A 52898-nucleotide genomic window follows, 5' to 3' on the forward strand; every position below is an offset into this window, starting at 1 on the left:
GTTTAATTTATAATAGTGTTGCGGAATTAAGGGTCTTTAATGGCCTCTTCAAGAAGTTCAGGAGACATGTTCCAAGTATCGCTTTCAGAATCCACAAACACCGGTTTAGCCCCTAAATATGTAATGGGATGCGAGGAAGCACAGAATGTAAACGTCTGCACAATGATCTCATCCCCTGCCTTTACACCGCAGGCTATCAATGCCAAATGCACAGCTGCCGTGCCGGATGAAAGCGCCACAATGCGCTTCTGCTGCCCCATAAAACTCTCTAAATCTTTCTCAAAACCATTTACGTTTGGACCAAGTGGTACTACCCAATTGGTGTCGAAAGCTTCCTGAATGAACTTCATTTCTTGACCACTCATATGAGCCAAACATAAAAAAATGCGTTTTTGTGTCATATATTTAACAATGTTTATCATCAAAAAAGAAACTACACACCATATCTTCTCCCATCAGAAATCCTGCAATTCTATTTTTATCTTATCCTCTTCTGCCAAGCCATGACAATACAACCTGTCAGCAATTGCCACCTATGTGTGTGTTTGAGGGGAAATATTCCCCCTTTACTGCATCGCCATAATACATTACTCTCCTTATCATGCACGAGTTTACAAAGTTAAGTTTTTTTAATGTAAAAGACAAATTTACGCATAAGTTTCTGATATATAGAGTCTGTTTTTGTCATAATTATAAAGGAATCTCCCCTACAAAGAACAGAAAAGCTTCTATGAAAGATAAATAGAACGTGCTTTATTGTACGCTTGTAAGCAAAACAAAACCGCCGGAAACGACCCTCATTTTGTAAACATTATCACCCTGTTTTTAACTTTTCTACACATCGACAAATAGAAAAAAGAAAAGCAAAAAATGAACATAATATCGCAATCTCAAACTGCCTGACTTGAAACTCCATGCACAATGTACTGCAATTTGACTCAAACCACACTGCTTTTTGAGTCAAATCACACGCTAATCTGATGCAAATCGCAGTGTCATTTGATGCAGATTGCAATGTTTTTCAACGTAATTTCACCTCACATTTCGGCCTAAGTTCAGCAATCATCTGATTACCAAAGTATTACAACACCAAGAAAAACAGCACGTATTTGGAACGAAGGCGACTTCCATTTCAAATACGCGAGTTATGAGAAAGCAATTGTAAATATCCTTGAAATACATTAACACATTATCCGCTTACGAGGATAACACAAATTACGACAGTCCTTATCAGATAGCATTTCTGCGTCAGAGAGTTTCGTTTTCCAATCATCAAGAGATGCGAAAAGGCGCAGTCTACTACCTCACTGCGACTTTCTTTCCTCCTCTTATATAGATACCTTTCGGCAGCTTCTTTAGAAAAGAACCCACATAACGCCCCTCCAAAGTGTAAATACGCTCTGTTCTTTGGCCCGAAAGAGATACGGAAGGCAAGCTCAAAGGAATGTTGCTCAAACGCAAAGCACCGGCCTTGAGAGGTGCTTTGCAAGAAAGATACCACCTGAAAGCATCCAATCTTATCTTCTCTTTGCCTTTCGGCTGAAAGAGTTTCTTGTCACCAAAGAGATAATCTCCTTTGAAAAAAGATCTTTTATCAGAATGATATACCCCATGAAAAGTTACTCCGGACACCGTACGCTCTAAAGAAACATCTTTCTTAAAATAAATCTTGCAGAGTCCAAAATCATGGATATCATCTTCAACATCATCTAATTTACCACAAAGAAGATAGGGTGTATGGGCTTTAAGCGAAGCTTCAACCTTGGTAAAATGGAGCTTTCCATCAGCGAATTCCGAAGGAATGTAGGCTACAGCACCCTGCCCAAACACCTTTTTATAATCGGGCACATCGAATGGAAGCATCAATGTGTTGAAGCAATCCGACTTAAAATGGCGTTTCAAACGCACATAGGCTGTTGCATCAATGCAATACAACTGAAGCGTATCAGACAATAATAATCGGCTGTTCTCTATGTGGTAAAATTCTACCCGAGCATATTTGGCTGCATTTTTATCTAAAACATAATGCATGTTTTTCCTGTCATAACCCAATACTTTCCCTCCAATGGAGACATTCAAGACACCATTCTCTTTTGCAAAAGTCACACGATTACCCTTATTGATAAGGTAATTGGCTTTCAAAAGCTGAGGAAAATCCGAATCATAACAAAGAAAGCGATGAGATTCATCGGCATGTTCTGCCGTGAGATTTCTTATACACCATTCGCCCTCTTGTTTCTCGAAACGCAACAGATCACAATAAGGTAAGACCTCACGAAACGAAGCATGCCCCTGATTTTTTCCTTCTAAGAAAGAGGAATAAAAGAAAAATGCACCCATTCGTTGATAATGAGAGCCATAGAACTGATGCCCCACACGCCCTGCCATGACATATAATCCGCCATCGACAAGTTCACTTTCATCGGTCAGTAATGTCCCTATAGGCTCTGAAGAAACTTGCCCCCAAGAGTAAAATGGGAAGAAGAACATCAAAAGAAATAATAAAAGATTGTGTTTCATGTTATGGTATTTTAGACAAAAACTAAAGGCCTTCGCAACACCAACGCGTCACTTTAATCATAATGGCCATGCCCGGCACCTCCTTCAACAGATAGTATTTCTTATTAGAACGTACCAATCGCCCGGTAAGTCCTTTCAACGGCCCATGCTTCACGAGTACCTTGTCGCCTTTTTTCAAATGGGCCTGTTCCTCACTGAGATACTTTCGCATCGTGAGTTCAGGATTACACATGGCCCGAAACTCAAACATCTGTACGGCAGGAATCTCATAATAGCTTTTGTTTTCACGGCTCTTTGTGACCACACTCATCTTGAATGTCGATGCCAAGACATATTTGCGGATTTCCTGTTCGTCCCTATCTTTCTTCAGAAAGATAAGATTACGCACGACAGGACGCAACACCCGCTTGACCTTATGGTTCTCATCTTCGATATCAACATACTCTTCAGGGATGAAAGTTTCAAGTCCTTTTTCATTGAAATAAGCCGCTACCGCTTTCTGCCGAACAGTGAAAAGCTTGATTGCATACCATGGAGTATGATCGCTCATAGTCGTTTCGGGCTTCATTTCTTTATTGGAAAGTTCTGTCGTTGTCACTTTTTCGTCCATCGTATGCAATCAGATTTAAGAGGATTAGAATTCACTTGTGAAGTGGAAACGAATGTTCTTGAAGTCTTGCTGGGCCATAGAAAGTACATAACCACTGTCAGCAAGGAACACATCGCGCCCCTCTGTATCCTTGGCCATGTACTGATATTTACGCTTCTTGAAGTTGTCTAATTCGGTTTCATCATCGGCTTCCACCCAACAGGCCTTATGCAAATGCACAGGTTCCCAGCGACATTTGGCATTATATTCATGCTCCAAACGATACTGGATGACTTCAAACTGCAACTGACCGACAGTGCCTACAATCTTACGACCATTGAACTGATTGACAAACAACTGGGCTACGCCCTCATCCATCAACTGTTCAAGCCCCTTCTGGAACTGCTTGCTCTTCATCGGATCATCATTTTCAATATATTTGAACAATAACGGAGAGAAGCTTGGAAGACCGCGGAAATGCAACTGTTCACCTTCAGTCAACGTGTCACCTATCTTGAAGATTCCATTATCCGGAAGTCCGACAATATCGCCAGGATAGGCTTCATCAACCGTACTCTTACGTTGAGCCATGAACTGAGTGGGCGAAGAGAAACGGACTATCTTGCCCTGACGCACATGCAGATAGGGCTGGTTGCGGACAAACTTGCCCGAGCAGACCTTGCAGAATGCAATACAACTGCGGTGATTGGGGTCGATATTGGCAGTAATCTTGAAAATAAAACCAGTGAATTTCGGTTCTGTAGGCTCAACCATTCGCTCTTCGGCCTTAGTTGGTTTAGGGCTTGGAGCAATATCAACGAAACAATTCAATAGTTCCTGTACACCGAAATTATTGAGTGCCGAACCAAAAAACACGGGAGCAACCTCAGCACTACGATAGGTTTCCTTATCGAATTCAGGATATACACCGTCTACCAATTCAAGGTCATCACGCAGCTGTTGTGCCTCACGTTCACCCACTTTTTCATCCAACTCGGCAGAAGCTATGTCTACAGCTGCCTTTTCTGTCACACGCTGTTTATTCGGTGTGAAGAGATTAAGCTGCTGTTCATAGATGTTATATACACCTTTGAAACGCTGCCCTTGACCTATTGGCCAGGATAACGGACGCACTTTTATCTGTAATTCTTCTTCAAGTTCATCAAGCAAATCAAACGGATCACGCCCTTCACGATCCATTTTATTGATGAAAATAATAACAGGTGTATTGCGCATGCGACACACTTCCATCAATTTTCTGGTTTGCGCCTCTACACCTTTTGCACCATCCACGACAATGATTGCAGAGTCTACAGCTGTCAATGTGCGGTAAGTATCCTCGGCAAAATCCTGGTGTCCTGGAGTATCGAGAATGTTCACTTTGTAAGGTTCGCCTGTTTCTCCATCAGGAAGATAATCAAATTCCATGACAGAAGTAGACACAGAGATACCGCGTTGCTTCTCAATATCCATCCAATCTGACGTAGCAGTCTTTCGGATTTTATTGTTCTTAACAGCCCCCGCCACCTGTATCTGCCCACCGAAGAGCAGGAATTTTTCTGTCAACGTAGTCTTACCGGCGTCCGGATGAGAGATAATGGCGAAGGTTCGCCTTCTTTGTATTTCGTTCATATCAATTATTCTGAATTGTAGAGCAGCAGCCAGAACAGGCTATAATCAATGCAATGCTGCCATGCACTTTTTCAAACTGTCGGTCCAATATGGTATTTTGATACCAAAGGTCTCCTTAATTTTCGTCTTGTCAAGTACCGAATAAGCAGGACGTATGACTGGGCTGGGAAATTCATCACTATGACATGGCAGAATATCACAATTTGTATGACCCGCCAAACGAGCTATTTCTTTCGTAAAATCAAACCAAGAACAAACCCCTTCGTTGCTGAAATGATAGATACCCTCATTGCCATCGAACTTACGGTTTTCTATGATATCTAAAATAACATCAGCCAAGTCGCCGGCATAAGTAGGAGTTCCACACTGGTCGAAAACCACTTTTAATTGAGGTTTTACAGCTGTCAAACTTAACATGGTCTTGACAAAATTCTTTCCAAACTCAGAGTAAAGCCAAGCTGTTCTGATGATGATATGCTTCACACCTGTAGCTTGTATCTTCTGCTCACCATGCAATTTGGTCAGTCCATAGACACCTGTCGGAGTGCCTTTCTGGTCTTCCTTGCACGGCGTATTATAGGGGTCGCCTCCAAAAACATAATCTGTACTGATATGAACTAACAAGCCGTCTACTTCTTTCATAGCCTTGGCAAGGTTCTCTGGAGCTGTTGCATTCAGTGTCTCAACAATCTCACCGGCGGTCTCTGCAGCATCTACGTTAGACCAAGCAGCACAGTTGATGATACACTTCACATCAAACTGCTTGACCATCTCTTGAATAGCATTGAGGTTTGTAATGTCTAACTTTTGATAACCTTCACAGACATCGGTGAAGATATAATGGTCATGACTTGCTTTTGCAACCAATTGTATCTCGTTTCCTAACTGTCCGTTTGCACCCGTTACTAAAATATTCATACGCTTGACAATCTATATCATAAATTCGCAAGGCCTATTCCTCGCCGAAATCCAAGCCCTCGGTTTCGTCCTTTATATAATAATCACTCAAAAGACCGATAAAAGTTGTAATCTCCTTAATGGCATGTTCTGTGTCAGGAGAAATTTCCTTTTGCTGCATTCTCAACATCATAATGCCATAAAGTGCATCAAGACAGGTCTCTATCTCACTTATATTCTTGTCTCCCTTGTTGCGCAATTCAACGACGAAAGGCAACACCTTATAATATTCAGCATTATAAACAGGAAACTTATTGCTTTGTAAAAGGCGATTATGAAGGTTGACCATATCGCGGACAACAATAGCATTGATATTCAAATGCCCCACTTCGCGTTTACCTTCTTCATTCATCATACGAATTAAGTTGCCAAACCAATCGGCCTCTTCCTCCTTTTGTTCATCGGTATAATCCGTAAACCTACTGATATAAGCCTTTCGGATTAATGGAAGAGAACATCCCATCGCACGAATGACATCCTCCATCTGCCACATATAAAGCAGATATTCTGCAATAGATTTCTTTCTTAATTCTTTCGCTATGAACATATTGAAAAAATGCTATTTGTTGTTTTAAGAAGCCTACTTCAACGAAGCAAGTTCCGGGAGATGATACAAATTAAAGATCGTTCCGATAAGAGCTATCAATGAGAAAATAATGACTATACTTCCTATTACCTTGTTAATAATGACTATTCCATTGTCATCAAACTTGGTTCGAATCTTGTCTACCAACCATGTCAGCCCATACCACCAGAGCAATGCACCAAACAAAACACTTACATAACCTATGCACATTTCTACCTTATGGTCGGGAATTACGAAAGCAAACAGGGCAAAAAGCATCATGAAATAAGGCACTATCAGCAGATTACTGAATGTCACGGCAAAAGCAGTCAATGCATTATGCCATAAAGAACCACGGCCATTTCCGCTACTCTTGTGTGCATTCTGCATGGGATTACTCCGATAACTGTAAATTCCAAACAGCAATATAAGCACACCACCGAATATCTGAAGATAGAACTTTGTATTGGGATTTTTGACAAAATCAATAACAAAACTCATTCCTACGCCTGTTAATACAGCATATATCAAATCGCTAAATGCCGCACCAACTCCAGTAACAAAGCCAAACCAACGACCTTTCTTAAGAGTACGGTTAATGCAAAGAATACCTACAGGCCCCATTGGAGCAGACGCAAGTACTCCTATCAAGATACCCTTGAATATGAGTTCCAGGATGTTTATCTGAAAAGGAAGTGCCACATTCATAACAAGGTACAAAGTTAAATAAAAAAAAGCAGATTGCAAAAGGCAATCTGCTTAAATATTAAAAAATTACAATTCCCAACCAACAGCACTGGCACCAAGCACTGCCGCACTCGATCCTTCAAGACCGCTGATGAGGAATTTCGCCTTATTCTTGAACACTGCCAAAACATGCTTATTATAGCTTTCAAGCAATGGTTTCATCAATAAATTACCGGCTTTTGTCAGTCCTCCAAAGAAAATGAAAGCTTCAGGACTTGAGAAAGCGGCAAAGTTTGCACAAGCTTCTCCAAGCATTTCGCCAGTAAACTCATACACTCGATTGGCTAAAGCATCACCTTTTTCAGCAGCGATACTGACATCCAAGGAAGTAATATCATCGGCATTCATATCACGAAGCAATGAAGGCTCATCGCTTTTCGACAGGAATTCACGTGCCGTACGAGCTACACCTGTTGCTGAACAATAGGCTTCCAAGCAACCATTACGGCCACATCCGCAAGAACGTCCATCTGTTGGACGCATGATTACATGCCCTAATTCACCGGCAAAACCATCACAACCGTAGACCATCTGACCATTGATAACAATTCCAGAGCCTACACCTGTACCCAAAGTGATAACGATAAAGTTCTTCATGCCACGTGCTACACCGTAAGTCATCTCACCAATTGCTGCTGCATTCGCATCATTAGTCAGCCCAACAGGAATTCCACCAAGGCGCTTACTGAACATATCTGCCAAAGGGACAATACCATTGCGTCCCCAAGAAAGATTTGGAGCAAATTCTATTGTGCCCGTATAATAATTGCCATTAGGGGCACCAATCCCCATCGCTTTAATGGTATCAATACCGCCAACCTGATCAATAATGATTTTCAATGCCTCAACCGAAGCATCAACATAATCCTCGACATTATCATAACCTTGCGTTTTGATAGCAGTTGTAGCTTTAATTTCACCGCGTGAGTCAACAATTCCGAACACAGAATTGGTACCTCCCAGGTCAAGACCTATTACATACGGTTTGATTGTTTCGTTTGCGTTCATGTTCTTCTTATTATATTGTTTATTATCTATTGTTAGCAGGTAAACTCTAAGCAAAGATATTATATTTCTTCGATTATTGCAAATTTTTCGATAAAAAACATTATTCAGAACTGAAGTCTGCCACAAGATGACGATACATGCTATACATACGAGTGCGCGACACATAGCCTTTCAAATGGCCATTCACATCTACTACCGGCAGATAATTACAATTAGCTTTCTCAAATTTATGCATCACATCAATCATCTTATCTTCCTTAACAAGAGTCGCAGGAACCGGAGTCATGATATCTTTCACCGTAAAGCGATTATACAATTCAGACCTGAACATGATGTGACGAATCTTGGTTATATCAATTTCTCCAAGTAAAATTCCGGCATTATCAAGCACAGGAAGGAAACTCGTATGACTCTTGCTAATGGCATTTATCAACTTTCCAAGTGGCATATCCGGGGCTACAGAAGTAAACTGACGGTCGATAATACTATCTAAACTCATCAATGTGAGGATAGCTTGATCGGTATGATGCGTCAGCAACTTTCCCTCACGAGCCAATCGCATGCCATAAATACTATGCTGTTCGAAGATGTTAATGGTCAGATAAGCACTGATGCAAACTATCATCAGTGGGATAAACAGCTGATAACCTGCAGTAAGTTCCGCTATCAGGAATATCCCCGTAAGGGGTGCTTGCATCACTCCTGCCATCACTCCTGCCATACCCATGAGTGCAAAATTCTTTTCGGGAGCATACACTCCAATCTGATAGATGTTCCATACACGGGCAAAGAAGAAACCTGCAAAACCTCCGATAAAAAGTGAAGGGGCAAAAGTTCCACCACAACCACCAGCCCCATTGGTTGCCGAAGTCGCGAAAACCTTTGTCAAGACCACTAATCCCACATACACAACCAGCAGATTACTGTGCCCATAGAACATTGAACCATTCATCACCTGCTCCCAATCGGCGATAGTTCTTCCGTTTAGAAAGACATTGACCATGCTATATCCCTCACCATAAAGCGAAGGAAAAAAGAATATCAACACACTAAGCATCAAGCCACCCACTATAAGTTTCAAATAAGGATGACGCTTCATGCCTGCAAACATATTTTCACACGCTGTCATTGTACGCATGAAATAAAGGCCGACAAACCCGCAGAAAATCCCTAATACAATATAGGGTGGAACACGCTGAATATCCCAAGCGCTATCCATATGATAGGTAAAGAGAGCTTCACTGCCTACAAAGATATAACTAAAGCATGTTGCCGTGACACTGGCAATCAATATTGGAAGCAATGATGCCATAGTCAAATCGAGCATCAATACTTCAAGTGTGAACACCAAACCCGCTATCGGAGCCTTGAAAATACCCGCAATGGCAGCAGAAGCACCACAACCAACCAACAGCATTGCAGTACGGGCATCCATTTTGAAAAGCTTAGCAAGGTTGCTTCCTATGGCAGAACCCGTGAGCACAATAGGTGCTTCAGCTCCCACCGAGCCACCAAAACCAATGGTAATGCTGGATGCAATGACCGACGACCAACAGTTATGCACTTTCAAGCGCGACCGCTTTGTGGCAATAGCATAAAGCACTCGTGTGATACCATGCGAGATATTGTCCTTGACAACATACTTTACAAACAGGGAGGTAAGATAGATACCCACTATAGGGAAAAGCAAGTAAAGCCAGTTAAAGGTCGTAGTATCGAAACCAGCTGTAAGCAGTTGCTGTATTTCTTTGATAATACTATGCAGCACAAAGCCCGCCACCGAAGCGAAGAAACCTATGACAAATGCAAGAATGAGCGTCATCTGTCGGTCTGACAGATGCTCCATTCTCCATTTTCTTAATTCTGAAATCTTCAAATCTACTGTATCTTTGGGGTGGAAAACTACTTCCTAATCACTGTCACCTCACCATTACGCCCCAGCTTGATGATAGAACTCGGCGTATGAGGTTTATGTTCCTGTCGGCGACTCCAACATACATAATCAACAGCATTCAATATTTCTTCACTGATATCCTCATAGTTCGCAGCCGCCGGCTCACCACTAACGTTGGCACTTGTACTGACAACCGGCTTCTGAAAACGATAGCAAAGCTCCTTGCTGAAAGGTTCCGACGTGATGCGCATTGCCAAACTTCCGTCTTCAGCCACTAAGTTTTCAGCCACATTCACGGCATCATCAAGAATCACAGTCGTAGGCTTTATAGCAGCGTCCAACAATTCCCAAGCCACATTGGGCACATTCCTGAAACAGCGTTGCAGGCGCGCATCCGAGTCAACAAGACAGATCAAAGCTTTCGAATCATCGCGTTTCTTAATGGCGTAAACTTTGGCCACAGCCTCCTTATTGGTAGCATCACAACCAATTCCCCACACAGTATCCGTCGGATAAAGTATCACGCCACCTTTCCGCATACATTCAACTGCATTCCTGATATCTTCTTCTCTTGTCATATCCCAAGTGATTTTCTATCTGCAAAAATAATATTTCTTTTTCTCTTCTCCTTAAAACAGCGACCTACTTTGTCAGCATTCGAAAGCTTTTACCACGCATACCATTCAAGAAATCGCGTGCATTCATGCGCTTCTTTCCTGCCATCTGCAACTCCAACACCTCCAACCAAGCGTCGCCACACATCACATAAAGATGCCCTTTTTCAATCTTTATGCTCCCCGTATCCCCGCTTCCTGTGGCTGAAGTCTTTGCAGTCTTGAAGATTTTAAGCACACTTTGCCGACCATTCTCTTCTAAATGCGTCCAAGTTCCTGGGTAAGGACTCAGTCCCCGCACGAAATCATAGACACGTTTTGCAGGCAATGTCCAATCAATCTGACAAGTTTCCTTGAAGATTTTCGGAGCAGTTTTCAGTTCTTCCTCACTGAATCGTGAGAAATCTCCCTGCGAAATACTGTCGATATTCCCATTGTTCTCAAGCATCTTGTCGATAGTTTCAATAGCAATCTCAGCTCCTAAGTGCATCAACCCGTCATAGACATATTCCACATCTGCCTCATCGGGAATGGCAAAATGCTTCTGCATGATAATCTTTCCTGTATCGATATCCCTGTCAAGAAAGAAAGTTGTAACGCCCGTCTCGGTCTCTCCATTGATAATCGCCCAGTTAATCGGTGCTGCACCACGGTATTGTGGCAACAGCGCGGCATGCACATTGAAAGTTCCAAAGCGTGGCATTGCCCACACAATCTCGGGTAAAATGCGGAAAGCCACCACCACCTGCAGGTCTGCTTCATAGCTGCGCAGCTCCTCAACAAATGCAGGATCTTTCATCTTTACAGGCTGCAACACGGGTATTCCATGTGCCACAGCATACTGCTTCACCTGCGAAGGCTGCAATTGTTCCTGGTGTCTGCCAACCGGTTTGTCGGGTTGTGTAACCACAGCCACAACATTATATCCACCTTCTACAAGTCGCCGAAGAGATGCCACGGCAAACTCGGGGGTACCCATAAAGACTATTCTGAGCTCTTCCTTTTTCATTTCAAAAGATGTTTATACCGCAAAAGTAATAAATTTCTTCTGATTAACCATCTATTGGACGTTGATTTTTGGAGTTCAGGAATAAGCTTTTCAAGATATCCAAATGCAAAACTTCAACTGTAAAGACAGAAAAAGACCTTTGAACTTTATGACTATCAACCCTTTTCAAACGGGTTATATCATAAAACTCAAAGGTCTCAATCTATTCAGCTCATGAAGCGCAAACCGCTAAGTCCAAGCTTCCATGAAGTATATAAGCTTAACCAATCTCAATCTTGCGCTGCACTTTCTGCTCGTTCTTTACGACTTTCGGCAACTCTATTTCAAGCACACCATTCAACACCTTGGCACTGATCTTCTCGCGATCTACATCTTCCGGCAGAATATAACTTTGCTGATAGTTGGAATAAGAGAACTCTCTACGAAGATAATGCTCCTTCTTATTCTCTTCCTTATGCTCCAACTTGTTCTCTATGGCAATCTCAAGATTACCGTCATCATCAATGTTCACGCGGCAGAACTCTTTCTTTATTCCCGGCACTGCAACTTCCATCACATAGGCATTCTCGGTGTCTTTGACGTTAACTGCAGGCGCAGTAGAATTCATTCTTGACAAAGCAGAATCGCTAAACAAATCATTAAATGCATTGTCCAACCAATTGTTACTTGTACGCATTACTGGAAACAACATATTAAATACCTCCTATTATATTTTAATTCTACATTTTTATCTTTGACCTCTCAGCCTTTCAGCTTTGAAATCCACGGTCTGAAATGCAACTAACATGCCACTGCACAAATCGTGACAGAATGGCTTAATTGTGAATTTATTTAATCGTTTTGCTGACAACATGCGCAAGATTGGCAGAATATATTAATATTTTTAAGGATTCCACTGTGTTGTCATCGCCTCACTTCGGCTATAAACCGTTTGAGAAGGTTGACGTCTTTCATGCCCGGCGCTGTTTCAAACCGACTGTTTACCTCTATGCCAATGCACATCGGATGCTGAAACTTGCGCACCCACTCTGTATCTTCCAACCCTATATCCCCACTCAACAAAAACGGCAGTTTGCCCGCATAGGCGTTGAGCAACGGCCAATCAAACTTATTCTCTTCGCAGTCATTGTCCTCGCATTTGGCTGTAAAACGCAGCAAATCAGCATGCCCTTCGTAAGCCTTGCACTGCTCCAAATCAGTTGCAGAAGCCACACTTATCGTCTTGATAATCTTTATACCCGCCCTGATATCAGGGTCGACACTCCGCCGAAGATTATCAATCATCACCGGACTTTCCGCTCCATCCAACTGCACATCGTCGAGATTATAGTTATAAATGCGTGTGATGATATTCTGTGGCATGTCATCCGAGAAGACACCTACACGCTTTATACGGTTCATATCATCTGTTTCCGTGAGCGTTCCGCATTGTTTCTGATAGCGGTCTCTGCTGTAATCAGGAATAATTCCGGCCATACTCGAAATCATCTGCACATAGCGTGGCGAGTCGGTACAGAACACAAAGCCTATCATATCAATGTCTAAAGCCAGCAACTGCCTGATGTTTTCTTCATCACGCACCCCACAAACTTTTATCAGAAATCGTTTTTTATCACTCATATCGCATGAAGTTTGAGTTCATGAACAAATGCTTTCAAAGCCAATCCAGGGTCGTTCTGCCTCATCAGGCATTCACCTATCAGCACGCCTTGATAGCCGACAGCATGCAACCTATTCGCAGTTTCGGCATCACAAATACCACCTCCACTCACCTTGCAAGCCTCACGTGGCAGCTTTTCGGCTAATCTGAAACTGGTTTCGACATCAGTAACCCATGTAGAAAGGTCGCGGTTATTGACACCCAAAACGTCTGGTTCAAGCGCTGCATAGTCTAAACTGCGCTCATTGTGCACCGTCAACATCACTTCCAATCCCAACTGATGAGCCAATGCCAACAGACGTCTGCACTCGTCTTTCGACAGACACTCCGCTATCAGAAGCACCGCAGAAGCTCCGCAAAAGCGTGCTTGAAGGAGCTGATAATCATCAACAATGAAGTTACTATATAATATAGGTAGACTCACCCCGACAGCCCTTGCCTCCTGCACAAACTCATCGTAGCCTGCGAAATAGTCGATATCGGTCAATATGCTCAAGGCCGTAGCCCCATTCTTTTCATAATCCAACGGCACCGTTGAGGCCTTGGCATGCTCATTAATCCAACCTTTACCGGGCGACTTGCGCTTGAACTCTGCAACAACACCTATCTTGGAAGCTTGCAAAGCAGCCCGAAAACTATTGGGGAGCAAGCCATTCTTTTCCTCTTCATCTATCTTCTGGGCCACCAAAGTATAAAGCTGACGCGGCGAAACAAACTGCTTGCGCTGGTCAGTCTCCATATGCTTGTGGGCGATAATTTCCTCTAATATATTCATTTCTCAATTTGTTTTATCTGAATTTCCTTGCAAAAGACACCACCTCCTGACAGCAGAAACATCTTACAGACTGTGGCATCGTGAAAACCCGGCTTTCTTTTTATCATGCCAGAGACGGCATATCACGGGGTAAACAGCGTCTATCAAATACGTTCACAAATATACATTGTTTTTTCATATCTGCCGACAAATTCAAGAAGAAAATAGGCATAAAATCAAAACCCAGCAAATTTCAACCGACTTTTTCCGTCATTATAAAGCAAGATAAGTATGGATATGCCGACCATTTAAGATCTCCTTACAACGTATCAAAAAAGGAAAAACAAGGCATACATGAAGCTTTTACCACCCCATTGATGTCAATATATTTCATGTAAGATTTGGAATCGCCTTCAAAAAACATTATCTTTGTGTCGGGGAGAGCTGCAAACAGTTCTCCCCTTTTCTGTATCTGATCCCTTCATCTCTTGGAAAAGGCAGATAAACTCATATCAAATCACCTTGCAAAACCTATCAAATCACGACCTAATCTGCGTCAGAACACCACGTAACTCGATAGAGAACACCCAATCATTTGATGCAGACAAGAAGCTGAAAGAACTGACATTGGCTTACAATCAAAATCATATTGTAAACTTATCTGAGTTTTTCCTTAAATAAACTTAATGGATTTCCTCATGTAAGAACTGCTCCTTTCATCCTCCGCTAAAGCCCTTTCTTGTAACAATCAGCACTGTCAACCGATCATGGAAGACTCCACACGGCTGCAATTCTGCAAGACAAAACAATTCAATCTATTTTTTCAATCTCTGCACAATATAACCACATGTAAAACGTTTTTAGAGTAAAAGAACCATAATTAGAATGCCTATGAAGTATTTTACCCAAAAAGAAGCCTTGCCATCTGAAAAGACCTTGCAGATTATCCGACAGATAGCCTACACCTATCGGGTGATTAAAGTGAACGGAAAAAACGAGGTATTCTGTCTGAACTAAGCTCTAAAAACACTCACAGATGAAAACATTAGTATCGCCATCACTGTTGGCAGCCGACTTTCTTAACCTGAAAGACGAAATCGAAATGATTAACAACAGCCAGGCAGATTGGCTGCATATGGACATCATGGATGGCGTGTTCGTGCCCAATATCTCTTTCGGTTTTCCTGTTCTCGAGGCTGTAAGCAAGGTGTGTAAAAAGCCTTTGGATGTGCATTTCATGATTGTGCATCCCGAACAATACATTGAACAGACTGCCAAACTCGGTGCCATGATGATGAATGTGCACTACGAAACCTGTACGCATCTGCACCGAACCATACAGCAAATCCATGCTGCCGGCATGAAAGCAGGTGTCACCCTGAACCCTTCAACGCCTGTAAGCATGCTCGAAGATATTATCTATGATGTCGACATGGTATTGCTGATGAGTGTCAATCCGGGCTTTGGCGGACAGAAATTCATTGAGAACACCATTCGCAAAGTGAAGCGTCTGCGCAAGATGATTGACGATGCAGGAACGCATACGCTTATCGAAATTGACGGTGGAGTGCAAGGCGAAACAGCGCCACGATTGGTGAAAGCCGGCGCAGATGTACTTGTCAGTGGAAGCTATGTGTTCAAAAGTGCTGACCCTCATGCGACCATTGAGGCCTTGAAAAAATTGGAATAAGCTTCTATAAGCATCTGTTTCAACAAACAAGAACCCTCATACAGGCCTGCCACCAACAGCTAAACCATCTGCAAAGTGATTTGGTTGTCTCTCACCATCCTGCGGAGATTGAGGATAGCATAGCGCATGCGACCGAGACTTGTGTTGATACTTACATTGGTCATTTCAGCGATTTCCTTGAATGAAAGCTGCTGATAGAACCGCATATATACGACTTCACGCTGTGTTGCCGGCAGGAAATTCATCAGTTTTCTGACATCTTCCAGCACCTGTGTGTTGACATATTCACTTTCTATGTCAAGCGAAACGAAGTCTTTGGAACCGATGTTCGAAAGGTCGTTATCAGAGGATATATCAACAATCTTCTGCACTTTCATCCCCCGATAATGGTCCATGATGACGTTATGAGCAATGCGCATGACCCAAGCTCCAAACTTTCCACTCGGTGAATACTTACCTTGTTGCAGCTTGGTAATGACTTTTACGAACGTCTCTTGAAAGAGGTCATCAGCGATTTCGCGGTTATGAACGACAAATAGGATATAGGAAAACAACTTGGACTGATGGCGTAATAACAGTTCATCAAACGCCCGATTGTCGCCATTGACATAGTCTACGGCCAACTTCTCATCAGTCATTACATTCAGATTCTTCATTCCTTAAAACTTTAATTCTGAGTAAAATTGTTCCTATAGGCGTCGTGTTTATAATGTTTCAAAGTTATTTTATCCTCATGTAGACCACGTAAATACAAACTGAAAAAAGTCTACTTTTCTCATCGTTCAATGTGGCTTACACGCTGCAAAGATAGATGAAATTTCATTTACTGCCAAATATTTCGAACAAAAAAAGAGGTTGGAGCAGGAAGCTTCCAACCTCGAGGGCGATTTAGAAAAGTTCTAAATCATCAAAAAATATGTGACAAATATAACCCTTATGAATGAGAAAAGCAAATTTTTCATAAGGAAAAATCATTTTTTTAACATCTTAAGTGCATCCCAAAAGACAGAACATCTATCACACAATGAGTTTATACCCAACACATCAAGCCATAAAACACGTATTAACCAGCTTATAATCAACATATTATCTCCATAATAAACCTTTCTGTCTCTCACTTTCCCAAACGATAGAAAAATACATTTCAGCCCATGACTCCTTTCAACTGATAATGCCAGACAATGCCCTTCAAAAGAGAGAAAAAAACATAATAAAACATTAAAACAAAGCCATAAAGGAACAAAATGTTTATTCCGACAAAACAAAATGCAATATTTTTTTAGGTATATTATTGCAATCTATAAAATTATTTATTAATTTTGTCAGTGCAAATTATACTAATCTAATAAAACAAAAAAAGTATGCTTATCCAATTGAAACCAATTCGCATTGCGTTTATTGGAGTCCTATTGCTATTTGTAGGAAATCTATCTGCGCAGACAATCAAGGGAAACGTGAGCGACAAGTCCGGCGAACCTGTTATCGGAGCGACGGTGATGGAGACTGGAAGTCAGGGAAATGGCGTTATCACTGACCTTGATGGAAACTTTGTTCTCAATATGAAAGGGAACATGAAGAAGATTACCGTGTCTTATGTGGGCATGAAAACTCAGACACTTGGTGTTGCAGGAAAGACCACTGTCAACGTCGTTCTCGAAGACGAAGCAACAAGTTTGAACGATGTTGTCGTTATCGGCTATGGCTCAGTAAAGCGCAAAGACATCACCGGTTCGGTGTCGACAGTCAGTAATGAGGCCCTTGCAGCCGTACCGGTTGCCTCTGCTTCCGAGGCTTTGACCGGCAAGTTAGCCGGTGTTCAGGTAACAACATCAGAGGGATCTCCTGATGCAACGGTGAAAATTCGCGTGCGTGGAGGTGGCTCTATCACGCAAAGTAATGACCCACTGTTTATTGTTGACGGCTTCCCTGTTGATGACATCAGCAACATTCCGGCTACGGATATCGAAGATATTACCGTGCTGAAAGATGCTTCTTCAACTGCAATTTATGGTAGCCGAGGTGCAAATGGTGTTATTCTTGTCACGACCAAAAACGGTAAATCAGGTAAAGTCAACGTGAGTTATAACACGTATTACAGTTGGAAGAAACTTGCCAAGAAGATGAATGTGCTCTCTCCTGCTGACTATGCAAAGTGGCAATATGAGCTTGCCTTGCTCAAGAATGACAACAATCCAAGCAAGATCAACTCCTATACAGACTATTTTGGCAACTACAGGGATATTGACCTATATAATAATGTGAAAGGAAATGACTGGCAAGACATGACCTATGGTCGCATCGGTCATACCTATAACCACAATCTCAGCGTTACAGGTGGCAATGAAAACATTAAGTATTCATTCAGTTATGCACACATTAACGACAAGGCAATCATGGTAGGTTCGAGCTTTAAGCGCGATAACTTCAGTCTGAAACTTAACACAAAACCTTCTAAAACAACGACTTTTGACCTGCAAGCCCGCTTTAGTGACACTGATATCCGTGGTGGCGGTGCAAACGATTCACAGGGAAAATTCGATACAGACAAGCGCTTGAAAGATGCCGTTATCTATCCTGTTATCCCATTGCGAGGCCTTGATGAGGCCAACACTTCATTCGATGACAGCGATATGAACATCTATGACCCGCTCACTTCTGCAGCTGATAACGATAGGAAAAAACAGAATAAGAACCTGAATATGGCTGGTTCTTTCGGTTGGGAGATTATCAAGCATCTCACATTAAAGACCGAATTCGGCTATGATTATTATACATTGTACGACAAACGCTTCTTTGGTTTGACCTCTTATCAGGCTCGCAACTATGCTGATCAGGCTTTTGCCAATCATCCATTAATCAGTCTTGACAATGATGTTCGCGAAAGGTTCCGCAACACCAACACGATTAACTATGACTTCAAAAGCCTTTTCAAAACGAAAGACCACAGTCTTAACATGTTGCTTGGACATGAATATATCATCACAAAAGAACATGAAAATATCAATCAGGTTGTAGGATTTCCGAAGACTTATGACGCTGCTACAGCATGGCGTTTGTCTTCACAAGGAACAGCATCTGCAACAAGTGACTTCTATTATCCTGACGACAAGCTGCTCTCTTTCTTTACCCGTGCCAACTATAGCTATAAAGATAAGTATCTGGCCAGTGCCACATTCCGCGCTGACGCCTCCTCAAAGTTCTCGAAAGGAAACCGTTGGGGCTACTTCCCTTCAGCTGCTTTAGCATGGCGAATCACAAGTGAGAAGTTCATGAACGGTACGAGAAAGTGGCTCGATGACCTTAAATTGCGTTTCAGTTTGGGTACAGCGGGCAACAATAACATCGCTTCTGGACAGCTCATTCAGGAATATATGCCCTATGAAGCTACCGCTCCACAACGTACTTGGGTGAATGGTTTCACCAACCCATTGAGACCATCCAACTACATGGCTAACCCTGATTTGAAATGGGAGACCACAATCACTCGCAACATCGGATTGGACTGGACACTGTTCAATGGCAAGCTGAATGGAAGCTTTGAATTCTATAAAAACACCACAAAAGACTTGCTTATAGCTTTCCCTGTGTCAGGAACCGGCTACGAATATCAGTATAGAAACCTTGGAAAGACTCAGAATGTAGGCTTTGAAACAACGTTCACCTGGCACGTTATCAATAAGAAGAACTGGGGTATTGACTTAAGTGGAAACATCAATTTCAACAAGAATAAGATTAAACAACTCGGCATTAACGACTTCTATCAAGAGACACGTTGGGCGTCAAGTGAAATTGATCCCGAGTACATTGTAGCCGTTGGAGGTCATGTCGGAGAGATTATTGGCTATCAGAATGCAGGTAGATATGAGGTTTCCGACTTCAAAGGATATGATGCTTCGACTGAAAAATGGATATTGAAAGACGGTGTTGACGATGCAAGTGCTATCGTTGGCAAACTTCGTCCGGGTTCTTTGAAGCTGAAAGACTTAGACGGTGACCATAAAATTACCCCTAATGACAAGACCAAGATCGGTGATGTGACTCCAACTTGCTTTGGCGGTTTCAACATCAATGTACGCGCCTACAACTTCGATTTGGGCGCACAGTTCAACTATTCTATCGGCAATCAAGAATACAATGCCAACAAGATTGAATACACAACGACTGGAAAATACATCTACCGCAACATGATTGACGTCATGGCTGAGGGCAAACGCTGGACCAATCTCGACCCAGAGACAGGTTTGTTGTGCAATGATCCCGTGCGTTTGGCAAAGCTCAATGAGAACACAACCATGTGGTCTCCCTACATGAGTAAGATGGTGTTGACCGACTGGGCCATTGAAGATGCATCGTTCCTACGCCTCAACACGCTCACCTTGGGTTACACCTTGCCAAACCACTTGACTCGCCGTGTCGGTATAAACAGCCTCCGTCTATATTGCACAGGCTACAATCTGTTCACGATTACAGGCTATTCCGGCTTCGATCCAGAGTCTGATACGGTCAAGAAGAACGCCCTCACGCCTAATGTTGACTATTCAGCATACCCCAAGAGTCGTTCATTTGTCATCGGTATGAATCTTAATTTCTAAACGAATTCTTATGAAAAAATATATCAACTATACATTATTGTCGGCCTTCATTGCTGGCATGACACTGACTTCTTGTGATATAGATGCGCCCACGCAATCGTCACTTGACGAGTCAACTACCTTTTCAACATACTCTCTGGCAGAGGCCGAAATCATGTCGGTAAACGTTTCTTTCGGTGAAACCAATTCCTATCGTGGTCGCTTTCTGCCCTATTATGGTTTGAACAGTGATGTGGAAGTAGGCAGTGGAACCTATCCTTCTAAGACCAATGCCACCAACGAGAAGCAGGCTCTATGGAACTATGACACGCCTGCAAACAACCCACAAATGAATACCGACAATAACGCTTATGCCAAGTTCTACGAAGGAATTGAGCGTGCAAACCTTGCTATCGTCGGCATCAGAAAATATGGAAACATAGAGAAAAACCCTGATATGGCGCAACTCTTAGGCGAAGCTTTGACCCTAAGAGCAGTTATCTATACAGACTTAACGAAGGCTTGGGGCGATGTTCCGGCACGCTTTACGCCCAACAACAACGATAACATCTACCTGCCACGCACCAACCGTGACTCTATCTACAAGGTTCTTTTAAATGATTTGAAAGAGGCCGAAAGCTATTGCTACTGGCCAAATCAAAGTTCAATTACCAAGACAACAGAGCGCGTCAGCAAGAGTTTTGTAAAGGCTTTGCGTGCCCGTATAGCGCTTTATGCAGGTGGCTATGGGCTGCGTGGTGACGGTTTCAGACTTTCGAAAGACCCGGAACTTGCTCCTGAAAAGATGTATGAAATTGCACGACAGGAATGTGAAGACATCATCAATGCCAAGAAAAACGAACTTGGTTCATTCAAAGAGAACTTCACAAAACTCTGTCAAGACAACGTAACAGCAGGCGGAGAGAGTCTTTGGGAGATACCTTTCTCCTCGGGACGAGGCCGTGTTCTCTACACTTTGGGCGTCAAACACAATACCAAAGACCAATATACAGGCCAGGCACAAGGTGGCGTAAACGGGCCTACCCCTACCCTTTACTACGACTATGACACTGAAGACGTGCGCCGAGACATCACTTGCGTACCCTACGAATGGAGCAAAGAGCTTGACAGTAAGGGGAACGCAGCCGTGCAGTTGAGGGCTATCAACAAATGGTGTTTCGGCAAGTTGCGCTATGAATGGATGAGCCGTATTGTCACATCTACCAATGACGATGGCGTCAACTGGCAATACATGCGCCTTGCCGACGTCTATCTGATGGCAGCAGAAGCCGAGAACGCACTTGGCAATACTGCGAAGGCATGGACCTATATGGAGCCAATCCTGACGCGTGCTTTGCCTGCTGCCAAGGTTGCTGCCCTCAAAACAAAGTACACCGCAAGTAAAGAAGCCTTCTTTGAAGGCATCGTAGAGCAGCGTGCTTTGGAGTTTGCGGGAGAGTCATTGCGCAAGGCTGACCTCATCAGATGGGGTATCATCGACAGCAAGATGGCTGAAGAAGTAGGAAAACTCAATGCCCTTGCCAACCGCACCGGACGTTATGCAGGCCTGCCCGACAAGGTATATATCAATGCCACTACCGATGCCAAGAACATCAAAATCTATGGACTCAACAAGGGAGAAGACGACAACACCAAGATACAGGAACTGAAAAATGCCGGTTGGACATCGAAGAACTGGTTCACAGACAACAAGACCGGGCTCAACATCCTTACTGAAGACTACATTCAGGGCCTTTATGTTGTCAAGCCAAGCACCCACTGTCTGTGGCCTATCTGGGAGACATTCATCAATAAGAGCAATGGAGTGCTCAACAATAATGGTATCTACGGACAATTGTCTGACTAATAAAACGCAATAAAATGAAAACAAATCATATTATCACCACATGTTTGTTGGGCCTTTCCTTAGGCCTGACATCCTGTGACAGTCCTATGGAGGAAATCAAGGATATCATTTTCGACAGAGTTTTCTCTCCTATCGGACTCGAAGCAAAAAACATCGGAGAAAGTAATGCAACGCTGAATTGGACAGCCTCATCAGGCGTGAAAAGCTATCAGGTTGAAGTCTATGCTGACGACAGTCTCACATTTACAGGCAGCCCCATACTCACGATAAAAGTAAACAATCCGACGCTTGAACTGAAGAACCTTGTGTATGATACGAAATATTCTGCACGCGTAATGGCGCTCGACACCGCTGATGTTTCGCGCAATTCCAAATGGAGCGAGGTTTATTTCCGCACCAATGCGCAGCAGCTTCTCACAGCCTTTTCGCTCGAAGACATTGGCGACAAGGACATCGTTGCACATTGGCCTGCAGGCGAAGATGCTGACAATATCATCGTCTTCAAAAAGACTACGGGAGAGAAAGTCACAGCATACGCGCTGACAGGAAACGATAAAACCAACGGCCGTGCACATGTCACAGGACTGCAACCTGAAACAGAATACACGCTCAAACTGTATCGCAACGGCAAGGAACGCGGTTCAAAGAGCTTTAAAACTATCGTTGATCTCTCGGGCGCAACTATCGTTCGCTCTTCTGACAACTTCAGTGAGATGCTGGAAAATGCCACAGCCCATCAGATTTTTGCACTCTACAACGGCACCTACAAGATTAGTGCAGGAGCAGGAGAAGACGGTGCCGGCGCTGCGGTTATCAACAAAGACATCACTATCAAGGGCATCTATCCAACCTCAAAGCCCAAAATACAGGGGCGTTTCCAAATGGAAGACGGTGCCGGACTGACGCTGACTAACGTGATTGTTGACGGAACAAAGAATGCCACCAACGATCAATTCTTCAACTATAAGACAGCAACAACCTACAAAGCACTCGACATTAACAACTGCGAATTCTATGGCGCTGTGAGCGGAGGAACGGTCATGAAGGGTTTCTATTATGTCAACGTAGCTGCTACTATCGAGGCTGTCAACATTCGAAATTCATATATTCACGACATCACCTGCGATGGAGGAGATATGTTCGACTGTCGAAAAGGCTACATCAAGACCTTGAATATCAACAACAACATCATCTACAACTGTGCCAAGGAGCGCGACTTCGTGCGCTATGATGATGCTGCAAAGAGTTTCAACAATCCCGTTCCAGAGATTAATATCACCAATAACACGATTGATAACTGCATGAATGGCGTGAACGGCAAACGCATTCTCTACGTGAGATTTAACGGTAAGAAAGCAGGCCAGCGCATCAAAATGGCCAACAACCTCATCACGAACACGCAGGCTGTGTACACCAATCAGGCCACGACTTCCACACCCGAGTATAGCAACAACTACTATTTCAACTGCACGAATGCCAATATCTTTGCGCCAAGCGACAGTGGAAACAGTCTCTACTGGAATGGAGATACGAGTGGCAGGAACGGCAGTGACCCGAAGTATAAAGCCCCTTCAAAAGGCGATTTCACTATCGGCAACGAGGAAGTAAGTAAGCTGAAAGTAGGTGCTACACGCTGATTTATTTCATAACGACATACATGTCAATCCGAAAAGGTGGCTCATAGAAGAGTCACCTTTTTTCATATCAACAAACCAAAGATTGCAAAGCAGATTTCAACACACGGCAAACAAGCTTCTAACTTGCGTCAGATGAGCGCATGATTTGACGCAGATTACAGTGTATTTTGACGCAAAACACACGCTCATCTGACGCAAATCAGAAAGCAACTCTTATCCGATTGATTTCCAACTTCTTACAGCGTAGAATTTCAGTATACAGGACTCACCTTATAAAACTGTATAGGTCATACGGCTATCCCAAAGAAACCGTCAGCAAAAACCAAGCTGAATAATGCGGAAGTTATCTGCACCGACAGGCCGATTAACTTTGAAAGACGCCATGAATACATTAGACTGAGTCCCAATAAAGACGTCAGCATATAGATAACAAACATTGGTGTCCGACAATATAAAAAAAGGGATAAGCCTTTCAGCCTATCCCTTTTTCGTATCATGATAATAGAGGAAGCGATTTACTTCTTATCTTCTTTCGCCTCTTCTGCCTTTTTTCCACTCTTCTGAACAGGCTTTTTCGCAACAGAAGTCTTCTTGACAGCAGGTTTCTTCGCTGTTGCCTTAGCCTTGCTCTCCTTCTTATTGGCATTCTCAATCTTTTCGATTTTAGCTAACAGACGAACGATTTCCTTATCCTTCATGGCTAATTCATCGCCTTGATTCTTGATGGTTGTCAGCAGACTTTCAAGCTCATCATTGTCGATTTCCGTAGGATAAAGGTTGTTTACACGGGTGATGAAGTCGCCCAGAATATTCATATAGTTGGTGAAAGCATCGAAAGGACTGCTGTAAATGCCACGGTCAACGCCCACGTGTGAAGGCTTCGTAGTCATGAACCTGAAGTTGTTGCTGGCCTGAAGATAGTCCCAATCCTGATTAATCCGTGCATCGTTGGCTATACGAACACGGTCGGCAACGCTGTAAAGCTTATTGAAAGCCTCACGCTGCATAGGGTTTCCAAGCCACGTACTGACGTCGCGTTCCTCATCTACCCAACTCAAAGTGTCGGGCACATTCAAGCGGTCAACGGGCTTAAACTTATCGCATATCTCGGTCGGAGTAGAGAAAGTGATGTCCTTTTTCTTTGCACAGGCTGGTAAAGCCTTGATAAATTCAAGGATATTACTTGATAGTGGCTGTGCAATTCCCAATGCAGAGAGCTCCATAAAGATATTAATGACCTTCTCTTGCTCGGGGAATGAAGCGATTTCGTCAATATAGTTGTCTGCAAAGAGCGGATAACCAGACCAACTGCTGTTGTTGAAACGCAATGAAATATCATCGCTCAAACGGATGTCGCGCAGTAATAATTTTAGGTTAGGAGCCAATGCACAGCTATAAACATAATGCGGAGACTTCCATCCTAAGACATGCTTTGCCCCTTCTGTGAGCATTCCTTTGAAGCCCATCTGAGCCACTTGAAGGCCGATGTCATCGCTATAGATGAGTGAAGAGTTGCGGAGTACCTTCGGAGATTGCCCGAAATATTCCTTTATCTTGGCACACTGGCGCTTCACTTCGGCTGCAAAACACTCCTCATTGACAAGTGATGAAAGGCCGTGTGAATAGGGTTCAGCCAAGAACTCCACACATCCTGTTTCATTAAGTTCCTGCAATTTCTCAAGCACTTGGGGTGCATGTACCTCCAATTGCTCCATACCGACACCACTAAGTGAAAAGGCAACCTTGAAATAATCGCCGTTATCCTTGATCATTTCAAGCAGAGTGTTGAGTGCCGGCATGTAAGAACGTTCGGCAATATCCGTGATACTGTTCTCGTTCTCATAGTCATCATAATAGTAATGATCAGTTCCGATATCGAAGAAACGATAGCGTCTCAGATGAATAATATGATGTATTTCGAAATATAGGCAAATTGTTTTCATATTCTTTTTCTTTGATGATTATTTAGTCAAATGTTTATTATCAAGGATTATTTCCAGCCAAGTGTACGCTCGTAAAGCTCGCGGATCCATACTCCCACCTTATCCCACGTGATCTGGTCAACCTCTTTTTTACCCTCAACAGAGAGATAATCGAAGAGACTTTCATTACGGCAGATGCTGTAGATAGCGTCGGCAAGTGCATGAATATCCCAATAATCCACCTTTATGCAATTGGTCAATATCTCGGCACAACCACTCTGTTTAGAGATTATCGAAGGCGTGCCGCACTGCATGGCCTCAAGTGGCGAAATGCCGAAAGGCTCACTCACCGAAGGCATCACATAGACATCGGAGTCCTTCAGGCATTCATATACCTCCTTTCCACGCATGAAACCGGGGAAATGGAAACGGTCGGCAATGCCACGTTCAGCCGCAAGATATATCATCTGATCCATCATATCACCCGATCCTGCCATGCAGAAACGAACATTACGCGTGCGGTGTAATACCATGTTGGCAGCCTCGACAAAATACTCCGGGCCTTTCTGCATCGTCAGACGACCAAGGAAGGTTACGACTTTCTCTTTGCCCTTATGGTCTGGGCGAGGGATATCTTGCCATTCTTTCTGTAACGGATAGACGGCATTATGCACCGTAAAGACCTTGCGAGGATCTTGATGATACTGATTGATAACTGTCTGACGAGTGAGTTCACTGACGCACATAATGCAGTCAGCATAATCCATTCCGTTCTTCTCTATACCGTAGACCGTAGGATTTACCTTGCCTCGACTGCGGTCGAAATCAGTGGCATGCACATGAATGCACAATGGTTTTCCACTCACTTGCTTGGCATGTATGCCCGCAGGATAAGTCAACCAATCATGTGCATGGATAATATCGAAATCGAGAGTTCGGGCTATAACGCCTGCAATTACAGAATAGTTGTTAATCTCCTCATGCAGATTTGAAGGATAACCACCGGCAAACTCCATGCAACCGAGGTCGTTCACATGCATGTAATTGAAATCCCCATAGATGTGATCACGCAGTTGATAATAGAGTTCGGGAGACATAATATTTCCCACTCTGCCTTTCACATAGTCATAATTCACATCACGCCAAGCTATTGGCACACAGTTCATGGCAAGGATATTTGCAGCCGTACGGTCTTCATCTCCAAAGGGTTTAGGCAGGCAAAGCGTAATATCCATATCACCCTGTGCATGCAATCCCTCTGTAATTCCATAGTTGGCTGTAGCCAAACCACCATAAACATGAGGAGGATACTCCCATCCAAACATCAAAACTTTCATTTCTTTCCCTCCTCTGAATTAAAGTTATAACGTTCCAAAAGTTCGAGTGTACGTAGTATTTCCGCTACATTCATGGCGAAAGAGATTGCTCCGCGTCCGTTGAACGGTGGATTTCCATCAAAGAGTTCGGGGATTGTTCCAATACAATGCTGGAACATCTGATCTTCATAACCTACCATCTGGCGTTCAACAAAGCTTTGCCGTGTTCGCTTATAAAGCTTCAGACAGGCCTCCATGTAAAAGCCTCCGAGCCATGGCCAAGCCGTTCCTTGGTGGTAAGCATAGTCGCGCTGAGCCTGTGGACCGGTATACATTGGATTGTAACCTCCGCTTTTTGGAGAAAGCGAACGCAAGCCTTTCGGCGTCAGAAGCTCACGTGTACAGACATCAAGTACGCTCTTCTTCTGCGCTTGAGTCAGTGGAGAATAGTCAAGAGCCACGGCAAAAATCATGTTAGGACGCACGCTCCAGTCTTGTGGTCCGCCATTGACATAATCAAACAGATAGCCGTATTCGTTGAAGAACACCTTGCTAAACGACTCTTCACATTTCGCTGCAAGCTGTTCGAGATGAGCTGCATAAGTCTTATTACCGGCTGATAAAGCCATCGAAGAACAGAACTTCAAAGCGTTATACCACAGCGCATTAAACTCTACAATATATCCCGTACGGGCAATAATAGGCTTTCCGTTAGCACAGGAATTCATCCAAGTGACAGCCTTTCCCCGTCCGTCGGTATAGAGAAGTCCATTCTCTTTCACTTCCAAATTAGGGTGCTGACCAGTTTCTATGAACTGAAGAATGGTCTTTGTCAGCTTTCTATAACGCTTCAAGCACGCCTCAAGACCAACATCCTTGGCATATTGCTGCAGACACCAAATAACCCAAAGCAATACATCGGGTTGTTCTATCTCTGCAATTTTCACAGTCAGTGGCTTACCTTCCATGAATTCCATGAGCCCCCGTTCAGCCGTTTTGAGGACGAGTTCAAAGTATTCCCGCTCCTCAATAGACAACGTCAAGCCAGGCAAGGCTATGAACATGTCGCGCGCACGGCATTTGAACCACGGATAACCGGCAAGGATATAACGGTCGTCATTCTTCTCATGAATATGGAATTGATGGGCTGCATTGACCAAGCAATGAAAGAAGTTGTCGCGCGGGGTGCGTTCTTCAGCTTCTTTTTCAAACAGTTTTTTCAATGTTGAAGACTTGATTTCTGACGTTGATGCAGCGAAAACGATACTCTCCCCTTTCTTGATATTCATTTCAAAATAGCCGGGAACATAGAGGTCTTCGTTTGAAGCATAGCCGCGTTCCTGCTCTTTCGGATATTCAATTCCACGATACCAATCTGGCTGGAAGATAAATTCATTACGCTTGCTCAACTGCATATAAAGCTCGGGATAACTCGGATACATGCATGTTTTAATTCCATTGTCTACCGATTGATAGTCACGATTGGCAATAGAATTCTCATGAGTAAACTCTCTCACGCTACGAAAAGCCAAGAAAGGACGCAGCCGTAATGTCGTAGCAGAATGCGCATCAACGAGCGTATAGCGGATAAGAATGCGGTCTTCATAGTGCTGAAACACTACTTCCCGCTTCAGAACAACGCCTCCAACACGGTAGATGGTTGTCGGAACCTTGATACAATCAAACTCACGGATATACTTATGACCGTTGGGACTGTAGTTATTACCTTGGTATTTGTGTAAACCAAGGTTGAATTCTGCACCATGCTGAACAACTGTAACATCCAAAGAAGACAGTAAAACATGGTTTTCATCGTCAAGCTCCGGTACGGGAACCACCAACAAACCATGATACTTCCGGGTGTTACAATCTACAATTGTAGAACAAGAGTAGGCACCGGAACGATTCGTTCGAAGCAACTCGCGTTGCAACGACTCTTCTAAATTCGTCATTAATGCCTTTTCAAATTTTAGATAGCTCATAGTTATGTACTAAGGTTTATAATTATTCTATGTGTTTTGGTAAGTGGTAAGACTCAATGTCTTTACTTGTCTTCAAAGTTAATTAAATTCATCAAGAACACCAATAAAATAATAGTCTTTTTTAAAGGAAAATGTTTCTGATTCCGCAAATAGCATATTTTTGTCAAGAAAAGACAATGAATTCAAAAGAATTTTATTAAATTTGTAGCGCTAATAATCAAGATTGTACTTTACAGAAGGACGATGATGCTAAATCAAGATAACACCAAGAACGAGGTTGTCAAGGCTCTTATATATCTATGGGGACCACTTCCTGTAAACCAACAGAAGACATTTCTGGACAACATGCATATCAGAAAGTTTGCAAAAGGCCAGATAATCTATAGAGATATTGACGAACCCAACCGCATGAAACTGCTTATCTATGGCAAAGTGAAAGTGTTCAAAATGGGCATTGGGGGGCGCAATCAGATTATACGTGTAGTCAAACCGATGCAATTTTTCGGTTTCAGAGCATACTTTGCAGAAGAGCCTTATATGACCTCGGCTATGGCTTTGGAGGATTCCACCATTGCTTATGTAGATATGGAGGTCATTGTCAGACTGATGAAAGACAATTTCAACATCAATCTTTTCTTTCTCAAAAACTTATCAAAAGAATTGGGACATATCGCCGATCGCATCGTCAACCTTACACAGAAGCATATCCGAGCACGATTGGCAGAAGCATTAATACTACTGAAAGATAACTACGGATTAGAAGAAGATGGTTACACGCTGAGCATATATCTTAGCCGAGAAGATTTGGCAAGCCTTTCAAATATGACGACAAGCAATGCAATCCGCACCCTTTCTGCCTTTGCCAACGAGAAACTCATCGCCATTGACGGACGTAAAATCAAACTCCTTAACACCGAAGAACTCAAGAAAATCAATAAAATGGGATAAGAATAAGTCCGTGGAATAACCATCTAAGAGAAGTTAAACGAGCCATAGGAAACAGCATTTTGACTATGCTCTTCAAAAGATTTCAACCTATCAACGCCAACACTTCCTTGATTTTCTCCTCCATGGGCAACAAAGCATCAACCCAATGGATTACAGAACCACGGCGTTCCATACCTCTAAACCAAGTCATCTGGCGCTTGGCAAACTGATGAATAGCTATCTCAAGACCACGAAACATGTCTTCATAACTTGTCTTCCCCATGAGATATTCTGTGACAAATTTATATTCCAAGCCATAGTAGATGAGATTTTCTGCGGGAATACCCCTATCAAGCAATCCTTTGACTTCAGCCACCATACCTTTTTCAAGGCGCTTTTTCAGCCGTTCACTAATCTTGTCACGCCTTGCATCGCGATTAATATCCACCCCTATAATCACAGAATCAATTGAAGGGAACACACGATTTTCCATGGGATGTTCAAGGGTGTAACTTTCTATTTCAATAGCACGGACGGCACGTTGGCAAGAGTCAACATCTGTCTTATTGTGCATCTTGCTCCCACTCTGTGACTTCAATTCTGCCAATATTTCTGTCAGTTCACCAAGTGATTTGCCTGCAAGTTTGTCACGTAAAGCTTGATTTTGAGGCACCGGTGAAAGATGATATCCCTTGAGAACCGACTCTATATAGAGTCCGGTTCCACCACAGAGAATCGGCTGTTTGCCACGCGCTACAATATCAGTATATGCGCTAAAGAAATCCTCCTGATAGCGAAAAAGATTATACTTCGTGCCTGGTTCACAGATATCTATCAGATGATAAGGTATCTCCCGCCCATGAACCACATAATCATCTAAGTCTTTTCCTGTGCCAATAGTCATGCCGCGATACACCTGCCGGCTGTCGGCACTGATGATTTCTGCATCAAGTTGATAGGCCAAATGAGCTGCAAGGTCAGTTTTCCCGGAAGCCGTCGGGCCGAGAATTGTAATCAATGGCCGAACCCGTTCACATGTATTGTCATGACATTCATTGTTCATGAGGACAAAGTTAATAAAAAAAATCCCTGCCAGCAAACTGACAGGGATTATATTTTATCCGTCTGTTACCCTCCTCTATAGAAAGAACAGCAGATGAATTTCAAGCGAGTATTACTTCAATTCAGCGAAGTACTTGATTGTACGAACCATCTGAGAAGTATAAGAGTTCTCGTTGTCATACCAAGAAACAACCTGTACCTGATAGGTATCATCGTCAATCTTGCTTACCATTGTCTGTGTAGCATCGAACAAAGAGCCGAAACGCATACCGATGATATCAGAAGAAACAATCTGATCCTCATTGTAACCGAAGCTCTCTGTAGCTGCAGACTTCATTGCTGCATTGATACCTTCAACCGTAACATCCTTGCCCTTAACAACAGCAACGAGGATTGTTGTAGAACCGGTTGGAGTTGGAACACGCTGTGCAGAACCGATCAACTTACCGTTCAACTCAGGAATTACAAGACCGATAGCTTTAGCTGCACCTGTTGAGTTAGGAACAATATTGCATGCGCCTGCACGAGAACGACGAAGATCACCCTTGCGCTGAGGACCATCAAGAATCATCTGATCACCTGTGTAAGCGTGAATAGTTGACATGATACCACTCTGGATAGGAGCATATGCATTCAAAGCTGCTGCCATAGGAGCCAAGCAGTTGGTGGTGCATGATGCTGCAGAGATAACAGTATCAGCTGCAGTCAGAGTCTTGTGGTTTGTATTGAATACGATTGTAGGCAGATCGTTACCGGCCGGAGCAGAGATAACAACTTTCTTTGCGCCTGCTTTCAAGTGAGCAGAAGCCTTTTCCTTAGATGTATAGAAACCTGTGCACTCGAGAACAACGTCTACTTTATTAGCAGCCCATGGGCAGTTAGCAGCGTCTTTCTCAGCAGAGATTTTGATTTCCTTACCATCAACAATGATAGAATCTTCTGTTGCCTCTACAGTGTGCTTGCCCTCACCGAACTTGCCGGCGAAGCCACCCTGAGCGGTATCATACTTCAACAGATGAGCAAGCATCTTAGGACTTGTCAAGTCGTTGATAGCAACAACCTCATAACCTTCTGCCTCAAACATCTGACGGAATGCGAGACGACCAATACGGCCAAAGCCGTTAATAGCTACATTTACCATTTTAATTTAATTTTTTTATAAAGGTTTATAAAACAATATTTTTTATCTTTTATTTCGTAACATTTCGTCTGTTACGATTGCAAAGATACAATATTTTTTTTATTTTTGCAGGCGCAAGTTATATTAAATATATTAAAAATATGGACTACTTTTAGCATATGGCAACGTGATTGGAGATTACAGCAATTATTGTAAACCCGATATGACAAAAGCATACCATACGTCTTACGAAGTCAGGCATACATTATTAATATTATAAATATGGGTAAATTTATCCAAGAATTCAAAGAGTTTGCCGTCAAAGGCAATGCAGTCGATATGGCTGTCGGTGTTATCATCGGCGGCGCTTTCGGCAAAATCGTTTCCTCTATCGTTGATGATATCATCATGCCACCGATAGGTTGGCTCATCGGCGGTGTGAAATTCAGTGATCTGAAAATAGAACTTCCGGCTGTAAAGCTACCCGGTATTGAAGAAATGCAAAGCGTTTCCATCAACTATGGCAACTTCCTGCAGACCGTTTTAGACTTCCTCATCATTGCTTTCTGCGTGTTCTTGCTTGTGAAAGGCATTAACAAACTTGCAAAGAAGAAAGCCGAAGAGCCTGCAGCTCCGGCCCCGGAACCAGAGCCGACAGCAGAAGAGAAACTGCTTACTGAAATCCGCGACCTGCTGAAAAACAAGTAACCATATATTGATTTCACTAAACATAAGAAAGTCTGGAGCCGTCAGAAGCTTCAGACTTTTATTTCATTGCACACCCTTCTATTACAGAACAGATGGCATCAGAACCGTAATCTTTCTACTCTTCAGCCTTGTTCGCCCGCTTTTGCTCGGCAAAAGAATTGCGTTCCCAAAACACACCATCGGCATACCCCTGAATAGTTTTATCCATATCTGCCTGCAGAAGACGCTTAGCCGCCCACAAACAATATTCCTCATTGATTTCAACACCACAGAATTTTCGGTTAAGTTTTCTTGCCACGACAGCCAATGTGCCACTGCCCAGAAATGGATCAAAAACCCTGTCTCCGCTTTTTGACGAAGCAAGCAACAGCTTGGCATAGAGTTTTTCTGGCTTTTGAGTGGGATGTTCTGTATTCTCCGGCATCGACCAAAACGGCACGCTGATATCATCCCAGAAATTCGACGGACAGGTAAACCGATACTTTCCATCCTCCGACTGCTCCCAATCTTTAGGCTGTCCCTCTATCCGATAAGGCGCTCTTACCCTGCGCTTAACCTTCACAGCATCAATATTGAAATAATAATCTTTGGGATTTTTCACGGCAAACCAAATGTCTTCCATGCCGTTTTTCCAATTCATCCGTGCTCCTCTCCCCTTTTCCCGCTGCCATGTAATACGATTTATAACCGTCAACCGCTCTTCAATGACACGCTGCATCGAAGCACTGCACTTCCAATCGCCACACATATAAAGTGACCCATCAGGTCGCAGTTTATCGCAAACCTGCCCAAACCAACTACGCAGATAGTCCTCATAACCTGCCGACTTCATAGCAGAGAAACGGTTACCATTGAAATCTTTATCCAGATTATATGGCGGATCAATCACGATAAGATTGAAATATTCATCCGGAATAAGCCCCAGACAATCCAGCAAGTCGCCATGAACTATCACATCATCAAAAAGTCCCGACTTCAGATCTTCAATGCTGTTCACCTTTGATTGCAGCAACATGCGTTCACTGCCCGATATCGTCAGCGTCTTATTCCTACCTGCCTTACTCTTTTTTATTACTGTCATTCCAACGTTACTAAAGCCATTTGAAACTTCCACATGCAACATCTTCATCCATGACACACGTGCATTTCATGTAGCAAAAATAAGAATTTATCTCGAATTATGCAAATGAAGAGAGGGACATATTGTAAATTTATAATACTGTTTTTTACCCCTTTCAGAGCAGACCAAATAGAAATGAAAAACGCATTAAAAAGAGAAAAACAGACATTATCTTGCAAAAAGAAGAGCTATTTCAGCCAGACAATTTGCTGAAATAAGTCAAATCAGCCCCTCACTACTGTCATTTCATCGTGCAATCTGCATCATCTTGTTGCTTAATATAAGTCAAAATGCAGTGTAATTCTATATGAGATGACTTGATTTTTCATTATTTCTTGCAGCGCAATCTTTATCATTTCACGTAACCAACTGATAGCCAGCATCTTGCTTAAAGCGCTCAAAACGGGCGTATTTACAGCCAAGAGATTTTGTTTTTCAAATACGCGAGCTATGCAAAGGCAATTGTAAAAGATTTTAAAGGTAAAGATGTTAAAAGGAAAAAGCATAAAAAAGAAAGAAAAAGAAAGCAGGAAGAGAGAAGTAACATGCAGGTACACACATTGCATCACACACCCTCTTCTTGCTTCTTAACCTTTTTATCTTTTTAGTTTTCCTTTATTCCCACTCGATTGTCGAAGGTGGTTTTGAGGATATATCATAGCAGACGCGGTTGACACCCTTTACTTTTCGAATGATTTCATTAGACACTTCGGCCATGAAATCATAAGGAAGATGTGCCCAGTCTGCCGTCATTGCATCCATCGAAGTCACTGCACGGAGGGCAACTGGATGCTCATATGTACGCTCATCTCCCATCACTCCAACCGAGCGAATGGTTGAAAGCAACACTGTTCCTGCCTGCCATACATGGTCATAGAGCAGGCTTCCGTCAAGCATCTTGTAGTTGTGCATCTTCTCAATATAGATGTCATCAGCATCTTGAAGAATACGAACTTTCTCGCGAGTGATGTCGCCAAGAATGCGAACTGCCAAGCCCGGGCCGGGGAACGGATGACGTTTGATGAGACGTTCAGGCATACCTAATTCATAACCCACACGACGAACTTCGTCCTTGAAAAGCCACTGCAGCGGTTCACAAAGCTTTAACTTCATCTCTTTGGGCAGTCCACCTACATTGTGATGACTCTTGATCACCATGCCCGTAATACTCAAACTCTCAATACGGTCAGGGTAGATTGTGCCTTGAGCCAACCATTTTGCATCGGTAATCTTCTTGGCTTCAGCATTGAACACCTCTACAAAATCACGGCCGATAATCTTGCGTTTCTGTTCAGGATCAGTCACTCCGTCAAGGTCTTTGAAGAACTTTTCACTGGCATCAACGCCTACAACGTTGAGTCCTAAACCCTGATAAGCCTCCATGACCTTAGTAAATTCGTTCTTGCGAAGCATGCCATGGTCGACGAAAATACAGGTAAGATTATTTCCTATGGCTTTATTGAGCAGGGTTGCACACACAGAAGAGTCGACACCTCCCGACAAACCGAGGATTACGCGGTCGTTACCCAACTGCTTTTTCAGGTCTGCAACGGTGCTTTCCACGAATGAAGCCGGGCTCCATTCCTGCTTGCTTCCACAGATGTCCACCACGAAATTGCGCAACAACTGCATGCCTTGCAGGGAATGATACACCTCCGGATGGAACTGAACACACCACACACGCTCTGCTTCATTGGCAAAAGCGGCATACTTTACATCGGAGGTTGAGCCTGTAACCTTAAAGCCTTCAGGGATTGCAGTGATAGTATCGCCATGGCTCATCCATACCTGTGAGCCTTTTTCAAAACCTTTGAAGACAGCACAATCGGTATCAATGGTCTCAAGATTTGCACGACCATATTCGCGCGTTCCCGTCTGTTCGACCTTTCCCCCGTTAGCATAAGAAATAAACTGAGCACCATAGCAGATACCCAGAACAGGGTATTTACCAATGAACTGGCCAAGATCTACCTTGAAAGCTTCCTTGTCATGAACCGAATAAGGGCTGCCACTCAAGATGACACCAATGATATTTGGGGCGTCTTTAGGAAACTTGTTATAAGGCAGAATTTCGCAGAAGGTGTCCAATTCACGCACACGACGGCCGATAAGCTGTGTGGTCTGTGAACCGAAGTCAAGAATAATTATCTTCTGTTGCATAGTAAATTGATATAATTAGTATTACTTTTTGTCATTGTTTCAGACGCTCGGCGAAGGCTTCCGCCTGTTCAAGCGTGTCGAGTTTACCTACATCCATTAATTCAAGATCACTCTTCACATAGCCTTTAATGGGCACCTTGTCGCAGTTCTGTAAATAGAAATCCATGATTGGAAAACGGTCAGGATAAGCATCCATCAAAGGAAAAAGCTGCGGAGAAAACGAGTGAATGCCCGAAAAAGCATACATATGGAATTGCTTTTGCAGGTCATCTACCGATGCCTCCTGCACCTCTTGATAAGGGCTTTTCACCTCACCTGTTTCGATATTTACCCATCCCACAAGTCGCATTTCATGATTAAAAAGCAGATAACGCTTGGTCTTTCGCCAACTGACGAGCAACACTGCACCTGCCTCTTCCTGAGGGATGCCACATGAAGCGCACATCAACTTGCGGTCTGAATTGTAGAATTTCCGAAGGTCAACATTACTCAATATGTCGACATTATGAATTAAGATAGGCTCATTAAGCTTAAAAAGAGAACGGGCAAACTTAATGCCTCCACCCGTCTCAAGCAGTCCGGCAGTTTCATCACTGATGCAAATATCGAGCTGAAAGTTATTGTTTTCTTTCAAATAATCAGTTATCTGATTGGCAAAGTGATGCACATTGATGACTATTCTCTTAAAACCTGCATCCTTCAGTCTAAGGATAACGCGCTTCAACAGAGGCTCTCCTCCCACTCTTACCAAAGCTTTTGGCATGCTGTCAGTAAGCGGTTTCAGGCGTGTTCCCATGCCTGCGGCGAAAATCATTGCTTGCATCATTCAGAATTTTAATGCCTACAAATTTAATTATTTTCTATGATTTGGCAAAATTAATCTATGCTGTTAACGTCTCATTTCCGTGCTTCAAGCACCTGTTCTATGCCCTGTTCACGATGCCGGATGCGCACTTCAATGCCAAACTTGTCATGAATATGCTCTGCAAGATGCTGTGCACTGTAAACCGAACGATGCTGACCGCCCGTACAACCAAAAGAAAACATCAGATTGGTAAAGCCACGTTGCATGTAACGGGCAACGTGATGATCGGCCAGTTTATAGACACTTTCAAGGAAAGTAAGTATCTCTCCGTCGTCTTCAAGAAAGCGAATAACGGGTTCATCCAAGCCCGTTAACTTCTTATAAGGTTCATATCGCCCAGGATTATGTGTACTGCGACAGTCGAAAACATAGCCACCACCATTGCCCGATGGGTCTTCAGGAATGCCCTTACGATAGGAAAAGCTATTCACTCTGACTACCAAAGGGCCGCTACCATCATATTTTGAGAACGTAGCAGGGCCGTCTTGAGGATGCGCTTCATAAACTTTACTGTCGCTGGTTTTATAGCCATCAGAACGCGACACGGCCGATTTCTCAATCTGTGCAAACTGAGGAAGCTCAGTCAAGCGGCGCAACATATTCATCATATAGGGGTAAGGAAAGAGTTCAGAATTCATCTTTAAGAGTTCCCGCAGATTATCTATTGCGGGCGGAATTGAGTCGAGGAAATGCCTCTTACGCTCAAAATAACCGCGAAACCCATATGCTCCAAGCACCTGAAGCAAGCGAAACAGCACGAAAAGACTAAGTCGACTCACAAAATGACGCACACTTGGAACCTCGGTATATTGCTTCAAAGCATCGTAGTATTCATAGACCAACTTGCGGCGAAGCTTAAAGGAATACTTGGCAGAAGCCTGCCAAAGGAACGATGCAAGGTCATAGTAGAAAGGTCCTTTACGGCCACCTTGGAAATCAATGAAGTAGGGGTTGCCCTCATTATCAAGCATAATGTTGCGGGCTTGGAAGTCACGATAGAGAAAACTATCCCCCACTTCAGCTGCCAAGTCCTTGGCAAACATGTGGAAATTGGCTTCAAGTTTCAGCTCATGGAAATCGAGTCCGGTGGCTTTCAAGAAGCAATATTTGAAATAATTGAGGTCGAACAGCACACTTTCCTCATTAAACTCGGGTTGCGGATAACAGTTATTCCAATCAAGACCACGGGCACCCCGTATCTGGAAATTAGGCAAAGCACGGATTGTTCTTATGAGCAGCTGCTGTTCATTTTGATTGTAACGTCCTCCTGCTTCACGTCCTCCCTGAATGGCATCAAACAGAGATGTATGTCCCAAATCAGTCTGCAGATAACGTAACTCGTCTTCACTCACGGCCAGAACATGAGGAACCGGCAGCTGACGCAGCATGAAATGGCGGTCAAGATAAATGAAGGCATGATTTTCATCGCGGCTCGTTCCCACCACTCCAATAACACTTTCGCCATCATTTCCAATGAAACGATAATATTGTCTGTTGCTTCCTGCACCCGGCATCTTCTCTATAGTGGCAGGCTTCTCCCCTTTATACTGCACGTAAAGTGCGGTTAGTTTTTCCATGATTATTTGAATCTGTCCTTGTTCTTACGGTTATCTTCCCATTGTGCAAGCAATGCATCGATGAGCAGAAGTATCATCATGATGCCTAACGACATAAAGAATGACTTCGTGATATAAAGCAACAAGATGGCTACAAAGGCCAACAATGCCACGCGTTTCCAATCAATTTTCACTTTCATATTGCAAAGATAGGAATAAAGAAATAAACCTCAAAGCGAATAAACAAAAAATCGGATGTCATCACGACAACCGATTTTCAAAAACAAACTACTTAAAAACTAATCTACTAAAACAAATCAAAAAATATCTTTCTCGGATTTAACATCCAATACTTTTATATCTCTGTTTGATGCAAAGATAGGCAAAATCCGAATAGGTTCAAAGATATAAATCGTTTTTTTTATTTTTATTAACCCTGTAATCTATATTCAGTGACATTTTACCTACGAACGGAATAAAAAACCGGTTTACTCTATGGAAGAGTTAACCGGTTATATTTTGGGGATTGTTCTCTAACAAACAACCATGCGGTTGAATGTTCAGAACAATCAGATATCATTTACATCATACCACCCATACCAGGCTGTGGTGCCGGCATTGCTGCTGACTGAGGCTCCGGTTTTTCTGTAATCAAGCACTCTGTTGTCAGGAACAAGCCTGCAATAGAGGCTGCATTCTCAAGTGCAACACGTGCAACTTTAGCCGGATCAATGATACCTGCTTTGCGCAGATCCTCATACTCATCAGTGCGAGCATTGTATCCGAAGTCACCTTCACCCTCAAGAACCTTGTTAACAACTACAGAACCTTCACCGCCTGCATTGGCAACAATCTGACGAAGTGGCTCTTCAATGGCACGCTCTACAATCTTGATACCAGTCTGCTCATCGGCATTTTCTCCCTTAAGATCTTTCAAGGCTTCGAGTGCACGGACATAAGTTGTACCGCCACCTGCTACAACACCTTCTTCCATGGCTGCACGAGTAGCACACAAAGCATCGTCAACACGATCTTTCTTTTCTTTCATCTCAACTTCAGAGTTGGCACCAACATAGAGCACTGCAACGCCACCGGCCAACTTAGCCAGACGTTCCTGCAGCTTCTCTTTGTCGTAAGAACTCTTCGTATTAGCAATCTCGTTCTTGATCTGAGCCACGCGATCTTTGATGCTTTCCTTGGCACCTGCACCGTCAACAATCGTTGTGTTATCCTTTGAAACCGTAACTTTCTTGGCAGAACCACACATTTCAAGCGTAGCCTGTTCAAGCTTCAAGCCCTTATCTTCACTGATAACAACACCACCTGTCAACACGGCAATGTCTTCCAACATGGCTTTACGACGGTCGCCAAAGCCAGGAGCCTTGACAGCACAAATCTTCAAACCACCACGCAAACGGTTTACAACCAATGTCGTAAGTGCTTCAGAATCCACGTCTTCTGCTATCACCAACAATGGGCGACCGCTTTCAGCTGCGGGCTGAAGTATTGGCAAGAAGTCTTTAAGATTACTGATTTTCTTGTCATAGATAAGGATATATGGATTATCCATCACACACTCCATCTTGTCGGCATCAGTTACGAAATAACCACTCAGATAACCGCGGTCAAACTGCATACCCTCAACAACACCGATGTTGGTATCACGGGTTTTGCTTTCTTCGATAGTGATAACACCGTCCTTTGAAACCTTACGCATAGCATCAGCAAGCAGCTTTCCTATTTCAGGATCATTGTTGGCAGAAACCGTTGCAACCTGTTCTATCTTGTCATAGTTGTCACCAACCAGCTCTGCATGCTCCTTTATATAGTCTACAACAGCCTTAACAGCCTTGTCAATACCGCGTTTCAAATCCATAGGATTAGCTCCTGCAGTCACATTCTTCAATCCTTCCGTAGCGATTGCCTGCGTAAGTATCGTTGCAGTTGTCGTTCCATCACCGGCATCATCGCCTGTCTTGCTGGCTACACTCTTTACAAGTTGTGCGCCAGTGTTCTCGAAATGATCCTCAAGTTCCACTTCCTTGGCTACGGTAACACCGTCTTTGGTAATCTGAGGAGCACCGAATTTCTTTTCAATAACAACGTTACGGCCTTTAGGACCAAGTGTAACTTTCACTGCATTTGCCAACTGATCAACGCCTCTCTTCAAGAGTTCGCGTGCATCTACATCATATTTTATCTCTTTTGCCATAATGAATTATTTCTTAAAAAATTATTTTTTGACTTTTGAACTTCATGATTTGAGGACTTAATCCACTACTGCCAGCACATCACTCTGGCGCATAATCAGATATTTCTCACCCTCATATTCGAGTTCTGTTCCTGCATACTTGCCATAGAGAACAACGTCGTTTTCTTTCAGAACCATAGCCTCATCTTTCGTACCCTGGCCTACGGCAATGACTTTTCCACGTTGAGGTTTCTCCTTTGCTGTGTCAGGAATAATGATACCACCTACTTTTTCTTCTGCTTGTGCAGGTAAAACCAGCACTCTGTCTGCTAATGGTTTAATGTTCATAATGATTATATATTTAATGTTTCACTTTCTTTTTGACACCTGCCTATATGCCAAAAATGTGCCAACATGATATATATGACAATTTTGGCAGTGCTATATGCCATATCTGACAACAAGAGAAAATGAGCTGATGAAAGCTCAATCACCCTGATCGGACTTTAGTTTTGCAGAGATAAACTCTGCCATTTTCACTGCTCCTTCAGCCGTGGGATGAATGCCATCGGCCTGCATCAAGTCATCATATGGGGCAAAGGCTGTGTGCAAGTCAATGACCTTGCAATGCCGTTTGCGTGCAACGCTGCGGATAACAGGCACAATGGCATTCACAATCACAGAGTCGTTGATGTTCCAAGTGGGTTTGAATGCAGGGATTGGCGTTGCCAAATACACCGCAGGATGAGCCGGGAGAGCTTGCAAAGTATCTACCATTGCCAACAAATCAGCCTCGAAGTCCGCACCAAAGCGCCAATTTTCGGGCTTAGAATCATTGGTTCCAAGCTTCAACACGACAATATCGGGATTGAAAGCCTGCGCATCCCGCCATGCCAACTCATTGACATAAGGCCAATCTCCACGGCGAAGCATCGTGCGAGAACTGACACCAAAATTTCTCACAGCATAGCGCTTGCCAAGCAGTTTCTGCAACACTGCCGGATAACCATTAGCATCTGCCATGTAAATGCCATACCCATCAGTGATGCTGTTGCCTATACAAGCCACACGAACAGATTGCGAAGTGGCCGAAGCCTGATGAAGATTGAGCCATGAACTCAAATCACCCAACAATTGCAGACGATAGGGAGAAGCCGATGAACTCCCGAAATCATGCCCACCTTTGGGATAGACAAAGAGTGCACAGGCATTGCCGTTACGATGCATGGCTGCATAGTAGGCCATACCATTCAACAAAGGATTGACCGCTTTGTCGTCATTGGTAAGGAACAGAGCTGCTTCAGGAGTGAGATGAGGCCTCACATATCGGTCGGCAGAGAAATGCCCATTTGTTTCCTTTCCAACCGCCTTTGCCGCATTTCCTCCATGGGATGGCTGAATTGCTGCATTCATGGCATTGGGAGAAATGACAGGATTGAACAGCAAAGTAAAGTCAGGGCGTACGGCAAAAGCCGATTGTGTGGAAACGACAGAAGCGGCATATCCACCCATGCCCCAACCCATTATACCCACATCATAGGGGTTAATGTGCCAGACTGCAGCACTGTCACGCACCATTTTCACGGCCTTTTCTGCATCAGCAACAAGTTGAGAACGTGCAGCGTCAGGCAGACTGTACTTCACGACAAAGAATGAAATGCCACGCTGAACAAAAAAACTTGCCCAATCTTTAGCCTTGATTTCCTGCACATTCTGTGTGTCGGCATCGTCCCACAAAGCCACAACAGCACGTCCCGAAGGCTGTTCAGGGAAGAAAGCCACGAGTGTTGAAGACGAGCTTTCGGGAAGAGTTATCTCCTTCCTACATACATCATGTTGTGCATGCAGCGGTATAACGAACCCCAACAACATTAAAGTCAGCAGGTGTTTTACGATGATTTTCATTGTTCAATGCGATTAGAATATCCCTCACAAAGGTAATTGTTTTTATCCGAATAAAATGAAACTGCAGCATAAAAAGCCAATGATTTATTGGGAAAAGGTATTCCTTTCATAGCCGAAGAGCGCTAAACCACTTTACCGACATACATGGCATGAAGACTCAACAAAAGTCTCCGCAACTGTAAACTTCTTTCAACTCAGATTTGCATTCGCCTCGAAAATTCCATTATCTTTGCATCGGGGAACGCAGAAAGGTGCGTTCCCCCTTTTTCGTGCTTACCGCCAAACGGCATTGCAACATGGCTTGAATTGGAGTTTAACCTGCCTCATATCACGTTGTAACTTGCATCAAATCACCACATAAGATGCCACAGATTACAAGTTGTTTTGACGCAAATCACATCGCTTCCCAGACGATATGAACAAGTAAGGAGATTGCCCATAGCAGACGACTCCGCCTGTCTTGTAAAATGATTTGATTATTTTGTTAAATAATCATAACGCACCTTTCTGTCTTTCTCCATTTGACAAGTAAGAGCAAGTGCCTGCCTCTGTGGAGTCATGAAAAGGCCGAAAGCACGTAAAAAATGTCAGTGTAATTCAATAAATATAAATTAATTTTCCTATCTTTGCATCTACATATATAATAATGTGTCGCTACGAGCAGGCTGAAACCATTCTTGAAGCAAGCCGATGCGATGCAGATAAACTTCATTTTACAACTATTCATCTGATTAAGGTAGACGTATGAAAGACTTTTTCAAGAATGTATTCGCCACCATGTTGGGGCTTTTTCTCTTCGGTATCGTCATGAGTTTCATGGGATTAATGTGTCTTATAGGCATCATTGCATCCTCTTCATCAACCACAAAGATTGAAGACAACTCGGTATTGGTGCTGAAACTCGATGGCAGCATGACCGAACAGGAAGAAGAAAACATGATGAACAGCCTGCAAGGGATATCATCATTGAGCTTCGAAGGCACGATGAAAGCCATTAAGAAAGCGAAAGACGATGACAAAGTGGCAGGTATCTATCTTGAAGCCGGACAGTTTGGGGCTGATCTTGCACAAGCAGAAGAAATAGAGAAAGCATTGCTCGACTTCCGAAAATCGGGCAAATGGATTATTGCCTACGGTGAGAACTACAGCACACTGGGCTATTATTTAGCCTCGACTGCCAACAAAATATACCTGAATAAAGAAGGTATGATTGAATGGTCGGGTATTGGAGGCGAGAAAGTATATTATAAGAATTTGCTCGCAAAAGTAGGTATAAAGTTCGTCACTACAAAGGTGGGGAAATACAAGAGTGCTGTAGAACAGCTGACAGCCGACAACATCAGTGATGCCGACCGCGAGCAGACTCAACGCTATCTTGACGGCTGGTGGAACACCATTCTCGCGACTGTAGCCAAGAACAGAAGCCTCAACAAAGACAGTCTCAACGCTTATGCTGACCGCGTTATCACGCTGGAGGCTCCTGAAAACATGCAGAAATATAAGTTGGTTGATGGACTTATCTACAACGACCAGATAGCAGACATCGTCAGAAAACAATTAGGAATAGACAAGGAAGATGATATCAATAAACTCACAGTTGACGACATCAACGCCGACGATACACCTGTAACGGGAGAACATATTGCCGTCTACTATGCCTACGGAGACATTGTCGACAAGGCGTCTCCACAAAGTATTTTCCAGGACGATCGCCAGATTGTAGGCAACGACATGTGCAAAGATCTGGAGGATTTGGCTAAAGATGACGACGTGAAAGCCGTGGTTATCAGAGTTAACTCGGGGGGTGGTTCAGCCTATGCATCCGAACAAATCTGGCATCAAATCAGCGAATTGAAGAAAGTAAAGCCCGTAGTTGTGTCAATGAGTGGTGCAGCTGCCTCCGGCGGATACTATCTCAGCAGCAATGCCAACTGGATAGTTGCAGACCCAACGACCATTACCGGCAGCATCGGTATCTTTGGATTGTTCCTCGACAGAAGTGAACTCTACACGAAGAAATTAGGCATTAACTATGCAGAAGTCAAGACTAACCGCAATTCTGTGTTTGGAGCTTCGGGCCATCCTTTCACTCCGGAGCAGCTTTCATTGCTTCAGAATAATGTGAACCGAGGCTACATGCTCTTCAAAAAGCGCGTGGCAGAAGGCCGTAAGATGACTATGGAGCAGGTGGAAAATATAGCACAAGGTCGCGTTTGGTTAGGGCAAGACGCTATCAAACTGAAGCTTGTCGACCAACTTGGCGGGTTGGATGATGCCATTGCGAAAGCGGCCAAATTAGCTAAGATGAATGACTATGAAACCGCTTCCTACCCATCTCCGTTGAGCACATGGGAGCAGTTGTTAGGCAGTTATGTAGGCGGTGATGACTTGCTCAACGGTAAGATGCAGGCTTACTTAGGCGAGTTCTATGAGCCATTCAAAATCATCAACGATGCCAAACACATGGACAAAGTGCAGGCACGCATGCCTTATATCATCAAAATAAAATAGGGATGAGGACAGAAGGAGACTTCATACACATCAACGAATGGCTGCTGCCACTGAGCTGGTTTTATGGACTTGGCGTAGGAATTCGCAATCAGTTGTTCAACATCGGATTGCTGAAACAACACGACTATGACATTCCTATCATCTCCGTGGGGAACATCACAGTAGGCGGTTCGGGTAAGACTCCGCATGTGGAATACCTGATTCGCTTGCTGAAAGACAAGGTTAAAGTGGCTGTTCTGTCACGGGGCTACAAGCGAAAAAGCCATGGCTATGTGCTGGCCGACAACGAGTCGACAGTGCAGGACATAGGAGATGAGCCTTATCAGATGAAGAAAAAATTTGCCGATGTGCACATTGCAGTTGACAAGAAGCGTGTAAATGGCATTGAACGCCTCACGGGTGATGCCGAAACAAACGACACCGACGTTATTCTCCTGGATGATGCATTCCAGCACCGCTATGTGAAACCAGGCATCAACATCCTGCTTGTAGACTATCACCGACTGATTATCTATGATAAACTTCTGCCTGCCGGCAGACTCCGTGAACAGCAGTCGGGTAAGAACCGCGCAGATATTGTCATCGTTACAAAATGCCCTAAAGACCTTAAACCGATGGAGTTTCGCGTCCTTACCAAGGCCATGAACCTCTATCCCTATCAGAGTTTATTCTTTACAACAATAGAATACGACAAACTCAAGCCCCTCTTTGCAACAGAAAAACCACTGCTTGACAAGTGCGAACTGGACGACAAACACATTATGTTGCTTACAGGTATCGCCTCGCCCAAGCAGATGATTGTTGACATGAAACCTCATGTGAAAGAGATTACGCCACTGACATTCGCCGATCATCACCGGTTTAAGAATAAAGATATAGTGAACATCAACGATACTTTTCATGCCATTGAGGGTGAAAAAATTATCGTGACAACAGAGAAAGATGCTACCCGACTCGAACAAATCGAGGGACTGAGTGAGGATGTAAGGCAAAATCTCTATGTGCTTCCTATCAAGGTAAAGTTCATGCTCAATCAAGAAGAAGAATTTAACAATAAAATCATAGACTATGTACGAAAGAATTCAAGAAACAGCATCCTGGTTAAAGGAAAGGATGACCACAAGTCCAAAGACAGCCATTATCCTGGGAACGGGCCTCGGACAATTAGCTTCAGAGATAACAGATAGCTACGAATTCCCTTATAGTGAGATACCTAATTTCCCGGTATCGACGGTTGAAGGACATGCCGGAAAACTGATTTTCGGAAAGCTTGGAGGCAAGGATATCATGGCCATGGAAGGCCGTTTCCATTTCTATGAAGGCTATAACATGAAAGAAGTGACTTTCCCAGAGCGCGTAATGTATGAGTTGGGAATTGAGACTTTGTTTGTCAGCAATGCTTCAGGTGGTATGAACCCCGACTTCAAAATCGGTGATCTGATGATTATCACTGACCACATCAACCTCTTCCCGGAACATCCTTTGCGGGGCAAGAACTTTCCTACAGGCCCACGTTTTCCCGACATGCATGAGGCCTACAACCATAAATTGATTGCGCTGGCTGACGAGATTGGCAAAGAGAAAGGTATTCGATTGATGCACGGTGTCTATATGGGTGTGCAGGGACCGACATTCGAAACGCCGGCAGAATATCGCATGTATCACCGCATGGGGGCAGATGCTGTCGGCATGAGCACTGTTCCAGAGGTGATTGTAGCTTGTCACTGCGGTATTAAGGTGTTTGGCATCAGCATTATTACTGACCTCGGTGGCTTCGACGTTCCTGTTGAAGTGAGCCATGAGGAAGTACAGAAAGCTGCCAATGAAGCCCAGCCTAAGATGACAGAAATCATGCGTGAGATGATTCGTCGCTCGTAAAACAAAACATAAGAGAATGACAGAAATCTCAAAACTTGGTGAGTTTGGCCTCATTGACCGACTCACCAAAGATATTCAGATTAAAAATACAAGCACCCAATATGGTGTGGGCGATGACTGTGCTGTGCTCAGCTATCCCAATTCCGAAGTACTTATCACTTCGGACATGCTGATGGAAGGTATTCATTTCGACCTCACCTACACCGACATGCACACGCTGGGGTATAAGGCTGCAATGGTCAACATCAGCGACATATTCGCCATGAATGGAACGCCACGCCAATTGATTGTCAGCATTGCTTTGGGCAAACGGTTTACGGTAGAAGACCTTGATGCTTTCTATATGGGAATGCGTGAAGCCTGCAGCAAATGGAACATTGACATCGTTGGTGGCGACACCACATCTTCCAGAACGGGCTTAGCTATCAGTATAACCTGTGTAGGTGAGGCTCCGAAAGAATTGATTACCTATCGTAATGGTGCGAAGGAAACAGATCTTATTTGTGTCAGTGGTGACCTTGGTGCAGCATATATGGGATTGCAAATTCTTGAACGAGAGAAAGCTGTCTACTATTCACAAATTGACGACTATAATAAAAAGGTACGCGAGGCACAGGCTCATAAAGATGAAGCTAAACTCAAAGCGTTACGTGAACAGCGTCAAACCGTGGAGGATTTCCAGCCTGACTTTGCCGGGAAAGAATACCTGCTTGACCGTCAGTTAAAACCCGAAGCAAGGGGAGATATCATCGAAAAGCTGCGCGAAGCCAATATCAAACCGACTGCCATGATGGATATTTCAGATGGATTGAGCAGTGAACTGATGCACATCTGCAAACAAAGCCAATGTGGTTGCCGTGTCTATGAGAAAGAAATTCCTATTGACTATCAGACGGCTGTCACTGCAGAACAATTCAACATGAACCTCACTACCTGCGCACTCAACGGAGGAGAAGACTACGAACTGCTTTTTACAGTTCCTATCGGAGACCATGAGAAGATCAAGAACATAGGAGGTATTCGGCAGATAGGCTATATTACAAAGGAAAATCTCGGTTGCATGCTCGTCACACGTGACAACAACGAGTTTGAACTTCAGGCACAAGGCTGGAATCCACTGCGCGATGAAAAGTAAATAACAACGGCTTGGATATAAAGAAAACACAATGATTTTATGGGTAATGATCCCGCATGTGGTTATGTTAATAAATACAAACTGCAAGTATTTTCTTTATATCCACTGCTTGTTTTCGATAAATATTTCCTACCTTTGCACGCGCAAATAAGCGACATGGTGCCATAGCTCAGTTGGTAGAGCAAAGGACTGAAAATCCTTGTGTCCCCGGTTCGATTCCTGGTGGTACCACATATTAAGCAGTCAGAGATGACTGCTTTCATTGTTTTTACACCCCTTATATAATATAACAGGAGAGCAAAGAACAACTATCTTTACTCTCCTATCCTCGAAGATAACCATGGCTCATTAGCCAACAGCTTATCTATTATTCACTATATTGAGCTTCAAATTTGTTCTCCGGCATATTCCATTCGTTTCCCTAAGACCGTACAGACAATCATCTTAATATCTTTTATGAATGAATAATGATGAAGATAATAGCGGTTAAGCCGAACTTTATCGGGATAAATTACATTATCATTATATTCTTGCACTGTTGTAATACCAATTGGAAGTCCGCTTCTCCCTTTTTGTAATGCTTCATCAACAGCTTCCAAAATATCCTCTTCATTGCGATATTTCAAACTGGCAGGGCCTGTAATACCTGGGCGTAAGAGCAGAACCTCACGGTCTTCACCCTGCAATTGGTCTGCATAGCCCGGCACATCTGGCCGTGGACCAACAAAACTCATATCGCCTTTCAACACATTCCACAATTCAGGTAACTCATCAAGTTTATATCTCCGGAGTTTTTCTCCTAATGGGGTAATTCGACTTTGTTCTTGAGAAGCAATAGAAGTTGCTTCAGAATTGCGACTTGCAACAGATGCTTCAGCTTTCACAGTCATTGTCCTGAACTTATAAACCGTGAAAATCCTACCATAACGGCCAACGCGTTGCTGGCAGAATAATATAGGCCCAGGCATCTTCCATTTGATAAGTAAAGCCACTATCAATAGGACTGGACTAAGAGAAATTAAGCCAATTAATGAAATTAATTTATCAAATAACCATTTAAGTCCCATGTAGTTATTTTATGGGTTCAACTTTTTGTTTTTTACTAACTTAATAAAATAATAAAGAAACTCTCCAAGTATAGCTTTCTTATCTTCTCTTCGATAATCATCGAAAGCATTAAAATTCCAACTCAATATTTGTCTAAACTCCTTAAATGTCAGAGAACAACGAATAATTTTTCCAATAAGGGTAATTATGTCTCCAAGTATCCATTTCGTTTTCACTCCCATACGTGGAGAAATTGTTTTACTATACTTCCCTGTTGTAAAGAGTGAATATAGAATATAAGGAATATCAAAGCCACCAGCCATTGGTGTTGCTAAACCTCCTGTAAATCGGGGATTAACTTCTATAAATACAGCATCGTTTGTTTGTTCATTCACTTTGAAGTCTATACCACAAACGCCCCTATAATCAACTTTATCTAAAATCAACTTAGAATATAGTTCCAGCTCTGGCTTTTCAACTAAGATTCTCTGAGTTGTTGTGCCCCCCCCATCAGTTTTCGTAACCAAAGCTCTATAAGTACAAGCTTGAAAAAAGCTATCGTATCTAACACAATCAACACTATAATCTCTACCAGAGAAAAAATCCTCTACCAAAATATCTTTTTTATTGAATTTCAATAAAAGTTTCTTTGCCTCTTCATAATCTTTAGGGAAGAAGACTCCCTTAGAAGAATTGCCAAATTTCGTTTTAATTACAATTGGATATATAGCATTTTTTATGTCAGCTATAAAATGGGGGACAGGTACACCAACAGAGTCTGCTAAAAGTGTTGCTTTATACTTATCAGATAACAGTATTTGTTTCTCATAAGTTTCCATTGTATATAGAACATCTTTGGGAAGTTCAGCTATATGCTTGGCAATTATCAAGGCCTCATCATGGGTAGGCATAAGGACTTTAGGCGAATACTTTATTAGTGCACTCTTCAAATCCTCTATAAATCCTTGCTCATCTTTTATAAAATCGCGATAAACAAAGTTATCCACACTAAATTTAGAAAGACTACAAATATTGTATGTGGATGTATCACCAACGACAACCTTTAATCCTCTATCAAAAAGACTGCGAATTATATTATATCCAACTCGATTCCAGCAATATGTTACAATAACATCACATTTCATTGTTTATTACTTCTTAAACTTTCTATATTCTTGTAAAGTAGCCTCCCATACAGCTTTTTGTTGGTATCTGTCAATAATTATCTTACGAGAGCATGAAGCCATATTCTTTACTGTTTCTTTGTTATCTAAGCACCAATTCATTGCCTCATACAAAGCCTCCGCATTCCTTGGAGAGAATATTTTCCCATTAACATTTTCTTGGATAATTTCATTGCATCCATTAATATCTGTGACAATTGCAGGAAGCCCCATTGCACCTGCTTGTAAAACAACATTAGGAAAGCCTTCCCGATAACTTGGAAATACTAACACATCTGCCGCGATAAAAAAAGGACGAACATCATTTTGATAACCAACAAAAAGAACATTTGTATCTGTGCGTAGAAACTCTTCATTACCAAAATCAAGAGGGTCCAATTCCGTTTCAAAACGACCTACAAGAAGTAACTTAACATTTCTCTTTTCGTTTTTAAATCGTTTCATACAAGAAACTATTTCATTTATACCCTTATCACGCACTATACGCCCAATAAAAATAAAAACAAATTCATCATCCTTTAGGCCCAAGTCATTACGAATATCATTTCGATTACCCGTATATAATTTCCCCTCTATTCTATTCCTATAATTAAATAACTCGGGATTGAAGAAATCCGTATCAATACCATTTATATTCCCATTTAAAATTACATTTAATTCCTTTTTTGTAATTCCATCTTTTTGTAATGTTTCTTTTATCCCTTTTCCCTCTGGAATAACTTTATTGGCAAATTTACATGTTATAATTTCCATACTGCTCAATATTTGCCTCAAAATCCCATATGAACCTTGATAACGTAACCCTGTAACTGTATAAATACGAAAAGGAACTCGTGCAAAGTATGCAGCAATCATAGACAGCAAACTACCTTTCGGGGTATTGGCATGCACGCACCAAGGTTTTTCTTTACGGAACAACCTGTATAGAAACCACAAAGCTCTTATATCTTTTATTAAGCTTATCGGCCTTTCTAAAGGAGCATCAATAACCCGTATTCCCTCACGCTTCCCGACTTCCTCTAATACGCCTGTATCTTTTGCAACGCCAACAACTTCAAAATATTGATTTAAGTATTTCAGCTGACCTTTCAGCAGACCATCTAAAGAGATATCTGCTGTTGTTACTCTAAATAACTTTTTTCTACAGGTATTTTCCAATGTTCTTGTATGTTATAAAAATCATGATATACCGACAATACGCTTATACATTCTTTCGTAAGCCATTATCATCTTGTCAATATCAAATTGTTTTGCCCTCTCATAACAGGCATCTGCTACTTGCTGATAATATTGGCTATCCTTACTTAAATGATCAATCTCGGCAGCTAACCCACGAGCATCCCCGTGTTCAAAAAGAATACCATAGCCTTCTGTCACTTCTCTTAAACCATTCACCTTACTTGCGATGAAAGGCTTATGTGCACTCATACCTTCAATATTCGACAATGATAATCCTTCCCAATGGCTCGACATCACAATCATATCCGCAGCTCTGAGCACATTCGGTATATCCGTACGTAGGCCCAGAAATCTCACTCTGCCACCAATACCAAGTGTATCAGCCAAATGCTTTACAATATTTTGGCGTACGCCAATACCTGCAAACCATACTTCAAACTCATTCCTATCCAATAAACTCAAAGCCTTAACGACAGTATCTTGATCCTTTGCCTCTCTAAACCCTGCAACCATCAAGATCGCCTTCCTATGCTCTTTCAAAGACAACAATTCTGCATCGGGAGTTGCCTCACTGATACTCTTTACATCTATACCATTATTAATCGTAGAGATACGATGATATCGATTGGAAGATTTATCTAACCATCTCCCCCCGATATACTCCCGTAACTTCTTTTCTGCAACTTTACTGATACAGGCCACATGAGCATATTGTCCATACATCCAACCCTCTATAGGAGCATACCACTTCCAATCGCGTTTGCGATCGGAAGTGGTATGCTCGGTGGAGACAAGCTCCACCGAGCATAACACTTTAGCAACAGCAGCAAAAAGCTGTGGGGAAGAATTATGTGTATGAACGATATCATATCCTCGCATTATCTTTATCAAATTCAAGATATATAAAGGATTATAAACTCCACGCCCCAATGCATATATCTTTGTCTGTGGACTCTCTCGCCTTAACCTTTGCATCAATGGAGTTTCCACACCATTAAAGACACATAAATCCACGATATGCCCTAAGGACTGCAATCTTGGAATCATATTAACGATCAACATCTCTGCTCCTCCCATTTCCAAAGACGTAACGACTTGCAGTATTCTCATCATTCTCTATCCGACATTATATCTAACACACATTCATTAGAGCCCCCATTCTGTATAATCTAAAACAAATTTCATCTCATAAATTTAATTATTGCTGTACGGTAGAAACAAATTGAATGTCTGCAATCCGTTGGTCTATGGGCAATACGAGAACTTTTACTCTGTAGGGGCTTGTATTTCACCAAGTATTAGAAAAAGGTGTCATCGGCTCGTCCTGACATTGGAAACCTCGGAAAACGGAAAAATAGGACTTCGGGGTATCCCGAGAGACCGAAATTCAGAAAAACAATGTTTCGGGATACCCCG

Annotated in this window: 42 protein-coding genes, 1 tRNA gene and 1 pseudogene; 12 read left to right on the forward strand and 32 right to left on the reverse strand. The window is 42.9% G+C overall.

The annotated features are described in order from the left end of the window. Window positions 1–32 precede the first annotated feature (32 nt). From HMPREF2983_RS11280 to HMPREF2983_RS11345, 14 genes and pseudogenes are all read right to left on the reverse strand, one after another. Window positions 33–422, reverse strand: a pseudogene (locus HMPREF2983_RS11280) (aminotransferase class I/II-fold pyridoxal phosphate-dependent enzyme); the annotation flags it as partial. A gap of 877 nt (window positions 423–1299) precedes the next feature. Then, window positions 1300–2520: a hypothetical protein gene (locus tag HMPREF2983_RS11285; RefSeq protein WP_070668462.1), complete on the reverse strand. Its 1221-nt coding sequence runs from the start codon at window positions 2518–2520 to the stop codon at window positions 1300–1302. A 22-nt stretch (window positions 2521–2542) separates the two neighbouring features. After that, entirely contained in the window at window positions 2543–3130 is a 588-nt protein-coding gene (locus HMPREF2983_RS11290) for a UpxY family transcription antiterminator (RefSeq protein WP_070668465.1), read from the reverse strand. 24 nt (window positions 3131–3154) lie between these two features. Then, window positions 3155–4741: a peptide chain release factor 3 gene (locus tag HMPREF2983_RS11295; protein WP_018919265.1), complete on the reverse strand. Its 1587-nt coding sequence runs from the start codon at window positions 4739–4741 to the stop codon at window positions 3155–3157. 45 nt (window positions 4742–4786) lie between these two features. Beyond that, entirely contained in the window at window positions 4787–5659 is an 873-nt protein-coding gene (rfbD, locus tag HMPREF2983_RS11300; RefSeq protein ID WP_070668468.1) for a dTDP-4-dehydrorhamnose reductase, read from the reverse strand. Between the two features lie 34 nt (window positions 5660–5693). Next, the gene (locus tag HMPREF2983_RS11305; protein WP_070668470.1) at window positions 5694–6245 is read right to left on the reverse strand and encodes a DUF4924 family protein; all 552 of its coding nucleotides are present in this window, start codon (window positions 6243–6245) and stop codon (window positions 5694–5696) included. Window positions 6246–6278: 33 nt separating this feature from the next. Continuing rightward, window positions 6279–6971: a LysE family translocator gene (locus tag HMPREF2983_RS11310; protein ID WP_004372510.1), complete on the reverse strand. Its 693-nt coding sequence runs from the start codon at window positions 6969–6971 to the stop codon at window positions 6279–6281. A gap of 66 nt (window positions 6972–7037) precedes the next feature. Further along, window positions 7038–8018, reverse strand: coding sequence for an ROK family protein (locus HMPREF2983_RS11315; RefSeq protein ID WP_004376713.1), 981 nt, complete (start codon window positions 8016–8018; stop codon window positions 7038–7040). A 100-nt stretch (window positions 8019–8118) separates the two neighbouring features. Next, window positions 8119–9864, reverse strand: coding sequence for a chloride channel protein (locus HMPREF2983_RS11320; protein WP_070668473.1), 1746 nt, complete (start codon window positions 9862–9864; stop codon window positions 8119–8121). Between the two features lie 56 nt (window positions 9865–9920). Beyond that, the gene (locus HMPREF2983_RS11325) at window positions 9921–10490 is read right to left on the reverse strand and encodes an L-threonylcarbamoyladenylate synthase (RefSeq protein WP_004372507.1); all 570 of its coding nucleotides are present in this window, start codon (window positions 10488–10490) and stop codon (window positions 9921–9923) included. Between the two features lie 64 nt (window positions 10491–10554). Beyond that, window positions 10555–11535 carry a methionyl-tRNA formyltransferase gene (gene fmt / locus HMPREF2983_RS11330; protein WP_070668475.1) on the reverse strand — a complete coding sequence of 327 codons (981 nt, stop codon included), beginning with the start codon at window positions 11533–11535 and terminating at the stop codon, window positions 10555–10557. Between the two features lie 259 nt (window positions 11536–11794). Beyond that, window positions 11795–12226 (reverse strand): Hsp20/alpha crystallin family protein, encoded by a 432-nt coding sequence (locus HMPREF2983_RS11335; RefSeq protein WP_025879471.1) that lies wholly within the window; start codon window positions 12224–12226, stop codon window positions 11795–11797. Window positions 12227–12438: 212 nt separating this feature from the next. After that, the gene (locus tag HMPREF2983_RS11340; RefSeq protein ID WP_070668478.1) at window positions 12439–13155 is read right to left on the reverse strand and encodes a phosphoribosylanthranilate isomerase; all 717 of its coding nucleotides are present in this window, start codon (window positions 13153–13155) and stop codon (window positions 12439–12441) included. Beyond that, window positions 13152–13970 (reverse strand): indole-3-glycerol phosphate synthase TrpC, encoded by an 819-nt coding sequence (locus HMPREF2983_RS11345; RefSeq protein ID WP_070668481.1) that lies wholly within the window; start codon window positions 13968–13970, stop codon window positions 13152–13154. The genes HMPREF2983_RS11340 and HMPREF2983_RS11345 overlap by 4 nt, the downstream gene beginning before the upstream one ends. An 870-nt stretch (window positions 13971–14840) precedes the next feature. On the opposite strand from HMPREF2983_RS11345, the gene HMPREF2983_RS14435 reads away from it, so the two are divergent. After that, a complete protein-coding gene (locus HMPREF2983_RS14435; protein ID WP_256374464.1) occupies window positions 14841–14966 on the forward strand; it encodes a hypothetical protein in 126 nt (41 codons plus the stop codon). Between the two features lie 19 nt (window positions 14967–14985). After that, window positions 14986–15639 carry a ribulose-phosphate 3-epimerase gene (rpe, locus tag HMPREF2983_RS11350; RefSeq protein WP_004372494.1) on the forward strand — a complete coding sequence of 218 codons (654 nt, stop codon included), beginning with the start codon at window positions 14986–14988 and terminating at the stop codon, window positions 15637–15639. 59 nt (window positions 15640–15698) lie between these two features. On the opposite strand, the gene HMPREF2983_RS11355 is transcribed toward rpe, so the two are convergent. Next, window positions 15699–16295 carry a sigma-70 family RNA polymerase sigma factor gene (locus HMPREF2983_RS11355; RefSeq protein ID WP_070668483.1) on the reverse strand — a complete coding sequence of 199 codons (597 nt, stop codon included), beginning with the start codon at window positions 16293–16295 and terminating at the stop codon, window positions 15699–15701. Between the two features lie 705 nt (window positions 16296–17000). Between HMPREF2983_RS11355 and HMPREF2983_RS11360 the strand changes: the two genes are divergently transcribed. The 3 genes from HMPREF2983_RS11360 to HMPREF2983_RS11370 all read left to right on the forward strand — a co-directional run bounded on the left by HMPREF2983_RS11360 (window position 17001) and on the right by HMPREF2983_RS11370 (window position 23714). Then, window positions 17001–20231: a SusC/RagA family TonB-linked outer membrane protein gene (locus tag HMPREF2983_RS11360; protein WP_070668486.1), complete on the forward strand. Its 3231-nt coding sequence runs from the start codon at window positions 17001–17003 to the stop codon at window positions 20229–20231. 10 nt (window positions 20232–20241) lie between these two features. Continuing rightward, the gene (locus HMPREF2983_RS11365; RefSeq protein ID WP_070668488.1) at window positions 20242–22077 is read left to right on the forward strand and encodes a RagB/SusD family nutrient uptake outer membrane protein; all 1836 of its coding nucleotides are present in this window, start codon (window positions 20242–20244) and stop codon (window positions 22075–22077) included. An 86-nt stretch (window positions 22078–22163) separates the two neighbouring features. After that, the gene (locus HMPREF2983_RS11370) at window positions 22164–23714 is read left to right on the forward strand and encodes a DUF4957 domain-containing protein (protein ID WP_070668491.1); all 1551 of its coding nucleotides are present in this window, start codon (window positions 22164–22166) and stop codon (window positions 23712–23714) included. A 515-nt stretch (window positions 23715–24229) separates the two neighbouring features. Here the strand turns inward: HMPREF2983_RS11370 and HMPREF2983_RS11375 are convergent. From HMPREF2983_RS11375 to HMPREF2983_RS11385, 3 genes are read right to left on the reverse strand one after another with little or no spacing between them, the layout of a single operon-like run. Beyond that, window positions 24230–25657 carry a glycoside hydrolase family 57 protein gene (locus tag HMPREF2983_RS11375; protein WP_070668493.1) on the reverse strand — a complete coding sequence of 476 codons (1428 nt, stop codon included), beginning with the start codon at window positions 25655–25657 and terminating at the stop codon, window positions 24230–24232. Between the two features lie 47 nt (window positions 25658–25704). Next, on the reverse strand, window positions 25705–26973 hold the full coding sequence (locus HMPREF2983_RS11380) for a glycosyltransferase family 4 protein (RefSeq protein ID WP_070668496.1): 1269 nt from the start codon (window positions 26971–26973) through the stop codon (window positions 25705–25707). Then, a complete protein-coding gene (locus tag HMPREF2983_RS11385) occupies window positions 26970–28904 on the reverse strand; it encodes a glycogen debranching enzyme N-terminal domain-containing protein (protein ID WP_070668499.1) in 1935 nt (644 codons plus the stop codon). Before HMPREF2983_RS11385 ends, HMPREF2983_RS11380 begins: the two co-directional genes overlap by 4 nt. Before the next feature lie 273 nt (window positions 28905–29177). Here HMPREF2983_RS11385 and HMPREF2983_RS11390 point away from each other — a divergent pair, with 273 nt between their 5' ends. Further along, the gene (locus HMPREF2983_RS11390; protein ID WP_070668502.1) at window positions 29178–29882 is read left to right on the forward strand and encodes a Crp/Fnr family transcriptional regulator; all 705 of its coding nucleotides are present in this window, start codon (window positions 29178–29180) and stop codon (window positions 29880–29882) included. 82 nt (window positions 29883–29964) lie between these two features. On the opposite strand, the gene miaA is transcribed toward HMPREF2983_RS11390, so the two are convergent. Together miaA and gap are read right to left on the reverse strand one after the other, a co-directional pair. Further along, the gene (gene miaA, locus HMPREF2983_RS11395; protein WP_070668505.1) at window positions 29965–30924 is read right to left on the reverse strand and encodes a tRNA (adenosine(37)-N6)-dimethylallyltransferase MiaA; all 960 of its coding nucleotides are present in this window, start codon (window positions 30922–30924) and stop codon (window positions 29965–29967) included. A 111-nt stretch (window positions 30925–31035) separates the two neighbouring features. Continuing rightward, window positions 31036–32064, reverse strand: coding sequence for a type I glyceraldehyde-3-phosphate dehydrogenase (gene gap, locus HMPREF2983_RS11400; RefSeq protein ID WP_004372473.1), 1029 nt, complete (start codon window positions 32062–32064; stop codon window positions 31036–31038). A 261-nt stretch (window positions 32065–32325) separates the two neighbouring features. Between gap and mscL the strand changes: the two genes are divergently transcribed. After that, window positions 32326–32751 carry a large-conductance mechanosensitive channel protein MscL gene (gene mscL, locus HMPREF2983_RS11405; RefSeq protein ID WP_004376747.1) on the forward strand — a complete coding sequence of 142 codons (426 nt, stop codon included), beginning with the start codon at window positions 32326–32328 and terminating at the stop codon, window positions 32749–32751. Between the two features lie 115 nt (window positions 32752–32866). On the opposite strand, the gene HMPREF2983_RS11410 is transcribed toward mscL, so the two are convergent. The 8 genes from HMPREF2983_RS11410 to HMPREF2983_RS11445 all read right to left on the reverse strand — a co-directional run bounded on the left by HMPREF2983_RS11410 (window position 32867) and on the right by HMPREF2983_RS11445 (window position 42548). Further along, the gene (locus tag HMPREF2983_RS11410) at window positions 32867–33880 is read right to left on the reverse strand and encodes a DNA-methyltransferase (protein WP_083316818.1); all 1014 of its coding nucleotides are present in this window, start codon (window positions 33878–33880) and stop codon (window positions 32867–32869) included. Between the two features lie 606 nt (window positions 33881–34486). Then, a complete protein-coding gene (gene guaA / locus HMPREF2983_RS11420) occupies window positions 34487–36031 on the reverse strand; it encodes a glutamine-hydrolyzing GMP synthase (protein WP_070668511.1) in 1545 nt (514 codons plus the stop codon). 31 nt (window positions 36032–36062) lie between these two features. Then, the gene (locus HMPREF2983_RS11425; RefSeq protein WP_070668514.1) at window positions 36063–36857 is read right to left on the reverse strand and encodes a sugar phosphate nucleotidyltransferase; all 795 of its coding nucleotides are present in this window, start codon (window positions 36855–36857) and stop codon (window positions 36063–36065) included. Between the two features lie 71 nt (window positions 36858–36928). Further along, complete coding sequence (locus HMPREF2983_RS11430; protein ID WP_070668517.1) at window positions 36929–38473, reverse strand: RapZ C-terminal domain-containing protein; 1545 nt, start codon at window positions 38471–38473, stop codon at window positions 36929–36931. A gap of 2 nt (window positions 38474–38475) precedes the next feature. Continuing rightward, window positions 38476–38652, reverse strand: a complete 177-nt coding sequence (locus HMPREF2983_RS14085) for a hypothetical protein (RefSeq protein ID WP_004372466.1) — start codon at window positions 38650–38652, stop codon at window positions 38476–38478. Between the two features lie 380 nt (window positions 38653–39032). Next, window positions 39033–40664 (reverse strand): chaperonin GroEL, encoded by a 1632-nt coding sequence (gene groL, locus HMPREF2983_RS11435; protein WP_070668519.1) that lies wholly within the window; start codon window positions 40662–40664, stop codon window positions 39033–39035. A 57-nt stretch (window positions 40665–40721) separates the two neighbouring features. Continuing rightward, window positions 40722–40991 carry a co-chaperone GroES gene (locus HMPREF2983_RS11440; protein ID WP_004376753.1) on the reverse strand — a complete coding sequence of 90 codons (270 nt, stop codon included), beginning with the start codon at window positions 40989–40991 and terminating at the stop codon, window positions 40722–40724. Window positions 40992–41129: 138 nt separating this feature from the next. Then, the gene (locus tag HMPREF2983_RS11445; protein WP_070668521.1) at window positions 41130–42548 is read right to left on the reverse strand and encodes a GDSL-type esterase/lipase family protein; all 1419 of its coding nucleotides are present in this window, start codon (window positions 42546–42548) and stop codon (window positions 41130–41132) included. A 744-nt stretch (window positions 42549–43292) separates the two neighbouring features. Here HMPREF2983_RS11445 and sppA point away from each other — a divergent pair. The 5 genes from sppA (at window position 43293) to HMPREF2983_RS11470 (ending at window position 48303) form a co-directional block, all read left to right on the forward strand. Further along, window positions 43293–45059 (forward strand): signal peptide peptidase SppA, encoded by a 1767-nt coding sequence (sppA, locus tag HMPREF2983_RS11450; RefSeq protein ID WP_070668524.1) that lies wholly within the window; start codon window positions 43293–43295, stop codon window positions 45057–45059. A 2-nt stretch (window positions 45060–45061) separates the two neighbouring features. Further along, window positions 45062–46246, forward strand: coding sequence for a tetraacyldisaccharide 4'-kinase (lpxK, locus tag HMPREF2983_RS11455; protein WP_070668527.1), 1185 nt, complete (start codon window positions 45062–45064; stop codon window positions 46244–46246). Beyond that, a complete protein-coding gene (locus HMPREF2983_RS11460; protein WP_070668530.1) occupies window positions 46173–46937 on the forward strand; it encodes a purine-nucleoside phosphorylase in 765 nt (254 codons plus the stop codon). Before lpxK ends, HMPREF2983_RS11460 begins: the two co-directional genes overlap by 74 nt. A 16-nt stretch (window positions 46938–46953) precedes the next feature. Beyond that, window positions 46954–48072: a thiamine-phosphate kinase gene (gene thiL / locus HMPREF2983_RS11465; protein WP_070668533.1), complete on the forward strand. Its 1119-nt coding sequence runs from the start codon at window positions 46954–46956 to the stop codon at window positions 48070–48072. A gap of 158 nt (window positions 48073–48230) precedes the next feature. Further along, window positions 48231–48303: transfer RNA gene (locus HMPREF2983_RS11470), tRNA-Phe, on the forward strand. A gap of 155 nt (window positions 48304–48458) precedes the next feature. On the opposite strand, the gene HMPREF2983_RS11475 is transcribed toward HMPREF2983_RS11470, so the two are convergent. From HMPREF2983_RS11475 to HMPREF2983_RS11490, 4 genes are read right to left on the reverse strand one after another with little or no spacing between them, the layout of a single operon-like run. After that, complete coding sequence (locus HMPREF2983_RS11475) at window positions 48459–49139, reverse strand: sugar transferase (protein ID WP_070668536.1); 681 nt, start codon at window positions 49137–49139, stop codon at window positions 48459–48461. A gap of 9 nt (window positions 49140–49148) precedes the next feature. Next, window positions 49149–50264 carry an ATP-grasp domain-containing protein gene (locus HMPREF2983_RS11480; protein WP_004372446.1) on the reverse strand — a complete coding sequence of 372 codons (1116 nt, stop codon included), beginning with the start codon at window positions 50262–50264 and terminating at the stop codon, window positions 49149–49151. Between the two features lie 6 nt (window positions 50265–50270). After that, window positions 50271–51461, reverse strand: coding sequence for a glycosyltransferase family 4 protein (locus tag HMPREF2983_RS11485; protein WP_070668539.1), 1191 nt, complete (start codon window positions 51459–51461; stop codon window positions 50271–50273). Window positions 51462–51482: 21 nt separating this feature from the next. Beyond that, window positions 51483–52592, reverse strand: a complete 1110-nt coding sequence (locus tag HMPREF2983_RS11490; protein WP_070668705.1) for a glycosyltransferase — start codon at window positions 52590–52592, stop codon at window positions 51483–51485. Between the last annotated feature and the right edge of the window lie 306 nt (window positions 52593–52898).

The organism is Prevotella sp. HMSC077E09 (assembly GCF_001814685.1).
GTDB lineage: Bacteria > Bacteroidota > Bacteroidia > Bacteroidales > Bacteroidaceae > Prevotella > Prevotella oris.

What these genes read in the sequence shown, in the direction of transcription:
- HMPREF2983_RS11345 (WP_070668481.1), bottom strand. Translation starts at nt 13,970, where the DNA reads ATGAATATATTAGAGGAAATTATCGCCCACAAGCATATGGAGACTGAC.
- HMPREF2983_RS11295 (WP_018919265.1), bottom strand. Translation starts at nt 4,741, where the DNA reads ATGAACGAAATACAAAGAAGGCGAACCTTCGCCATTATCTCTCATCCG.
- HMPREF2983_RS11370 (WP_070668491.1), top strand. Translation starts at nt 22,164, where the DNA reads ATGGAGGAAATCAAGGATATCATTTTCGACAGAGTTTTCTCTCCTATC.
- HMPREF2983_RS11425 (WP_070668514.1), bottom strand. Translation starts at nt 36,857, where the DNA reads ATGATGCAAGCAATGATTTTCGCCGCAGGCATGGGAACACGCCTGAAA.
- HMPREF2983_RS11475 (WP_070668536.1), bottom strand. Translation starts at nt 49,139, where the DNA reads ATGGGACTTAAATGGTTATTTGATAAATTAATTTCATTAATTGGCTTA.
- HMPREF2983_RS11320 (WP_070668473.1), bottom strand. Translation starts at nt 9,864, where the DNA reads ATGGAGCATCTGTCAGACCGACAGATGACGCTCATTCTTGCATTTGTC.
- HMPREF2983_RS11480 (WP_004372446.1), bottom strand. Translation starts at nt 50,264, where the DNA reads ATGAAATGTGATGTTATTGTAACATATTGCTGGAATCGAGTTGGATAT.
- thiL (WP_070668533.1), top strand. Translation starts at nt 46,954, where the DNA reads ATGACAGAAATCTCAAAACTTGGTGAGTTTGGCCTCATTGACCGACTC.
- HMPREF2983_RS14085 (WP_004372466.1), bottom strand. Translation starts at nt 38,652, where the DNA reads ATGAAAGTGAAAATTGATTGGAAACGCGTGGCATTGTTGGCCTTTGTA.
- HMPREF2983_RS11360 (WP_070668486.1), top strand. Translation starts at nt 17,001, where the DNA reads ATGCTTATCCAATTGAAACCAATTCGCATTGCGTTTATTGGAGTCCTA.
- lpxK (WP_070668527.1), top strand. Translation starts at nt 45,062, where the DNA reads ATGAGGACAGAAGGAGACTTCATACACATCAACGAATGGCTGCTGCCA.
- HMPREF2983_RS11490 (WP_070668705.1), bottom strand. Translation starts at nt 52,592, where the DNA reads ATGAGAATACTGCAAGTCGTTACGTCTTTGGAAATGGGAGGAGCAGAG.
- guaA (WP_070668511.1), bottom strand. Translation starts at nt 36,031, where the DNA reads ATGCAACAGAAGATAATTATTCTTGACTTCGGTTCACAGACCACACAG.
- miaA (WP_070668505.1), bottom strand. Translation starts at nt 30,924, where the DNA reads ATGAACAATGAATGTCATGACAATACATGTGAACGGGTTCGGCCATTG.
- HMPREF2983_RS11445 (WP_070668521.1), bottom strand. Translation starts at nt 42,548, where the DNA reads ATGAAAATCATCGTAAAACACCTGCTGACTTTAATGTTGTTGGGGTTC.
- HMPREF2983_RS11385 (WP_070668499.1), bottom strand. Translation starts at nt 28,904, where the DNA reads ATGACGAATTTAGAAGAGTCGTTGCAACGCGAGTTGCTTCGAACGAAT.
- HMPREF2983_RS11340 (WP_070668478.1), bottom strand. Translation starts at nt 13,155, where the DNA reads ATGAGTGATAAAAAACGATTTCTGATAAAAGTTTGTGGGGTGCGTGAT.
- fmt (WP_070668475.1), bottom strand. Translation starts at nt 11,535, where the DNA reads ATGAAAAAGGAAGAGCTCAGAATAGTCTTTATGGGTACCCCCGAGTTT.
- HMPREF2983_RS11285 (WP_070668462.1), bottom strand. Translation starts at nt 2,520, where the DNA reads ATGAAACACAATCTTTTATTATTTCTTTTGATGTTCTTCTTCCCATTT.
- HMPREF2983_RS11460 (WP_070668530.1), top strand. Translation starts at nt 46,173, where the DNA reads ATGACCACAAGTCCAAAGACAGCCATTATCCTGGGAACGGGCCTCGGA.
- sppA (WP_070668524.1), top strand. Translation starts at nt 43,293, where the DNA reads ATGAAAGACTTTTTCAAGAATGTATTCGCCACCATGTTGGGGCTTTTT.
- rfbD (WP_070668468.1), bottom strand. Translation starts at nt 5,659, where the DNA reads ATGAATATTTTAGTAACGGGTGCAAACGGACAGTTAGGAAACGAGATA.
- HMPREF2983_RS11290 (WP_070668465.1), bottom strand. Translation starts at nt 3,130, where the DNA reads ATGGACGAAAAAGTGACAACGACAGAACTTTCCAATAAAGAAATGAAG.
- HMPREF2983_RS11410 (WP_083316818.1), bottom strand. Translation starts at nt 33,880, where the DNA reads ATGAAGATGTTGCATGTGGAAGTTTCAAATGGCTTTAGTAACGTTGGA.
- HMPREF2983_RS11355 (WP_070668483.1), bottom strand. Translation starts at nt 16,295, where the DNA reads ATGAAGAATCTGAATGTAATGACTGATGAGAAGTTGGCCGTAGACTAT.
- HMPREF2983_RS14435 (WP_256374464.1), top strand. Translation starts at nt 14,841, where the DNA reads ATGAAGTATTTTACCCAAAAAGAAGCCTTGCCATCTGAAAAGACCTTG.
- HMPREF2983_RS11310 (WP_004372510.1), bottom strand. Translation starts at nt 6,971, where the DNA reads ATGAATGTGGCACTTCCTTTTCAGATAAACATCCTGGAACTCATATTC.
- HMPREF2983_RS11305 (WP_070668470.1), bottom strand. Translation starts at nt 6,245, where the DNA reads ATGTTCATAGCGAAAGAATTAAGAAAGAAATCTATTGCAGAATATCTG.
- HMPREF2983_RS11325 (WP_004372507.1), bottom strand. Translation starts at nt 10,490, where the DNA reads ATGACAAGAGAAGAAGATATCAGGAATGCAGTTGAATGTATGCGGAAA.
- mscL (WP_004376747.1), top strand. Translation starts at nt 32,326, where the DNA reads ATGGGTAAATTTATCCAAGAATTCAAAGAGTTTGCCGTCAAAGGCAAT.
- HMPREF2983_RS11380 (WP_070668496.1), bottom strand. Translation starts at nt 26,973, where the DNA reads ATGAAAGTTTTGATGTTTGGATGGGAGTATCCTCCTCATGTTTATGGT.
- HMPREF2983_RS11430 (WP_070668517.1), bottom strand. Translation starts at nt 38,473, where the DNA reads ATGGAAAAACTAACCGCACTTTACGTGCAGTATAAAGGGGAGAAGCCT.
- HMPREF2983_RS11390 (WP_070668502.1), top strand. Translation starts at nt 29,178, where the DNA reads ATGATGCTAAATCAAGATAACACCAAGAACGAGGTTGTCAAGGCTCTT.
- gap (WP_004372473.1), bottom strand. Translation starts at nt 32,064, where the DNA reads ATGGTAAATGTAGCTATTAACGGCTTTGGCCGTATTGGTCGTCTCGCA.
- HMPREF2983_RS11365 (WP_070668488.1), top strand. Translation starts at nt 20,242, where the DNA reads ATGAAAAAATATATCAACTATACATTATTGTCGGCCTTCATTGCTGGC.
- HMPREF2983_RS11375 (WP_070668493.1), bottom strand. Translation starts at nt 25,657, where the DNA reads ATGAAAACAATTTGCCTATATTTCGAAATACATCATATTATTCATCTG.
- HMPREF2983_RS11335 (WP_025879471.1), bottom strand. Translation starts at nt 12,226, where the DNA reads ATGTTGTTTCCAGTAATGCGTACAAGTAACAATTGGTTGGACAATGCA.
- rpe (WP_004372494.1), top strand. Translation starts at nt 14,986, where the DNA reads ATGAAAACATTAGTATCGCCATCACTGTTGGCAGCCGACTTTCTTAAC.
- HMPREF2983_RS11440 (WP_004376753.1), bottom strand. Translation starts at nt 40,991, where the DNA reads ATGAACATTAAACCATTAGCAGACAGAGTGCTGGTTTTACCTGCACAA.
- groL (WP_070668519.1), bottom strand. Translation starts at nt 40,664, where the DNA reads ATGGCAAAAGAGATAAAATATGATGTAGATGCACGCGAACTCTTGAAG.
- HMPREF2983_RS11315 (WP_004376713.1), bottom strand. Translation starts at nt 8,018, where the DNA reads ATGAACGCAAACGAAACAATCAAACCGTATGTAATAGGTCTTGACCTG.